Origin of the sequence: Sutcliffiella sp. NC1 (genome assembly GCF_027594365.1) — a bacterium.
Classification (GTDB): Bacteria; Bacillota; Bacilli; order Bacillales; family Bacillaceae_I; genus Sutcliffiella; species Sutcliffiella cohnii.
This window is the reverse complement of sequence record NZ_CP115153.1, coordinates 4871621-4929291: the sequence shown is the minus strand read 5'-3', so window position 1 is coordinate 4929291 and position 57671 is coordinate 4871621. Positions and strand designations below refer to the sequence as shown.

The following is a 57671-nucleotide window of genomic DNA, read 5'->3' as shown; positions in this document are numbered from 1 at the left end:
TAGTTTCAACTATTTCAAGGGAAGTACGTCTAAAAAGAGCACTAGATGAAGTAAAACAACAATATGACTATGTCATCATTGATTGTCCACCTTCTTTAGGATTATTAACAATCAACGCACTAACCGCATCTGACTCTGTTATTATCCCTGTTCAATGTGAATATTACGCACTAGAAGGCTTAAGTCAGCTGTTAAACACTGTGCGATTAGTTCAAAAACACTTGAATACAGAGTTAATGATTGATGGTGTACTATTAACAATGCTTGACGCGAGAACAAACTTAGGTATTCAAGTAATTGAAGAAGTGAAAAAGTATTTCCAGGATAAAGTTTATAAAACAATCATCCCAAGAAATGTACGATTAAGTGAAGCGCCAAGTCATGGAGAACCTATTATTATTTATGATCCAAAATCACGCGGAGCTGAAGTATATATTGATTTAGCAAAGGAAGTGATTGCTCATGGCTAAAGGGCTGGGAAAAGGAATCAATGCTTTATTTCCTTCTATTGAATCTTCAGAAGATGAAGTAGTTCAAGAGATTAGTTTAAAGGAAGTTCGACCGAACCCTTATCAACCTCGAAAAGTATTCGATCGAGAAGCAATTGAAGAATTAAGAGATTCTATTATCGAACACGGAATATTGCAGCCAATAATCGTAAGAAAAAGTATAAAAGGTTATGAGATTGTTGCGGGTGAACGGAGATTCCGTGCTGCTAAAGAAGCAAAGTTAGATAAAGTGCCTGTAATAGTTCGGGAATTTACTGAACAGCAAATGATGGAACTAGCCCTATTAGAAAATCTACAACGTGAAGATTTAACTCCAATAGAAGAAGCTAGTGCATACCAAATATTAATGAATAAGTTGAACTTAACTCAAGAGCAGCTTGCAAGTAGACTTGGTAAAAGTCGTCCTCATATCGCGAACCATGTTAGATTATTAGCACTTCCTAAATATGTACAAGAATTAATGTCTGATGGGAAACTCTCGATGGGTCACGGTAGGGCGTTACTAGCAGTAAAGAAAAAAGAAAAAATAAAGCCTATTGTTGAAAAAACGTTAGGTGATCATTTAAATGTAAGACAGTTAGAGCAACTTGTTCAACAAGTGAATGAAAATGTTTCACGTGAAACATTAGAAAAAAAGGTGAAGGATCCATTTATAAAGCAAAATGAATCTTTACTACGAAGTCGCTTTGGTACACCTGTTAATATAAAAAGAAATAAAAATAAAGGGAAAATTGAAATAGAATTTTATTCCGATGATGATTTAAATCGCCTTTTAGAAATATTAAATACATCGGATGAAACCATCTAATTAAGATGGTTTCTTTTTTTAGTTAATAATAAAGCAATTTATTAATATACTTTTTGAAAAAGGAAGGAAGAGAAGTTAATATGGTACTCCTCGGTACAATTGTTAATGGATTATGTATCATTATTGGTACTTTATTAGGTAAGTTACTTACGAAAATTCCAGAAAATACGAAAGAAACAGTAATGAAAGTAATTGGTTTATTTGTCCTTGTAATTGGAACACAAATGGCATTTAAAAGTACGCAAATGTTAATTGTTATAATAAGTCTTGTTATTGGAGCGGTATTAGGAGAATGGTGGGACTTAGATGGAAAGTTAAATTCTTTAGGTAATTGGCTAGAGAAGCGGTTTGGAAATGGACAGGAAGGTTCTATATCGAAAGGCTTTGTTTCAGCTACACTTATATTTGTTATAGGTGCAATGGCAGTTGTAGGTGCACTAGATAGCGGACTTAGAGGAGATCATACCGTTTTATATACTAAATCCATTATTGATGGCTTTACGAGTATAGTTTTAACGACAACATTAGGGATTGGAGTTCTTTTTTCGGCAATTCCAGTGATGCTGTATCAAGGAGTTATCGCATTATCTGCTACTCAAATTGATAAATATGTATCTAGTGAATTGTTAGATTTATATATTTTCGAGCTAACAGCAACTGGCGGAGTGATGATTATGGCAATCGGATTGAACTTAATTGGATTAACTTCAATTCGTGTTGCGAACTTATTGCCAGGTTTATTAGTAGCTGCACTAATTGTTACAGGTTATTATTTTGTTTCGAATAATATTATATTAATATAACAAACAAAAGGTATCCATTTTACTAAATGGGTGCCTTTTGTTTTAAGTTGGAAAAAAGATCCATTTTTTTACATCGTGCGAAACGGTAAATTATGAATTCATTTGCTCTTGGTCGGTATCGAAATCAGATAGTAAATCTTTTCTTTCTATATTGAGTGAGAGTTCGGAAATAGAAGCTGCAATTGTATTAGCCATCTTCATTACTAAACTTAGTCTTGTGTTTTGCAGAACGAAAAACTCCATAAACCCACTAACATTTACAATTCCAGTTAAATGTATATTGCCAACTGGAGGTAAATCCTTCTTTACACCTGCCCCAGGCATAACAGGCCCATCGCTAACTGTAATTTGTCCAACACTTTTTAAACGACCTAAACAAGCATCAATTGCAATAATAAAAGGGTTCGGATGAAGCTTCATAATTTGATCTATTTTATCTTCTAGGTTAACTGCATGAATAGGGTCGTCCAATGTGCCATATACATGTATAGAAGGAGAATTATATTCTCTTAATTTTGTTCCAACAAGTGGACCTAATGAGTCACCAGTTGAACGATCGGTCCCAATACAGACGATCACGATCGGACGTAGAGTAATAAAACGAGGCATTAAATCTTGTAATGCTTTTGCAATGCTAACAGGAGCATCTTTAGCATCATGTGCAATCCTCGTAATATCACTTTTCTTGTCAAAAAAGTTAGATTTTAGATTCATAGGTTCCACTCCTTGTTAATAGTAGTAACAGTATACGGCTCTTTTCCAAATTCTATACATCAATATCATTGTTTTCTTTTATTGGAAAATTAATAGATAGATAAGAGTGTTGTGAGTTATTGATCGGATGAGTGAAATTTTTACTAGAAAAACTTATTGTTTAGAAAGTAATTGCAAGGAAGATTAGTAGGGCATTGAAATAAAGAGTATGTATTAGGAGGAAGGATGTTGAAGAACGGTCTTAAATGGATGTTTTTAATTTTAGGTACTGTAATTGGGGCAGGGTATGCTTCAGGTAGGGAACTGTGGCAGTTTTTTGGTGTAGAAAGCGGACTAGCTATTTTTTTGTTTTCGTTATTATTTATTGTGTGTAGCTATATTATTATGTCGGTAAGTGTGGAGGAAAAGTCGGAACATTTTTCACCAGTGTTAAAGAAGATTATTGGTCCAAAATTAGCTTCTGCATATGATGTAATTATTATAGTCTATTTATTTATGACAACTGTAGTAATGCTAGCTGGTGGTGGGGCTGCATTAGAAGTATTTTCCATACCATATTGGACGGGAATTTTTATTATTTGCATACTACTGTTTGTAGTATTTGTCTATGGTGTTAAGGGAATGATTACAGTTAATACATTTATGTTGCCTGTTATTGTAATTGCGTTAGCTGCTGTGCTAATAACATTTACAAGTACGGAAGTTGCAGCGAATTTCAAGCTATCTTTAAACGAGCAAAATAATTGGCCAAGTGCCTTTACATTTACAGCGTTAAATATATTACCGTTAATAGCAGTGCTGTCAGCGGTTGGAAGTGAAGTAAAACAAAAACGGGAAATATATATTGCTAGCATAGGAAGTGGTGTTTTATTAGGGAGTATTTCGTACTTATATAATCGAGCACTTATAACGGTTGAGAGTAAGTTAGAGTTCTTTGAGATTCCTCTATTTGCTATTATCCAAAGCTATCCATATTATATGTTCTTTTTTATGACGTTGTTACTTTGGGTTGCTATTTATACGACAGCAGCATCTCAACTTATGGGAATTATCACACGGATTCGTAGTTATGTTTCTCTACCCGTATGGGGAATATGTTTCATTATTCTTGTACTAATGGTTCCCTTTACATCATTCGGTTTTTCAACATTAGTTGCTATACTTTATCCCTTATTTGGGATCGTGAATTTATATTTACTTGCATCAATCCTGTTATATCCAATCGTTAACCGCAATTAAACTCTTTCTTTTATAAATATGCTAGAATTCTGATTCAGTTCGATTTATAATAAATATATTAATGATCGGTATACCGAATATTTCCATAGCGAGTATGAATAGCAAGTGGGGTAGGAGGAAACAGGAAATGGTAGATAAGGAATTTGGATTAAATGATATAGTGGAAATGAAAAAGCAACATCCTTGCGGTACAAACCGTTGGAAAATTATTCGAATGGGAATGGATATCCGAATAAAGTGTGAAGGTTGCGAACATAGCATTATGATGCCAAGAAAAGACTTCGTACGAAAAATTAAGAAAATTTTAGTGAAACACGAACAGTAAATGTTTCACGTGAAACAATACAAAAAACTTACCGACTAAATATTGGTAAGTTTTTTTGTTGGAATTAAAAAAATTAAGTCAAACAAAATCTTTATTAAACAAAAACAGATTTTCAATTATATAAATGAAACCTATCACCTCCAAAAGTAATACAGCTTGTCTTTTCACCATTTACTATCTATAATTGGTAAAGGTTAAGTATGCGTAAACGTACTTTTTAAGGAGTGGATAAAATGGCTTTAACAGCTGGTATTGTTGGTCTACCAAACGTAGGGAAATCAACATTATTTAATGCAATTACACAAGCAGGAGCGGAGTCTGCAAACTACCCGTTCTGTACAATAGATCCGAACGTCGGAATTGTAGATGTTCCAGACGATCGCCTTCAAAAATTAACAGAATTAGTAAAACCGAAAAAAACAGTACCGACTCATTTCGAATTTACAGATATTGCTGGAATCGTAAAAGGAGCAAGTAAAGGCGAAGGATTAGGTAATAAATTTTTATCTCATATTCGTCAAGTAGATGCAATTTGCCATGTAGTTCGTTGTTTTGCTGATGAGAACATTACTCACGTTTCTGGTAAAGTCGATCCAATCGCAGATATTGAGACAATTAATTTAGAGTTAATTTTAGCGGACTTAGAATCAGTAGATAAACGTCTAGAGCGTGTAGCGAAATTAGCTAAGCAAAAAGATAAAGAGGCTGTTTATGAGCACGAAGTTTTAGTGAAGCTAAAAGAAGCTCTAGAAAATGAGCTACCTGCACGCACAGTGGAAGTGACAGAAGAGCAAGCTAAATTTGTTAAAGGGATGCATTTATTAACTAGCAAACCTGTTCTTTATGTAGCGAACGTAAGCGAAGATGACATAGCTGATCCATCTGATAATGAATATGTACAAAAAGTACGTGAATTTGCCGGGAATGAAGGAGCAGAAGTAATAGTTGTTTGTGCAAAAATTGAGTCTGAAATAGTAGAATTAGATGCTGATGAGAAAGCAATGTTCTTAGAAGAGCTAGGAATTGAAGAATCTGGTTTAGATCAATTAATACGTGCTGCATATAGCTTGCTAGGTTTAGCAACTTATTTTACAGCTGGAGAACAAGAAGTTCGTGCATGGACATTTAGATTAGGAATGAAAGCTCCACAATGTGCTGGCATTATCCATACGGACTTTGAAAGAGGTTTTATCCGTGCAGAAACTGTTTCTTATGAGGACCTACTAGATGCAAAATCAATGGGGGCTGCAAGAGAGGCTGGAAAAGTACGTTTAGAAGGTAAAGAGTATTTAGTAAAAGACGGAGATGTAATCCATTTCCGATTCAACGTATAGGTCTTGCGCTGATTCATATTATCTGTTATAATGTTGTATCGTGAGTAATTTATTAATTTAATTAATTGCTCCTTGCCCTTTATATGGGCCGTTTAGACCAAAAGGAGGTGACTGTGATGAGAAAGTATGAAGTTATGTATATCATCCGTCCAAACATTGAGGAAGAAGCTAAAAAAGCTTTAGTTGAGCGTTTCAACGGAATTTTAACTGAAAATGGTGCTGAAATTGCTGAAGTAAAAGAGTGGGGAAAACGCCGCTTAGCTTACGAAATCAATGATTTCCGCGACGGTTACTATATGATCTTAAAAGTAGCATCTGAAGCTGCTGCTGTTCAAGAGTTTGATCGTCTAGCTAAAATTAGCGAAGACATCATCCGTCATATCGTAATTAAAGAAAACGAATAATATATATTCCTCTTCGTGGGGTTGTTAAAAGGGGGAGTGGTTCTGATGTTAAATCGCGTTGTTTTAGTAGGTCGTCTTACGAAAGACCCTGAATTACGCTATACTGCAAGTGGAGTAGCTGTAGCTACATTTACGTTAGCAGTTAATAGAGCTTTTCAAAACCAACAAGGTGAAAGAGAAGCAGATTTTATTAACTGTGTTGTATGGAGAAAACCAGCTGAGAATGTTGCCAACTTCTTGAAAAAAGGAAGTTTAGCAGGAGTAGATGGTCGTATGCAAACACGTAATTATGAAGGTCAAGATGGACGTCGTGTATACGTAACAGAAGTAGTAGCGGAAAGTGTTCAATTCCTTGAACCACGAAATGCTTCTGGCGGCGGTGGAAGTCGCCCTAATTTCAATGAAAATCAAGGGTACGGTTCTTCTCCATTTGGAAATGATCAGAACCATGACCAACGAGGCGGTTCTAATAATAACAACCGCAATCAAGGCTTTACACGTCTTGATGATGACCCGTTCGCAAATGAGGGACAAACAATAGATATATCTGATGACGATTTACCGTTCTGACAACCACTATAGTGTGTAAATCAGAAAAGTTATACAAAAACCTTTTAACACAAGGGTTTATAAGTGATTTATAGTGTGTAAATCAGTCGAGTAGTTATTAAAGGGTAAGGGTTATTATCAAAACCTATTTAGTTTTTGTGTAATTCAGATGTAAATCTCACTGTTATAAAGATTATATGTTATAAAATATATAATTCAATAAATATGTAGATTACTTAGTATTTAGGGTTATTGAGGGCAGAGTGACGGTGCGAGGTTAGCACTCCGCAGAAACGAAGTTTCGAGGACCTTGATCTTAAAAGATCTATCCTTAACATACTTTATACTGCATATATTAAATATCGTGAAGATTTGTGAACTAGCAAAGACTTTTTCCCTAATATGAGGGTTATCCATAAAAATAAATAGAAGAAGGGAGGCATTTATTATGGCAATGGGAGGACGCAGAGGCGGACGTAACAAACGTCGTAAAGTTTGTTATTTCACAGCTAACGGAATCACTCATATCGATTACAAAGATATTGATGTGTTAAAGAAATTTGTATCTGAGCGTGGAAAAATTTTACCTCGTCGTGTGACAGGTACTAGCGCTAAATACCAACGTAAATTAACGATCGCGATCAAACGCGCTCGTCAAATGGCTTTATTACCATACGTTGTTGGTGAATAATTTATGTTAATAAGTATTAAATAAAAAGTACCTTATAGAATAGACGCAATAAACGTCTACCTATAGGGTACTTTTTTGTATAATTAAGCAAATACATCTAGAAAAATTAAAAGAAATTCTTCTTTAGAATTGTCTAGTGACATTATAGATAGTAAATTTACAAAAAAGTTGGTAATATTACATTTAGGTTAGTAAATAAATTGCATTTAATAGGTCCCGATAGCTGTTTCAGCAAATCGGGATTTTTTAGACAGTCAATTAACCAATAATGTTAATTAAGAGAGAATATGGTAAAATAAATGTATTCTGGAGGTTATCAGTATGGATGTAATTCTTAATAAAGCTGAGCAAAAATTATTAATATTAAGTGCTGATCCTGATGCTAGAAAAGAGTATGAGCGAAGAGTAAAAGCCCTTACGGATGAAAGAAGCAGATTAGAGGATGCTGAAAATGCTGGGATTTTAAAAGTAGCCAAAAGCCTACTTGATAACGGTATGCCGCTATATGAAGTGGCCAAGCATACACCTTATAATGCTGAGGAATTAGGACGATTGCTTAAAAGATATAATTATATACAATGATTTTCCACCACTAACTTGGTGGTTTTTTGTTAACCATTATTTTAGAAGTTTTATGTACTAACATTTATGTAAATAAACCGAATTTTACAATTTGAATATTGAATTTATCGCTCAATAAAATAAGTAAGTAATCTAAATGGAGATGTAAATAATATGTATTTTTTTGAAATTAAGCAAATAGAAAATATAGCTACAGAGTATTTTGATATAATTGGCGATTATTTTAAAGGTTTTTATAAACCGGGAGTAAATAAATATTATGAAGCAGAAAGAATAAACAGTTTCGATATAGCCATCCAAACAATAATATTAAGTCTGCAAGACCTAGAAGATGATCTTAATACTTTTTGGGAAAAGCATAGACAAACAATAACCAGTATTACTCAAAAAACTAATATTTTTAAAGTGATTTATTGCGGTAACCCCTCACCATTAGATGGTATTAATTTTATAAAAAAGACTGCCCTTTACTTGGATTCATTGTTTATAGAGGACCCTATCTCGTTTTTGTTGAAAACAAAACCTGTAGCAACTGAAAGGGCGTATTTAAATCAAATGATAAAACATGCTTTTAACCTTCTTGATATGAAAAAGCTGTTTTATGGTGAAGGAAGTGTGCCGCTTCTGATTATTTTTCCTACTATAATTGAAAATGAAAATAGAGGAGAGATAAGGGATATTATACACAAAAGTGGAGATGAGTACTTTAAAATGTTATTTGATAGAGATTTTATTAATACTGATGACGTATTTGATTATTTATCTAGTATTGAATCAGTTGGGAACCTAATCTCTATAGCTAAAAATAAAGATATATTATTTCCGGATACCCCAAATAAGGTTGAACGAATATTGGCTCTTTATAATGATATAAAGGAATCTTGGATAGAAAATGATTTAACAATAGGCCGTGCTCTTGGGTACAAAATATATGGACAATTTCTTAATATGGGTAATCAAGTATATCAAGCTCAAAGATTATCAGCACAAATAGTTTTTGATAGACGAGAATATTGGGATTTATATAAGTGGGATATTGGGTATATCAAGCAAAGAGCAATTGATATTGATAGTTCAATTCTTAACTCAATGCAGCTAGACAACATTAGTTGGCTAGAGAATATTGATATTGATAAATTTAATTTAGTAAGAAACGAAGAGGAAGTTGAGAAGTTAAGGAGTATTATTAGGAGAAACATTTATACAACAGTTGAAGGAGTTAATGAAGAAAAGGTTATAAAACAAGCTATTTCGAACTTAGAGGAAGCATTAAGCGAACATTCAAATAAATTGAGTGACTATTCCCAACAATTAAAAAGGAAACTAAAGATTGATTCAATTTTTATAGTTGGAGGAACTGTAGCTAGTATACCAGCAACACTAGGACTATCAACTGTTGTTGGTGGTGTATCTACGTTATACGGAATTTACGACTATATTTCAAGTGTTTATAAACTTAACCAAGATAAAATAAAAATAAATAAGACCGTAATGGGGGTTCTTTTTGATGCAAGAGAGCAGGGAATTCGAAGCTGAGGAATTTGATTTAAGTTTAAAAGCTTATATGAATTATATTGCTAGGAAAATGAAGAAAGATAAGCTTTACTACCCGCATCCATTGATAAAGTCATTGATGGTAGCAATCGAAGGTGCAATAGAAAAAGGAGAACCTGGAAGATACGCAGGAGCTTCTGGTGATGCTGAACATTATCCAGATAAAGAATCCAGAAAAAGCTTCTTTTGTATTATTGATTACAATAAAGATAAAACATTCACATTAATTGAATTTCATGATATCACTCTAAAAAAGTCTGTACCAATTAAAGTAGCATCGTTTATAATTCTACTATCAATGAAACTGGATAAAATAAGTGGTAGTAATATTTCTGTAGAAGATTCAATTAGAGTAATAAACGAAACTATCCCATTTTTAAATCTAATCAGGTTTAATAATGATGACTGGAAAGAAGCCAGGGATTATTTTTCAAAAAACATAAATAGACTAGCCCTTACAGAGGAACAAAAGATAGTTTATAGAGAACAATTCCGTTCTATTACTATGTCTACGCCTTGGGAAGAATATCCTCAGTCAGTTAGAATATTGATTGCAACTTCTTTTATGCAAGAAAGATACCCTCAATTAAACAAAAGAGGAAAAGTGAATTTAATCAATATATTTTTAGATGAGTATTATCCAAAAATAAGAATAATAAATGATACCTTAACAATGTTATATGGTCCGATTTCACAGTACTTTAATGAAATACCGAAATGGAACCACTTCTCGGACACAACTATTAACGAAAATAAATTCAAAAAAAGTGAAGTTAATATAGGAAGAAACGATAAATGCCCATGTAATTCAGGGAAGAAGTTTAAGAAATGTTGCGGTAAACATTAAGCTTCTTTCTAATTACTGAACCTTAATGTTTAATAAAACAGCTCGCTAAATTGGAATATTCAATAAAAAGATTATTTACACATGCCTTCCGACTGGGGGCTTTTTTTTATTTCATTTACAAATAGATAGTAAAACTTATAATTGTTCTAAATTAGAACATGAAAATATTTTTTTCAGATTAAGAACATTAATATATAAGAAAAATACAAATACTGTATTAGAGGTGAAATATATGTACAATGAAAAAATAGAAGAAAGTTTGATGAAATTAATTAAGGATGACATTTCTAGCGGTTTGGATATTAAAGAAAGCCTTTGGAGTATATTCGAAAAAGGAATGTTTGAATCATTAATTTATGACGAAATAAAGAATATAATGAGGGCAACGAATAATTATGAGCAAATTGTAACTGAGATTAGAAGTTTATTATATTACGAAAAGATAAAGAAGTATGAATGGTTGCATGAAAGGGATATTCTTCTAAAGTTTATTACAAGAGAATGTATTAATTAATACAGAATGGTTTTTGACAAAATATATAAAAACATGTATTACTAGGAGTTACATTAATAATTTTGCGATAAGTAGTAGACAAAGTGAATGTATGTTCGGTATAATTTGTGTCATACAAAGGACAATATGACCTGAAGGAGACACAAATGGAAAAAACTAGAGAAATTAAAGAAAAAAGAGAACGATTGGGCTTAACACAAAAGGAATTTGCTGATGCTTTAGGTTTAGGAAAGTATGGAGACAGAACTATTAGAAGGTGGGAAAATGGTGAATCTTTCCCTTCAGCATTGGAATACAAATTAATAATTGAATTCCCTGAGAAGCCTCAATTTTTGCCACCTAAGCATCCTAAATTTACTATGATAGATCTTTTTGCTGGAATAGGTGGCATTAGATTGGCTTTTCAAAAACAAGGTGGACTTTCTGTTTTTGCTTCTGAATGGGATAAATTTGCAGTAAAAACATACAAAATGAATTTTGGGGACGAGCCTACGGGTGATATAACGCAGGTACCAATAGGACAAATACCAGAACACAATATTTTACTTGGTGGTTTCCCATGCCAGCCATTTTCACAAGCAGGTTTAAAAAAAGGATTTGAAGATACGAGAGGTACACTTTTCTTTGATATAGCTAGGATCCTAAAGGAAAGGAAACCACAAGCATTTCTATTAGAGAATGTAAAACAGCTCAAAGGGCATAACAAAGGAAAAACTATGGAAACAATACTACGTGTACTAAGAGAGGATTTAGATTATACCGTTGATTATGCTGTACTTAAAGCTAAAGATTTTGGCATACCTCAGAATAGAGAACGTGTTTATATTGTTGGTTTTTACAATCCATTAGGTGGTAAGAATATACCATTTAAATTTCCTAAACCAACTAATGAACCTACTAAAGTAGGAGATATATTAGAAGAAAAAGTTGATGGTAAATATACTATTTCAGATAAATTATACCAAGGACACTTAAGAAGGAAAGAGGAACACAAGAAGAAAGGAAATGGCTTTGGTTTCTCTTTATTTAATGCTGATAGTGAATACACTAATACACTTAGTGCTCGTTACTATAAAGATGGTAGTGAAATACTTATAGATCAAGGGCAAGGGAAAAATCCCAGAAAATTAACTCCAAAGGAGTGTGCCCGTCTACAAGGGTTCCCTAAAAACTTTGTAATACCTGTTTCCGATACTCAAGCATATCGTCAATTTGGTAACTCTGTTGCTGTTCCAGTGGTGGAAGCAATAGCAAAGAATATGATAAGTGCAATTGAAAAAAGTGTAGGATTTAAGTATTATACTGAGGATAGTTTACAAATTAAAAAATAAAATGGTATCCTTCTCTTCATATTTTATATATAAATCTAGTTTCTTAATATTGTACTAACTATGAATCTAATAAATAAAATAAATGTGTTTTTCTATCTAAAAATCATACAAAATCTATAACGTCTTCCCTGTATTAAAACACATGGTATAATAGAACTATTAAATTCCTTGGGGGTTAATCATGCAAAAGTTAATGGACAACAAAGTTTTAGAAAAATTGTCCTTAGATTTTAAGGAACAAGCTAAAACAACATTAAACTCCTTAGATTCTAATCTGCATAAAAAAGTAATTAATAAAGAAAAACTATCAATAGATGAGCAATTAACATATATGAAAGCAAAAGGTATTAATTTTAATAGGGTTTGCGAGCAAGAGGCAAAGGTATTCTTAGCAGAAAACTCATACTATTATAAAATTACCGCCTATCGAAGGAACTTTTTAAAAGATACCAATGGTTCGTATATAGACTTAGATTTTGCTAATCTAAAAGATTTATCTATAATTGATATGCATTTGCGATATTTAGTCCTAAAGCTTTCGTTAGATATCGAGCACTCCCTAAAAACCTTAGTCATTAATTTAATTACAGATGACCCAGGGGAAGACGGTTATAAGATTATCGAAGATTATAATGATCATGAGTTTGAAAGATTTAAAAAAAGTGGTAAAGAGCTTAATGAATACAAACACATTAGAGATAAAATATTAATAGAAGTTAGAAATAAACGAGATTATAATTATGATTTTTATATTAAAAGTAAAGATAAAATATCCATTTGGAAATTAATTGAAATAATGACTTATGGACATTTATCCTCATTTATCCAATTTTATGTAGATACTAATAGACATAAATCAAAACAACTAAAAAAAGCAGCACAATTTACACCTTTTTCAAAAAATATTAGAGACTCTGCCGCACATAGTAGACCAATTTTACTGAATGTTACAGAGGAAAATCAGTTTAAGATTGTTGATAAATTTTCCAAACAAAAGAGATCAAAACAAAATAGTGCCAAAGCAAGCCTAGAGTTGAAAAATTATATTATAGATAAAGGGTTAGATAAAAAAGTAGCTGCTAGAGTTCTTACAAACTTTAAGGTTCATGATTTATGTGCATTACTACTATTACATGATTCCTATATACGTGGGAAGTACATGAGAAAATCCAGAAAAAATGAATTAATAAAAATTTATAGGCGGGCGTTATATAAGAAAAGCTTATATAAAGATGAAAGATTTAATGATGTATTGATGTTATTCTACAAAATAATAAAAAGATATAAAATTAATTGTTGACGTTTTCTTTCAAAACATGTTATTATATCTAAAGATGAAAGGCTCCTTCCGAAAGAGTCGTCTATATATTGGCTCATTACTGGGTTGAATATGGATTTAAGGAAAAAAATCCTTGAAGCAGACATACATTCATGTATTGTTGCTTCAAGGATTTTTTTTCATTACTTTCTTAGGACAATCTAAGTACTTTCGGTTTATATTAATTATTGATTACTCAACCATAACGTATAAAGTATTTAATTCGGAAATTTTCAATGCGAGAAATTTCATTAATCATATTTAAATCAAACTCATCTTCAAAGTAATGATCTACGATAAGTACGTCAAATCCCTTCGTTATTGTATTAATAAAGTTATCCAACTGACTTCTATCCATAAAAGAGTCAAAGATAATATCCTTTATCAAATAATTATTTTTTACATTAGAAAGATAAATATCAGCACTACTTAATAGACTTTCTGTGGTTTCGCCTTTCCTTTGTCTCAAATAAACAACTGCATGCTCCATAAATTTTACACCACTCAAATAATTATAATTAAATAAAAACTTTGTTAAATTATAACGAATTTACCTATAAAGTAAAAGCTAATAGTTAAGTAACTAATTTATTCCTACTTCGGAATGTAATGATGTTTTCTTATTAAAGGGTTATAATGGTAATTATTAGATGGAAAATAAAAAATGGGGGGGTTACTTGTGTTAAGAGATTTAAATGAATTAGCAAATACATCGCGTGAGAATTATCATAATACTTTTATTAATGAAGATTTTAAGCTAAGCAGAGTTTTTAAAGAACGACTTTCACATGTTCTTGGGACTAGAAACACTAGTATTCAATTCTTTGATTATTCAGCTGAAATTACAACTAGTTCAAGCAATAAAATATTTTGTCCTAATCAGTGGTTTTATATAGCAACTTTTGTTGTGGAGTTTGTTTCTGAATTAATTCGGTATAGGAGCATTTTAGAAAGTATTGCTGATAGAGAAGTTGCCGGAATGAGTAGGAGGCAATTCTTTGAGAAGATTAAAAATTTAAAAGATGCCGATATTGATGAGGATGCCCCAGAAATAAAAGTTGCAATCGTAGAGTATTTTGAAGAGGATTTAGATAGTGCTGAAAATCTCTGTAGATTTATAAAAGATTATTCATGGTGGTATGGTAGTAAAACTATTGATAGGAAAGATTATTATGTATCACCGACTTTGCATTTACTTGGATTAGTTAATGCTAGTCAATCATATGTTGCTGAAATTGCTTACTTCTTAGCTTCTGATGAGGAGCTTATGGAATATGCTATAAATATGAAAAATCAGGAGTTTATGAATCCAAATGGTACACTAGGTGAGAATTTAATAGTATATGGTGCTCCTGGTACAGGGAAAAGTAAGTATTTGGAGGATAATTTCACTAATATAACAAGAGTAGTCTTCCATTCTGACTATTCGTACTTTGATTTTGTAGGGAGTTATAAACCCACACCTTTGTACAAAAGGAGCAATACCAATTTATATAGTATAACTGGGGATGAATTTAGTATCGGTGAGCCAATAATTGATTACCAATTCATACCTGGGCCGTTTATAAATGTTCTAATAAATGCTGTACGAAACACCGGAACAAAATACACTATATTAATCGAGGAGTTAAATAGAGCGAATGCACCAAGTGTGTTCGGTGATATTTTCCAGCTGTTAGACAGAAAGGTCGATGGAAGCAGCCAATACAAAATTCAACCCAACGAAGATTTAATGAGGTACTTAATGTCACTTGAAGATATTAACCATCACTTTATAGATGGGTTATTTATCCCTAGTAATATGAACATTGTTGCAACAATGAACAGTGCTGACCAAGGAGTTTTTGTACTAGATTCTGCTTTTAAAAGACGTTGGAAATTTAAGTATATGTCGATAATAGAGAGTGGATTTGTGCATGAAAATAGTTTGATAACTTATGCAGGTGAAGAGTTCAAATGGAGCTATTTGTTAAGCTCTATTAACACTAAGCTGAAAGTCTTAGGGATTAATGAAGACCGCCTTATAGGTCAATATTTTATAACACCTGAAGAGATAGATGATAGTAGTAGCTTGGCATCGAAATTACTAATATATCTATGGGATGATGTCGTTCGATACAAGAGACAAGAATTCTTTAAATCAGATGTTAGAACATATTCAGAACTTGTTACAGGCTTTACTACAGGAGAAGATGTAATGAATATAAGGGAGTATTTAGAGGAACTTGTTGAACGAAACGAAGCGGAAAGAAACATGATGGAAGAGGAACAAGTAGATGAACAAGTAGAGGAACTTTTGGAAGAGTAAAACTTGGGGGATCTTAGGTGGATGAATGAATATAAAATACATGTAGAAAATATTGAATACAATATTGAAGATTATCCAACTGAATTCATTACTAGTTTAATAAATAAAGGCATATGCATGATTAGTAAAGATAAACTTAAATTTGTAGCAACAGGGATTATAATTTATAAAAATAAATTTTACGTTATATTTCCAAAGGCATACTCCCTTCCTAAAGAAGAAAACTCACTACTCGAGCATATTCGGGTTCTATTTGAGGTTCTATTAAAGTATAGGAGAGAGGTGGATATTAGTCCTGAAGAGAGTCAGTTGTTGGGAGGATTAGCAGGAGAACATAAAGAGGAACTGGTTACTGCATATAGCATTATTAAAGATTTTACACAGAACGGCCTTCTAATAAAGTCGGCAAAGGTAAAATCGGAATTACATACTGGTAATATTGATTGGGCAACAACAATAAATAGGAAACAGCCAATTTTTTCTGGACGATCAGTTATTTATAATGAAGCTATTTCAAATAAAAAAACCTTCAATCACCGAAACAGATTATACCTTTTACACAAATATTGTGTATATAAAAGTACTGAAAAGTATGGATGGTTACTAGGCCTAACCACAGAAACTATTGGTCTAGATAAGGTTGAAATAAATATCGAAACTTCTAACACAATAAACTTTTTAACAAATGAATTAAACACTACTTTTGTTGAAAGAGAAATAAATGTTATTAAAATGATAAGAGATTTTTTGTCAGGAGTAGAAGAACAAGAAAGTGATGAAAAGATTGAAACCCTAATTACCCCATATTTTCATAATGTATGGGAGCATATATGCAGTATTAATTTTGAGAATCAGTATAGTACACTTAAAAAGGTCCTTCCAAAGCTTAATTGGGATATTGAAAGCAATGCAGTTGTGCAGAAACAGAGGCCAGACATAATGGTATTGAAAGCAAATATCATGTATATACTTGATGCTAAGTATTACGATATTAATACAAATTTGCCCGGATGGAAGGATATCGTAAAACAATTATTTTATGCAATGACAATAAATAATAATATTAAATCTGATAAATTATCGTTGTCTAATAAAAAGTTAGAAAATCGACTAAAAAGCATAGTTAGAATTGAGAATGTATTTCTCTTTCCTTCAGGTGAAAGTGAGCCATTTAAATACGTAGGAAAAGTAAGTGTTGAAAATAATGAAGATTTTAATGATATTAAGTCATATAAGATTAACACATATTTAGCAATGAAGTGTTTTCTCGGAATAAAACAATTTAATTATGTTAAGGAATTACATGGCATTTAAAATTCTATGTAAAACAAGGAGGAGCTATAATGTTGTGTGAATGTGGTGGAATTCTATTTGTTATTAAAGTGGAAGAACCCCCTATAAATCTTCCTAAACATAAAAGAGTTCTTTATAATAGATTATGTGATGTGGAATGCCAAAAGTGTAATAAAGTCCTCTACTCCCAACCATATGATGATGGGAGATTTCTAAACCCAGTTAGAAGCATTTCACAGCGGGATGAGGATTAGACCGAAATATAATGCATCCAAAAGCTTTATTAATGGTATTTATAGAAAAGGATTCATCAGGACTTTCAGTTTTAAACAATTGTATTTTTTTAATCGACTTAATGTATTTAGTAGCTGCAGGCATTCTAAAGCGCTTTGATTTAAGCAATGAAAACAATAAATGGTTAGAAGTGTAGCGAATACATGTAATGTCTAATAAAACGATTATGTATTCGCTACTTGTAGAATGATTAATACCAAGGTTTTAACAAGGATGAGTGTTCGACAAGGTTTATGATATGGATAATGGAGAACTAAATCGTTATAGGTAAGTGTAATAACTAAGACCTTTAGAAGGTATTTTTTTGCGTAGGGAAATATAAATCTAGATAACATGTGGATAAATTCTATTCTTTTTAAATTAGGTCTAGCTCCAGCGCTTAGCCCCTTACAAATTCCCGTTTTGGCTTTCATTCTATCCGGCAACCCGCTATTAGTAAAGTTCAATCAGAATTAGTTCCGCGACAACCAACAAGGGGAAAAGATTGGAGAGTGAGCTAAAGTTCCCTTATTGAGGATATAAGGGAAAGAAATCACAAATCACATAACTACCTTGCTACATTATCAATGAGATAGCAAAGATTTAGATACGTCTTGGATAAGGAACCTTGAGGAAAGATTAATTTTTGCCAAATGCTTTATAAGCCATTCGTATATTGACCGCAGTCAGAATGATGAACTCGGTGCTTGAAAGATATCTAAAATATTGGGTTTTAGTCTTCGAATTTAAAATCAATAAGACTCTCTTCTATTTCATTAAAAAAAGCGCTTGGTCTAATTCTTAATTCCTTACAAATAATAAACATTGTATGTACAGTAGGTTTCCTCTGTCCTCTTTCAATCATAGAAATGTATACACGTTCTAATCCACAGCGAAAAGCTAATTCTTCTTGCGAAAACCCCATTTTCTTCCTGTATTTTCTTAAAACTTCTCCGAGTTTATTTTCAATATTCAAGTAATTACCACCTTTGATTAAAACTAATGGTATTACTTTAAATACTAGTGCAATGTAAAAATAAGTCTTCATACTATAGTATACAAAAGGCTAAAAATGGAATATTAATATAAGAAATTAATATTCGCTGAATGGAGTGATATATTTTGGCATTAATAGAAGCGAAAGTAGGCTTTAGAGGTATTAAACCACTTCTTTATCATTGTTTTTCAATCGATGCACTAGCAATTGGTAGAAAAGAGAGAGTAGGGACAGCTGGAAATAATCCTGAAGAATGGAAGAGTACAGTTAAAACAACAGAGAATGGACAGTTCTATCTACCATTTTCTTATGCTTTCTCTTGTGCATTAAATGGAGCAAAGATGTTGAGGAAGGGGAAAGGTACTTATCTAAAGGATGTAGCATCTACATTAGATATACTCGATGAAAAGATTTTGTTAAATCGTTTTATGCCTAATAATATCTTGGAAAGGACAGAAAATGACGATGTGTTTATAGATGTCCGTGGCGTGAACAATACTAACAATAGAGGCAGTAAAAATATTAGATATCGTGTATGTTTAAATCCAGGCTGGGAGGGTGAATTTGCAATTAAATTTGAAAATACAATAGTTGGAATAGATTTGATGGAACAAATTTTGATAGATGGTGGAAGGTTTTCTGGTTTTGGTGATGGAAGAAACATTGGTTTTGGTAAGTTTATTATTACAAAATTTGAAGTAGGTGCAAAAAATGCCGAGGAAAAGATTGGATAAAGAACTTTGGGCTGAAAGAAGGATTCAAGTTTGGGAAAGAGACTCCCGAAAATGTACGAGATGTAAAATAGATATTACCATTGATAGATGTCATATCGATCATATTAAGTCTGGATTATTAGGAACAAATAAATTGGAAAATTTGAGAACTTTATGCTCACGGTGTCATGTACTGAGAGCAGATATACGTCATCAAGGAATGATTGCTAAGGCATTACAACAAGGTATTATAGAGGTTGGCTGGAGAAATCATGTTTGGGAGGATGAAACTAGATAGTAAAAATTTAATGTGGTGCGGTGTGGTATGTTGAGGTGAGGTGTGGTGCAGTGAGGTTTGGTATGGTAGGGTACGGTATGGATATAAATATAAGAAAAAGTATGTCTGCAACTACTTACATTAGTGTTGTTAAGAAGTCACTACCATGTTTATTTCTTAAAATCGTTAGCATAGCGGAAAGGGGGATTTAATCTAGAACTTAAACCAACAACAATTCTATCTTCGAAAGTAAATATACTTCCACCATAAATTAAAGAGTAGCTCTTAAATTTGTTCCCTGAAACACTTCCCGTCCCATAAATGTTCCAAATACATATTTATCAATAAGAAAATAGATATCTACTTGAAAAATTAAATTTAAGAGATTATTTGAAAAGTAACGAACTAGCAAGAAGTGAGTACCAACAGCTTAAACTATCAATTTTAAACAAGAATGACAAACATAAATACGCAGAGAAAAAACTGATTTTGTTAAGATGTTTAGGTAAAGTTTCTCTATCTTGGAATTATGGTAGAGGGTTACACGTTCTCTATACAATTTTAAGTTAAGGGAAAAAGGACCTCTAACTTGGGAGGTCCTCTTATTTTATGATTAATCCTCTATATTAGAATTAATTAGTAAAGAGATATGGAAAGTTGTGACTACATAGCAATAAAATACTAAATAATAAAAAAATACAAAAATAGTATTTTATGGTTGTTTTTGGTGTCGAACAGTGTTAATGTGTTCATTAGGCGCCTGTTAATTTTCAGAATAGAAATAATTTAAAGTTATTTCTATAATATATTTAAAATAATTTTTAAAAAGGAGTTTAATATGAAAAAAAGGTTATCTTTATCAGTAATTTTTATGGTTATTTTTACACTGTTTTTCAGTGAGATGGATTTTGTACAAGCGAAACCACAAAATTCAAATGCAGAATTTAATGCCTTTAAGGAAAAGGGTATAGATTACGAGAAAGCAAAAAATAATAAAGGTCAAACTAAAAAACAATTAGTAGAAAAGTTCATTGGTGAAGGATTATCACAAAAAGATGCACAATATTATGCGAAATTAGAATTAATGGTTTCTGAGATTGAAAAAGCTGGTATTCTAATAGATTTAGATGATGAAAACATTCCTGAAGTGAGTAATGACTTTGTAAGAAGCTCTCCTAATGAATTTAGAGAAAGAATTTTAGGTTTAGATTTAGCTGCTCTTAAGAAGGCATACGGTGACAACATGGGTTGGTTAGAGGGCAATGATGATTTAAACCAAGCATTCAATAATGAACAATATATTGATGTAATAGAAAATGGAGAAGTTGTTGGTCAAAAGGTTGAAATTAAATATCCAGATGGAAGTACTGTTAAAGCAACTTTAACAGGCTCTGTAGAAAATGATGAAGATAATGAAAATAATGTTGAGCCGAATACATATCATACGGGTCCTTGGGGGAGTTCTTATTATCGTTTTGGTGGTAGTACAAATAGTACGGCAACTTCCCACGGAAGAACAGCTCAATGGGAGTATAAAAGTTCTACCCATTTCGCTAAAATAAATGATGTATTTAAATATAGGATTAGACATCTCTCACCGGATTATACTGGTTGGGTAGCTGATGTTATAAGTGATGATGGGGCATCCTCATCTGGTGGTTTGATAACTGTAGATGATGAATGGCTCTCAAACACACAAGGAAGTAGAGCTTACTATAATACCTATATTCAAGGTTACACAAGAGTTAGATTTAAAACATCCACCTCATTTACTGCAACCTACGGTCCCCTTAGTATTTCAGCAAGTCCAGGGAATACTTGGCATCAATTTGTAATTATCGAAGCGAATGGTCAAGGTGCTGTCAATGCATACGCAGCCCAATTTAGATAGGAGGGACCCAAGAGATCCTAATATTAGGATCTCTTGATATTGTTATGCAGAAAATTATTACATTCACTAACTTATACTTATTAATTTTTATTCTTGCAATTATTTTTATTACTTTACTAATGCTAAAAATTGAAAAACCTAAGGAATTTGTTGATAGGGATTTGAGTTATCAAAGTACATTGCTAGCTCAAGTCAACGCAGATTATTACATTGAAACTTTTAATGAGGATTATATATCTCAAGTTAAAATTGGAATTTTAGACACAGGGATATTTGAACACCCTAATTTAAATATATATATGCTAAATGATTATAATAAAAATGATGAACTTTCTCATGGTGTAGGGGTTATGGGTATGATTGGTGCATATAAGACTTCATCTAACTCATACGAAGGATTACTTCCCGGTGTAATGTTATATGCATACAATGTACCCTCAAACCAATTAACTACTACTAACCTTTCCTTGGGTATAGATAAATTAGTAGAAGCTGGTGTAGATATAATAAATATTAGCCTTAGTACTTCAGTAAACGACCCCCAATTGTATAATAGTGTGAAATCTGCTATAAAAGAAGGTGTAACAATTATCTGCTCTTCTGGCAATAGTGGTGATAATTCACTTTATTATCCAGCAGCTTATGAACTACCAGGTGTGATTTCCGTGGGTGCACTAAATAATGATATGGATATTATACAAGCTACAACCGTAAACAATTTAGTAGACATTTTTGCTCCAGGGGAAAATATCAAAACTCTTGATAGAGAACCGGAGGTTATAACTGAATATTCAGGAACTTCAATAGCGACCCCAATTATTACATCTTTTGCAGCTATTTTGAAGTCGAACTGTCAATCCATAACTCCTGAGGAAATTGAACAAAATATTAAGGAAAATAGTACAGTTTATATCGGCAGGTGGAGAGGATTTAATAAAACAATTAATCTTCTTAACGTCGATAAGTTAGATTTAACTTGTACATTTAGAAATTAGGAGGTTAAGATGAATAAAAAAAAGCTCTTTCTAGTCGGTGCTTTAGTTATTGTTCTTATAGGTATTTATTTTATTATTGAATCAACACCAAAGACAAGTGTAACTAATAATAAAGACCTAGAAATTATAGAAGCCAAAAATTTCGTGAGTTTGGAAGGTTCCATAACCAGCAATTCAATAGAGAAACTTGTCTCAAAAGGATTAACGACTTTTTATACTAGAGATGCAGAAAGTATTATTATTACGGAAACAATTATAGAGGACGAAGACGTTTTTGTCTCTTTTACATTAGAAGAAAACGAATATACTGGTTTTATGTATGCAACCTTTAACAATGAAAATTATAATCTAGAAGATTTTTTTCTAAATAGAAACTTAAATAAAACTGATAAAATTGTTACTAACGAACTAGTAGGATCTATTAACGGTGAAGTTATTAGAAATTATAAAATAATAGGTGGAACTATAAATGATACAAATATAGATTCCATACATATTTTTTATCCAAATGCGGATTATATAATAATTAAGTTAGATGATACGCAAAATACTTTTATGCATGTTAACAAAGGCTACACAGAGTCTCCACAAAGAATAATTGGTTATGATGGGGATGATGAGTTATACTATTGGGAAAATTTTAATTAAGTTTATAAATTGATTCAACCTTAATGTTCATTCTTTAAATATGGCATGACTAATTTTTATGCTCGGTAAAAATGAGAGGGATGGACTGAATTACAAAATACAGGACTTGTATATGTACATAAGTAGTTAATGCTTACTTCCTTACAAAGAGAAATTGGTAAAGCTCTTTAATAAAATTGACTTTCTTTATTATGAAGCTGTCTAGAAATGTAAAAATAATGTGTAAAGAAGCCATAATAGCATAGATAAAACAATAAACATGAAGTTGTGTATATGGATGAATTGAAAGAGCGTAAAAAATACTGATTGAAAGGTGGGTCTTCTGCACCTCACTTGAATAATATGATCTTGACACAGTCTGTTTAAAGGGAAAATGGAAGGGTAATATAAATTGGCTTAAATTATCAAATGGATTTTTAATAAAATCACTATAACCAAACTGCTTACTCTTATAATGCATATGCCTTTATAAATACTAAATAAGATTTGTCAGGTAATAAATATTGTATACTACAAAATCCTTATTAATATTACTTGTTGACGAATTGTTGACGAGATTGGTCAACAACCTTCAAAAAGTAATAAAAATAATCATAAGTACTTTGCACTCACACTAGTACAATAAGGGTAAATCGAAACTAATCAAACTTGTTCAGAATTAGTTTACTACCTTGACAGGGTAGGGGTCGGGGGTTCGAATCCCTCTCAGAACATACAAAAAAATCCTAGAGCCAATACGGTTCTAGGATTTTTTTAACATCTAAATAAATTTTTGTAAAATAGTCTTTTGATATTCTAGTCAAATGATAAGAATGAAATATTGCTTTCCATAGGATTCGACATCGACTACAAACTGGAAATATATAGATTTTCATAGTAATTCGATTCCTTTGCTAATGATTTGCACCTTGCATTACCAACATTAGCTATCCAAATATTAAGTATTATTTGGAGTATATTCTTCCTTGTATAAACTTCTCTGAATCTACTACTACTGCCTCTATACTCGGGTACGGACCCTAGAGCTTATTAACCACTATATAGTTTGGCTAATTGTAGCGTCAATCCCCACGACTAGTTCTGCTTTACTAAAGTATAGGTTCTACAATTGCAATTCATTGTTACATTCTTGTGTAAATTGGTAGTTTGCTAATGAATTTTTATTTTAACTGCTTTGGATTATAAAAAAATTTCTATATAATTCAGTTGAAAATCCTAATATTATAAGGATTACATGTTATCATATGTATAATACAATGAATGTGAAATAATTTAAAGACTGAGGCTGTTTTTTGAGGGCCTTGAACCTTATGTCCTTCATCAGCACTCTATCTTAATTCATATTAGGGTGGGGAGATTGTGAAAATCGAAAAGACTTTAACCTCTATAGTTTTAGTAGATTCTAAAATGAGGATTATCCCAGAGGTCTTAGATTTTACGAATTATTTAAACGGTAAAGAGTATTCACCTAACACTATTAGAAGTTATGTTAGAGATTTGAAAGTCTTTTACGAATGGATGGAAATAGGAGAGTTAGAAGTATTTGAAGTTCAACCCAGACATATGACAAGTTTTATAGCTCATATTGATTCAAAAAGTCCTAAAGGTAGGGTATCTCCAGCAACACTAAATAGATACCTTGCCACACTGAGCTCATTTTATGAATACTTTGAAGTGATTGGTGGGTTTACTATTGATTCAACATACAAGAAGAGAAAGAATTTCTTTAATGATGCTAATAGAGGCTATCTTCGTCACGTAGTAAAGGATTGGAATAGTTCAGTATATAGTTTTTTCAGTCGTAAAAAGCATAAGAAAATCGATAAAAAAAGACTATACCAACATGAAGCCAAGAAATTTTATGACGTTATAGGTGAACTTTACTCAGATAATGAATCATTGAAAGTTAGGAACCAACTAATATTCAAAGTGTTATATGAAACAGGTATGAGAATTGGAGAATTACTCCATTTGAGAGTTTCGGATTATGATTTACCAGACCCGTTTTCTAAAACTGGTAATATATATCTTGTGTTTAGAGAAGAGGATGAAGAGGACCTAGATAGGCGATTAAAAACTGGTGAAAGAGTTATCGCAGTATCTAATGCGCTGCTTAAAGAAATTGATGAATATGTGATGTTTCATCGGCCAATGAAAGAAGGATGTGAATACATCTTCGTTACTCACTCTAGCGGTGAGTCTGAAGGTGAACCTCCAAGTAGGGCCTCAATGGAAAAATGGTTCAGAAAGGTTTATGTGGCTTCTGATCTTTATAGAAATAAAGTAACACCACATGCATTGAGACACACTCACGTTACAAATTTAATTGAAGCAGGAATAGACATTAATATAGTGAAAGAAAGGGTTGGCCACGGTAATATAAACACTACTGATAAATATACTCACATTTCACATGAAACACTTTCCACATCTTATGAGCGCTTCCTAACGCAATATAAAGGCGGTGAGTTATAATTATGAAAATTTCCCCTTTGATAAAATTCTCAGAAAATCGTTGGAGTGTAAGCGCAGGTAATAACTTAAACCCATATACATTTGATTTTCAGTACCTTCCAAATAGTTGGTTTAGGCATACTATTAAGAAGATTACTCAAGAAGCATTCACTATTGGCAAACTTTCTTATGGGACTATCCATAGGTATCACTCTGGCCTTGTACCTTTCTTTACTTTCTTAAAAGAGGGTAATTATTCTGTAGACACATTTGAAGATTTGAATCCGAAGATTATCGAAGAGTATGTACATTATTTATTAATGACATTTACTTCACCATCAACTAGGAATGTAAAGTTTGCTTCATTAAAACATCACTTGAGATTCGGTCAAATTTTAGGGTGGGAAAAATTCCCTAAAATAGATCTGTTTGATGGTACAGAGCGCAGAACCCTCCAAACATCCGACACATTAAAATCAATGTTGATTGATGATCGAACTATGACACAAATAGATGAAGCGCTTGATAAACAACATTTCGTAATGAAGTCAATAAACGAAATCGTAGTATGGGGCTTAATAACCTTGATACGACAAACTGGAATGCGACTGCATGAAGCACTATTACATGAAGAAAGTTTCATGACTAAGGACCTAACAGGAAAACCACTTCTAGAGGTTAGAAGTACCAAAACTCATACTGATCGTTATATTCCTGTTAATAGCAAAGTTGTGAAAGCATTAAGGAAAGTTGCAGAAATAACAAGGAAAGATAGGGAACTAAACAGTATTAAATCCATTTTTGTATGGGAATTCTACAGAAAAACTCCTAATAAGAGAAGAGTTGATTATCTGACCCAATATGAAGCGCGTGATCAGCTTCATAAGTTTAGTAAAAAATATGGGATAGAAGTGCACTTCACATACCATCAATTCCGTCATAATTTAGGGACTGAACTTATAAATGGCGATATGAGTATGAGCGAGGTAATGCAGTATTTAGGTCACGATTCTAGTCATTCAACAAGATTGTATGCTAAGGTTCGCAAGGACCGATTAGCTTCTGAGTATAAAAAACTAGGGTTTATTGGAAAAATAGTTGAAGACATATCAAAGATAACAGATAAAGACGAAAGTGAAATTAACGAGAAACAGCGATTAATGGCTCAACTACCTGATGGTATTTGCGCAAGACCTATAAAAGAAACAGTGATTGATTGTAAGAAACCCAATGCTTGCCTGTTTTGTCCTAAGTTTATTACGACACCAGAATTCTTAGAGATTCACAAAGATCACTTATTTAGGATAAAGGCCGATAAACAAAGGTATTTGGAGGAAAACCTCTTAGGTACAGACTACCTTTTAAATGAAACTGAGAAAGCCCTAAAAGATATAATTACTCAACTAGAGGCCATTCAGTCGAGTATAGGAGGTATGCCTGTATGACAGCTAAAAATCTATCAGTTTTAGGTAAACTAACTGACTATGATCCAAAACAACCAGAAAGAGACTATCAATGTGGAAATAATAAATTCTCTGAAAATATATGGGATTTTAAAGGCTTTCTCGATAAACCTACTTGGAATGATAAAAAGTTTCAATTAAACTTCACTGTTTTCTATAGTAATTCCATTCGTAATAGTGTTAAGCACTATATTGCAAGTGAGCTATTAATGAATGGCTTCAATTCTGTCAGAAGAAAGCTAGACAGCTTCAAGCAACTTAGGGACTTTATAGAAATACATGAGATAAAATCTCTTAGAGAGTTAAATAAAACAGTATTAAAGGAATATTTCGAATATGTATTGTCATCTACAAATGTTAAAGGTTTACCTCTATCAGCTGTATCGCGTAAAAAGGCTGCTCAGGTCGTGCAGGAACTTCTAATACGTGGTTCAATTAGAGGATGGGAAGTTCCGAAAGAATCTAAACACGTAAAGTCAATGTATCAAATAATGATTATTGAGAATAAAGGAATAAAAGAAGGTACGAAATTTGGAAAGACTAATAAGGTTTTGCCAAGTAATGTAATAATTGATAACTTAATAAGTATTTCAAATGAATCACTGAAAAAAAATGAAGATGTATTAACAGCAGCAAGTATTCTTCTTACTACACAATTAGGACCTAGAATTAACGAGTTTTTATCAATCAAAACAAATTGTATAAAGACAATTAATGGTGTGGCTCATCTTTTACTGACAACCACTAAGGTAGACAAGTCACCTGTTGAAGTATTCTTGCCAGCTAACGAAATAGTAGTTAAAACCATAGATTACTTAGAAAAGTACGCTGAACCTTTACGGATTGAATCAGGATTGCCCTATTTATTCCTAACGAGGAATAGGAACCAAAAAGGCTTCCCAATTTGTATTGCTAGTTTTTCTAATTGGACTAAAAATCGCTTAAAACCTTTTATTGAAAAACATGATATTCGTGACGAGTATGGAAAAGCCTTAAAGCTTACAAGTCATTATTTTAGACATGTTTTCGCAACATACGCTCTTAAGGGTGGGATGAAAATCCATGATGTTGCAGAAATTCTAAACCATAAGTCACTATCAATGACAGAAACTTATGATCATAGTAGTGAAGAAAAACAAGAGGTTGTAAAAGAGATTCTTTCAGGAGAAGTACCAGTAACTTCTACAAATAAGGTGGTTCTTGAGTCATTAGAAGGCGACCAAAACCCATTTAAAGGGTTAACCACTGAGAATGTTGACAAAATGAGAAGAGCGTTAAAAATAGAGCTTTTACCACATGGTATGTGTTTGCATCATCCAATGCGTGGCGAACCATGTGCTCAAGACGGAGCCTGCTTAGGATGTACAAATTTCTTAGCATCTTCAAAACATTTGCCGATATATGAAAAACGGTTGGATAAGGTAAATCAAGAACTTCAATCCCAAAGGAATGGCGAAGGTATTTATAGTACCAAACTCCAATACCAAAAGGGTAAGCTTGAAAAATATATTCTAGAATTACAAAAAAAAATGGCCAAGAAAGAATTTCGGGAAGCGATGTTAGAAGTGGCGGTGGCGCGAGATGAATAAAAAACTTAATATGGCTGGAGCAATAGAAAAAGCCGCAACTTTGAAAAGAGATGCGACTACTCAGAAGATAACAGAGGCTCTAAATAAGCTCAAGAAAAGCAAAAAGAAGTTAACTATTAGCGCTGTTGCTAGGGAAGCTAATGTATCCAATAAAACGATATATAACCGTCTAGACTTAAAGGCAATGATCGATGAAGCTATTAACTTGATAGCGGATAAGAAGAAAGCAAAAGACGAAAAGCCATCACTTACTAAAGGGTCAATGACCCAAACAGTTAGAATTGACAAAATGCGAACACAAATCAAAGATTTAAAGCAAGAAAAGATGGAGCTCCTTGAACAAAATGCACAACTTACTGATATGGTGCTTAAATTAAAACGGGAAATAACAGAGATAGAAGAAAAACTATATTCTCAGGCTACTTTAAAAGTCACAAACTTAAAAGAAAAAAATTATGATTAACAAAATTAAGTTCATTGAAAACTAAATAAAACTGCCTCCGTCTCTAGATTATGTCAAAAAGGTAAGAACATTATCGTCGTGAAATGTAAGCTTTCTGGGATAAGGGTAGACTTGACAATCAGCCTTGAATTACACACATTTCTGATTATTAATCCATATTGATTGTGATAATAAGGATTTACATGGTTTTGGTTATCATAATTACCATTCTAATACGGAATAAAGAATAAAGGAGGGAAATGAATATGGCAATGGGAGGACGCAGAGGCGGACGTAACAAACGTCGTAAAGTTTGTTATTTCACAGCTAACGGTATCACTCATATCGATTACAAAGATATTGATGTGTTAAAGAAATTTGTATCTGAGCGTGGAAAAATTTTACCTCGTCGTGTGACAGGTACTAGCGCTAAATACCAACGTAAATTAACGATCGCGATCAAACGCGCTCGTCAAATGGCTTTATTACCATACGTTGTTGGTGAATAATAAATAAAGAGGAGGCAGTGAGAGATAATCTTGCTGCCTTCTTTTTTACAGTTTAGTTATTTAGCGAATTTATCCTCTTATAAGCAAAAGTAACATATGTTCCTTTTATTTTAGGGTAAAATAGTAAGTAGTTAATAAGGAGGATAGAAAAATAGATGAATGGAACAAAAAGATTAACAGAGGGTGCTATTCTTTTAGCTATATATGTAGTCCTTTTACTTATTACCATTTACATACCTATAATTGGCACCATAACAATGATTGCAATGGTGTTACCGTTTGTTTTTTATGCGAATAAATATGGGTGGAAGCACTCATTAGGTGTTGTCGTGTTAGCTAACATACTAGCGATTCTTTTCGGGTCACCAATTGCTTTAATGATAAGCTTACCTACAAGTACAGCTGGAATTGCAATAGGACATCTATATAGTCAAAAAGCAAGTAGATATAAAGTGTTAGGTGTTACAACCGGTGTTTATTTAGCGAACTTTCTTATATTCTACGTCTTAACGATGGTTCTATTTGAGCTCAACATTACAGAAATTATTAGTACGACTACAAACGAGTCGATCCAAATGGTTGAAAGTATGCTAGCAGTTGTGGGGCAAGAACAAATGGACGAAGTAATAACAAGAATTGAAGAAATGACAACGATGTTCTTATATTTACTACCATCCTTGCTAGTTACGACTTCAATTGCCTTTGCATTTATTTCTCAATGGTTATCTGCTTTCTTTTTAAGAAGGATGAAGTATGAAGTACCTTTCTTTCCTCCGTTTAGGGAGTTAGTATTACCAAAAAGTTTATTGTGGTATTATTTAGTAGTTCTGCTATTTTCTTTTATGCAAATGGAAGAAGGGTCAATGCTGCATTTAGCAACATTAAACTTAATGTACATACTAATGTTAGCGATGACAGTACAAGGATTTTCTTTCCTCTTCTTCTTAGCGCATATTAAACGATGGGCTAAAGCAATTCCAATTATAATTGTTATTACCTCTTTCCTTGTTCCACCTATCCTTTATATAATAAGAATGGTAGGTATCATTGATATTGGGTTTGAGTTAAGGAAACGTTTAGCTGGTAAGTAAATTGGAAACTAGGAGCTGAAAATTAATGCCTAATAACTTAGAAATACAGCGCTTTAGGCATCCTTTCTATACGTTGTTAGCTTTAGCGGCTTGTTTAAACATTGCGCTTATGTTTTTCCAATGGCTAATTGGGATAGGAGGATTTATTCTTCTCGGTTTAGTTGTTTATTATTACGTAAAAGTAGAAGCAGCTTCTAAACAAGAAGTCGAAAAATACATATCCACTTTATCTTACCGTCTTAAAAAAGTAGGCGAAGAAGCATTAATGGAGATGCCAATTGGAATCATGCTGTTTAACGATGATTATCAAATAGAGTGGGCAAATCCTTTTATAGCCTCTAGCTACCAAGAAGACACGTTAATTGGTCGCTCGTTATACGAGGTTGCTGATGATTTAATTCCTTTTCTAAAACAGCAGGAAAAGGATAATGAGATTATTTCTATTTTTGATAGAAAATACAAAATAGTGCTCAAAAGAGAAGAAAGATTATTATACTTCTTTGACGTAACAGAACAAGTTCAAATAGAACGTCTTTATGAAGATGAGCGGACTGTTATTGGAACAATCTTTTTGGATAATTACGATGAAGTAACGCAAGGCATGGATGATCAATCTAGAGGGTCGTTAAATAGCCAAGTAACGTCAATATTAAATAAGTGGGCACTTGAAAATGGAGTATACTTAAAAAGAGTATCCGCTGAGCGCTATATTTCCATTTTTAACAAACATATTTTAAGTAAATTAGAGAAAAGTAAATTTTCTATATTAGATGAAATGCGAGAACAAACATCTAAGCAAAGCTTACCATTAACATTGAGTATTGGAATTGGAACAGGTGTCCCATCATTGCCAGAGTTAGGTCAGTTGGCGCAATCGAGCTTAGACTTAGCATTAGGTCGGGGTGGAGACCAAGTTGCCATAAAACAAACGAATGGTAAAGTTCGCTTTTACGGTGGAAAAACAAATCCAGTAGAAAAACGAACACGTGTAAGAGCTAGAGTTATCTCTCATGCATTAAAAGAGATTATTAATGATAGTGATAAAGTGTTAATAATGGGGCACCGCTATCCGGATATGGATGCGATTGGAGCTGCAATAGGAATTGCGAAAGTTGCTCAATTAAACCAAAAAGAAGCCTATATTATTTTAAATCATCAAGAAATTGATGTGGGGATTCGTCGCCTTTTAGAAGTAATGAAAGAACATGAATCACTTTGGGATCGTATCGTTACTCCTGAAGAAGCTTATGAAATTTCATCACAGGATACGTTATTAGTAGTTGTAGATACTCATAAACCATCATTGGTAATAGATGAAAAAGTGTTAAATAAGCTTGATAAAGTGGTTGTCATTGATCATCATCGACGCGGGGAGGATTTTATTGAAGATCCACTACTTGTCTATATGGAGCCGTACGCTTCCTCTACAGCAGAACTAGTAACGGAGCTTATCCAATACCAGCCAAAACGTTCCAAGATCTCAATGATTGAAGCGACAGCATTATTAGCTGGTATTATGGTTGATACGAAAAGCTTTACCGTAAGAACGGGCTCAAGAACGTTTGATGCTGCATCCTATCTTCGAACTCAAGGTGCAGATACGATTTTAGTGCAAAAGTTGTTAAAGGAAGACTTAGACAACTATGTGAAACGTGCAAAGTTAATTGAAAGCGCCTATGTGTATAGGGATGGAATTGTTATTGCCAAAGGAACAGACGAGGCGGTAGTGGACCAAATTTTAATCGCTCAGGCCGCAGATACGTTATTATCAATGAGTGATATTCATACTTCATTTGTATTGGCTAAACGTGGAGCAGAAGAGGTTGGAATTAGTGCACGATCATTAGGTGATATGAACGTTCAAATTATTATGGAAAATCTTCAGGGTGGCGGGCATTTAACAAACGCTGCCACACAGCTACAGATGTCTTTAGAAGAGGCTGAGAAATTACTACAGCAAGCAATAGACCAATGTTTTGAAGGAGGTACTAAAGAGGAATGAAGGTAATATTTTTAAAAGATGTAAAAGGTAGAGGGAAAAAAGGTGAAGTAAAAAACGTTGCAGATGGATATGCGCAAAACTTTTTATTAAAGCAAGGTTTAGCTTTAGAAGCAACTCCTGCTAATTTAAAATCTTTAGAAGCGCAAAAAAATAAAGAAGCGAAAGATGCTGCAAACGAATTAGCAGAAGCTAAGAAGCTAAAAGAAAAATTAGAAAAAATAACTTTACAATTTCAAACAAAAGCTGGAGAAGGTGGACGCCTTTTCGGTTCCATTACGACAAAGCAAATTGCCGAAGAGCTTAATAAAAAACATAAAACAAAAATAGACAAACGAAAGATGGAACTAGATGATGCAATTCGTGCATTAGGTTACACGAATGTGCCAATTAAATTACACACAGAAGTAACAGCAACTTTAAAAGTACATGTAACGGAACAGAAATAAGAAGTAATTAACATTGAATGAAACTACAATTCGTGATAGGCTTTAAGTAGTGAGAAGCTCGGCAATAAGCCGAGTTTTCTTTCGCTTTCTATGAAAAAATTTTGAAATAAAACATAAATAGAATACTAGTTTAGGAGAGGAAAGGGAGGAATCAAAAGAGATGAGTGACCTGTTTGCAGATAGAATACCACCACAAAATATTGAGGCCGAACAGGCAGTATTAGGTGCAATATTTTTTGAACCAAGCTCTTTAACCCTAGCTTCTGAGCTATTATTACCAGATGATTTTTATCGAGCAGCACATCAAAAAATATTTGATACGATGCTTACATTATCTGACCAAGGCGAACCGATAGATTTAGTAACAGTTACTGCTAGCTTAGCGGACCAAAAGATATTAGAAGAAATTGGTGGAGTCTCGTATTTAAGTGACTTAGCAAATGCGGTTCCGACTGCGGCAAACATTGAATATTACGCAAAAATTGTAGAAGAAAAATCTATTTTACGCCGTTTAATTCGTACAGCAACAAACATCGCTCAGGAAGGTTATGCAAGAGAAGATGAAGTAGCTGGTTTATTGAATGAGGCAGAAAAGCAAATATTAGAAGTATCACAACGAAAAAATGCAGGTGTTTTTAAAAATATAAAAGATGTACTCGTACAAGCTTACGATAATATAGAGGCAATGCATAATCAAAAAGGAGAAGTGACAGGTATTCCTACTGGTTTCTCCGAATTAGACAGAATGACAGCGGGTTTCCAGCGAAATGATTTAATTATTGTAGCAGCACGTCCTTCCGTTGGTAAAACAGCATTTGCCCTAAATATTGCGCAAAACGTAGCGGTAAAAGCAAGGGAAAATGTTGCTATCTTTAGTTTAGAGATGGGAGCAGACCAGCTTGTAATGAGGATGCTTTGTGCAGAAGGAAATATAAATGCCCAAAACTTACGTACAGGCCAGCTAACGACAGAGGACTGGGGAAAACTTACGATGGCAATGGGTAGCTTATCAAATGCTGGTATATACATTGATGATACACCTGGTATTCGAGTTAGTGAAATTCGTTCTAAATGTCGTCGTCTTGCACAGGAAAATGGATTAGGGATGATTTTAATTGACTATCTACAACTTATACAAGGTAGTGGTCGAAATGGCGGAGAAAACCGTCAGCAGGAAGTATCAGAAATTTCTCGTTCATTAAAGGCATTAGCTCGTGAATTAAAAGTACCTGTCATTGCATTATCGCAGTTATCACGTGGCGTAGAGCAACGTCAAGATAAACGTCCAATGATGTCTGACATTCGTGAATCTGGAAGTATTGAGCAGGATGCTGACATTGTAGCTTTCTTATATCGTGACGATTATTATGATAAGGAAAGTGAAAATAAAAATATTATTGAAATTATTATCGCGAAGCAACGTAACGGTCCAGTTGGTACAGTATCGCTAGCATTCGTAAAAGAATATAATAAGTTCGTTAATTTAGAGCGGCGATTTGATGATGAAGCAATCCCATCAGGGGCATAACACCTATTATTAATAGGTGTTTTTTCTTTCTTGTAAAATATTACGAACGAATATATGAAAATACTAAAATATCGTTCGTGTTTTGTTTGACTTGAACGTAAAATATTGATAAACTAATGAATGTTTCAATGAAAAGTATAGTCTACATAAAGTGGAGGTGTACGATCTATGGCATCAGTAGTCGTAGTAGGAACACAGTGGGGCGATGAAGGTAAAGGGAAAATTACAGATTTTCTTTCTGAAAATGCAGAAGTAATTGCACGTTATCAAGGTGGTAACAATGCTGGACATACGATTAAATTTAATGGTGAAACATACAAACTACATTTAATTCCATCAGGTATTTTTTATTATAATAAAATATGTGTCATCGGAAACGGAATGGTAGTTGACCCGAAGGCACTAATCCAAGAATTGAAATATTTACACGACCGTGGAATCAGTACCGATAACTTACGGATTAGTAATAGAGCACACGTTATCTTACCGTATCATTTAAAACAAGATGAAGTAGAAGAAGAGCGTAAAGGTGCAAACAAAATTGGTACAACGAAAAAAGGAATAGGACCTGCTTATATGGATAAAGCAGCACGTATCGGTATTCGTATTGCAGACCTTCTAGACCGCGAAACATTTGAAGAAAAACTAACACGTAACTTAGAAGAAAAAAATCGCTTATTAGAAAGAATGTATGAAACAAAAGGCTTCCAAAAAGAAGATATTTTAGATGAGTATTATGAGTATGGACAACAGTTTGCAAAATATGTTTGTGATACATCAGTCGTATTAAATGATGCACTAGATGAAGGCCGTCGTGTTCTTTTTGAGGGTGCACAAGGAGTAATGTTAGATATTGACCAAGGAACGTATCCATTCGTAACAAGCTCCAATCCTGTTGCAGGTGGCGTCACAATTGGTTCAGGTGTAGGCCCTTCAAAAATCAATCATGTTGTAGGAGTATCAAAAGCTTATACAACTCGTGTAGGGGATGGGCCGTTTCCAACAGAATTACATGATGAAATCGGTGACCAAATTCGTGAAGTAGGTAGAGAATACGGAACAACGACTGGTAGACCACGCCGTATTGGCTGGTTTGATAGTGTTGTTGTACGTCATGCTAGACGTGTGAGTGGTCTTACTGACCTATCATTAAATTCTATTGATGTTTTAACAGGTATTGAAACGTTGAAAATTTGTGTAGCATACAAATATAAAGGTAAAGTAATGGAAGAATTCCCAGCTAGCTTAAAAATTCTTGCTGAATGTGAACCAGTATACGAAGAAATGCCAGGTTGGACAGAGGATATTACAGGAGTGAAAACATTAGGAGAACTTCCTGAAAATGCACGTCACTATGTAGAACGTATTTCACAACTAACAGGTATTCCTTTATCGATCTTTTCTGTCGGTCCAGATCGTTCGCAAACTAATGTAGTACGTAGTGTTTATGCTTAATAGAAATAACCTCTTTTCTTATTTGAAGAAAAGGGGTTTATTTTTTTATAAAAACTATTGCTTTATTTGCCCCAGTTATGATATTATAAAAAACGTCGCTGCTGCTGATACATTATTTAAGCAGTAGATTACGATATTATGTGCCATTAGCTCAGTCGGTAGAGCACGTCGGAATAAGCTACGAAGCATATGCTTCAGCGTACATGCCGAGATGCTTCTTGAATAATCATCCTGAGGCATGGACGACAAAAGGAAAAGCTTCCTCGAAAAGGTCGCAAACTAACAAAAGTATAAATATTTAGGCAGTATTTATTTTATGTGCCATTAGCTCAGTCGGTAGAGCATCTGACTTTTAATCAGAGGGTCGAAGGTTCGAGTCCTTCATGGCACACCATTGAAATGGCCCGTTGGTCAAGCGGTTAAGACACCGCCCTTTCACGGCGGTAACACGGGTTCGAATCCCGTACGGGTCACCATTATATACATAATGTGCAATAAAGCGATAAAAGAGATTATTAAGAGGTCCCGTGGTGTAGCGGTTAACATGCCTGCCTGTCACGCAGGAGATCGCGGGTTCGATTCCCGTCGGGACCGCCATTTACATATACATTGCATCTTGATTAAGTGACTTGAGAAGTGTACAATGGACAAGTAAATAAGGTTTAGGCCTTTATATAATAATATGGCTCGGTAGCTCAGTCGGTAGAGCAATGGACTGAAAATCCATGTGTCGGCGGTTCGATTCCGTCCCGAGCCACTTATAAAAACACACTAACTATAATCGGTTAGTGTGTTTTCTTTTTTATTTAAAGGGACTGGTAATAAAAGGATTAAAAAAATTATAGGTAGACATGCAAGTTAAAAACAAAAGGTTAATATAAATGGAAAGATTGATAAATATAGAGGATAAGTAGTCTTTACTAGGTAAAATAGAAGCATTTTGTACAAAAATGTTTCAAAAAACGGGCAAATATGACACTAATAATACATTTATGTTACATCTTTCATCCAACTATTCTACTTTTTTATTAAAATATGGTATGTTAGTAAAGTCAGAAAAAATAATGATAGGTATAAAAGACCTATCTTAAAAGATTATTGGATATCAGGGGGAAATACCATGATCAGCCATATCAAAACTTTATACAATACATACCGAAAAAAACTTAATAATATAAAGCCAATCGACTATAAACTAATAAACATAGCAAAAAAAGGTGTTATTTCAACAGTAGCGGTAGCTACATTAACATTAGGTGTTTACACTGCTCACGCTAGCCAAAGTTCTATAGGAACTATATATCACGTTTATGTGAACGGTGAGCGTATTGGTTCTGTTGACGATACTTCTATTCTTGAGAATGCATTAGATTCAAAAATCGATGCAGAACAGAAGAATTTTAAACAGCTAGAATTAACGATTGGAAATCAAGTTTCCTTTATTCCAGAAACTACATTCCGACCGAATGCGGAAAATGAAAGTACTGTAAAAAAAGCAGTAGATCAAGTAGAAGTAAAGGCTAATGCTTCTGCTATTGTTATTGACGGTGAGCCAATCGTTTATTTAGCGTCTGAAGAAGTAGCGGAAGAAGTGATAAAACAACTAAAGCTTGACTTCGTATCAGAGGAAGAACTACAAGAATTGGAATTAAGAAAATCACTTGAAGAGGAACTACCTAAACTTCAAGAAAATGAAACTCGTTTATTAGACGTAGTAATGACAGAAAAAGTTTCAGTTTTATCAAAAGAAATTTTGCCAAAAGAAATATTATCTACAGAAGAGGCTGTTACGTACTTGAAAAAAGGTACACTCGAAGAACAAACGTATGAAGTAGCAGCAGGTGATGTATTAGGTTCTATTGCTCAAGATCATGGTTTAACTACTGCAGAGCTATTAGATCTTAATAATGATATTTCTGAAGACTCTTTATTACGTATTGGTGATGAGTTAAATGTTACAGCTTTTAAACCATTTATACATATTGTTGTAATGAAGGAAATGCGTGTTACAGAAGAAGTTCCATATAAACAGCAAGTAGAAGAAGATAGCAATATGTTAAAAGGTGAAACGAAAGTGAAACAAAAAGGAGAGAATGGAGAAAAGTCTATCCATTCGGTTGTAACGTTAGAAAATGGGAAAACAGTTAGTACTGAAATTAAAGAAGAGAAGGTAACAAAAGAAGCTGTTGACCAAATCGTTTTAAAAGGTACGAAAGTTATCCCTTCTAGAGGAAACGGGACACTAGCATGGCCAGCTTCTGGAGGGTACATTTCTAGTAAAATGGGTTATAGATGGGGACGAATGCATAACGGAATTGATATTGCTAGACCGAGCAATTATACGATTAAAGCAGCTGATAACGGTGTAGTAGAGTTTGCAGGCTATGATGGCGCATTCGGAAACAAAGTTATTATTAACCATCAAAATGGACTTAAAACGCTATACGCTCACTTATCTTCGATCTCTGTTTCAAAAGGCCAAACAGTAGCTCAAGGTCAACAAATTGGAGTAATGGGTTCGACAGGTCACTCTACTGGAATTCACTTACACTTTGAAGTGCATCAAAATGGTGTTGTACGTGATCCACTACAATTTTTAAATAGATAATATAGATAATAGATTAGTAAAAACCTCTAGCATTTTAAAAGTTGCTGGAGGTTTTTTTAACCCTTTATCGTATTTGATATAAGAGGTAGACCATTACAAGAAAAACTTGAACCATGGGTATGAAAAATAGAAACTCCTTATTGCTACAATATTTTACCTTTTAAGATATAGAACCGTGAGTGGAACGGAGCGGAAGACACTTGACTCCTGCGGGAGAAGAGGGAGGCTCGGCTCCATGAAAAGCGTAGGCGTCTCGCTTAGGTCCAATCAAACTGGAGCTTTTCCGCAGGAGATAAAGGAAAGTTTGAGCCGGACCTAGCCGCCGAAGCTAGACATCTCCCCGCGGCGACGCACAGGATGTGCTAGTGTCGACCGTGCGACAGGACGTCGCGGTACGGTCGACCAAGCAAGTGTCTGTAGCGAAGTGAAACGGACTAACATAAAACTACGATGCTATTCTCAAGGTAGACTTATAAAAGTACCAATAATATTTTCCAAATAGGTTAACTAGATGATTTACAATGGTTGACATGGTAAAGTTAATAGAGAGAAAATGAACACAAATAAAAAAATATAAATAGATTATCGCTAAAGATGAAGGAGAGATACTTATGGATAAACGAATACTAGTAGTAGACGATGAAAAGCCAATTGCAGATATATTAATGTTTAACTTACAAAAGGAAGGCTATGAAGTCCATTGTGCATATGATGGTGAAGAGGCAGTAGAGAAAGTAGATGAGATTAAGCCAGATTTAATACTATTAGATATAATGCTACCTCAAAAGGACGGTATGGAAGTGTGCCGTGAAGTTCGTAAAAAATATGATATGCCTATTATTATGTTAACAGCAAAGGATTCAGAAATAGATAAAGTGTTAGGTCTAGAACTAGGAGCTGATGACTACGTTACGAAACCGTTTAGTACACGTGAACTAATTGCCAGAGTAAAAGCTAATTTACGTCGTCATCAACAAAAAGCAGCAGAAGTAGAAGATGATTCTGCTGAAATTAAAGTAGGTTCTTTAATTATTCATCCAAGTGCTTATATGGTAACAAAACGTGGTGACATGATTGAATTAACGCATCGTGAATTTGAGTTATTACATTATTTAGCGAAAAATATCGGACAAGTCATGACTCGTGAACATCTGTTACAAACAGTTTGGGGATATGATTACTTTGGAGACGTTCGAACAGTCGATGTAACGATTCGTCGATTAAGAGAAAAAATAGAAGATAATCCAAGTAATCCAACTGCAATTGTAACTAGACGAGGGGTAGGGTATTATCTGCGTAATTCAGACCAGGAGTAAACACGATGAAAAAAGTAGGTTTTTTTAAATCAATCCATCTAAAGTTTGTGTTAATATACGTGTTGCTTATATTAACAGCCATTCAGATTATCGGTGTTTATTTCGTACGTCAATTAGAAACGCAGCTAGTAGAAAACTTTTCAACCTCATTAGAAGAACGAATTAATCTTCTTGCCTATAACATTGAGCAAGAAATGAAAAAGACAAGAGATGACACGACAAACACGATCGAAGAAGATATAAGAGGGATACTACAAGATTTTACTTCGGAAGATATATTAGAAGTACGTGTAATTAATAGTCAGAGTAAAGTGCTAGGTACATCTAATCCTTACAACCAATCAAAATACGTCGGTAAGCGAACAAATGAGTTAATAGTAAAACAAACATTAGGTGTTGGGACGCCTTCTAAAAAGTTTGCTATTGACCCTAACACTGGAAACCGAATGCGGATTATTGTTTCCCCGATAAAAACGAACAACCAAGAGGTAATCGGAGCCATATACTTAATTGCTACGATGGAAAATGTGTACGGTCAAATGAGAGAAATCAACAATATCTTTGCGACTGGTACAATTATCGCGTTAGCTGTTACAGCTGCGTTAGGAATTCTGTTAGCTAGGACGATTACAAGGCCGATGTCAGATATGAAAAAACAAGCAATAGAGATGGCCAAAGGTAATTTTTCACGGAAAGTAAAAATTTATGGGGAAGATGAAATAGGCCAGCTAGCTCTGTCTTTCAATAATTTGACCAAAAAATTACAGGAAGCGAATGCTACTACGGAAGGGGAGCGGAGAAAACTTAGCTCTGTACTATCTCATATGACAGATGGCGTTATTGCAACGGATCGAAAAGGAAGAGTTATATTAATTAATGAACCCGCGCTAAAAATGCTAAATGTTCCACGTGAAACAGTGTTAGCAAAGCCGATTGTTGAAGTTTTAGGAATAGAAGAAGACCATACATTTGAAACATTAATGTCCGAACAGGATTCTTTAATTTTAGATTTTAGTAGTAAAAACAGTCCATTAATATTGAGAGCTTCTAATTCTGTTATCCAAAAAGAAACTGGGTTTATTAACGGTTTAATTACTGTTTTGCATGACATTACGGAACAAGCAAAAATAGATCAAGATCGTCGCGAGTTTGTAGCGAATGTATCGCATGAATTAAGGACTCCATTGACTACAATGAGAAGCTATATTGAGGCATTAACAGAAGGAGCTTGGGAAGACAAAAAAATTGCTCCTCAATTTTTGGATGTAACTCAGCAAGAAACAGAAAGAATGATTCGGTTAGTTAATGATTTGCTGAAACTTTCAAAAATGGACTCAAAAGACTATATGCTACAAAAAGATTCCTTTGATGTTGTATCATTTCTAAATCGAGTCATTGATCGCTTTGAATTATCAAAATCTAGCGATGTAACGTTTCAACGAGATTTACCGAATGAGCATATATACGTTTATATAGACATCGATAAAATTACACAAGTGCTTGATAATATTATTTCAAACGCGATGAAATATTCTCCTGAAGGCGGTACAGTTACATTTCATTTAAAAGTACAACAGCAACATGTTGAAATTTGTATTAGTGATGAAGGAGTCGGTATACCTGCAAAAGATCTTGATAAAATCTTTGATCGTTTTTACCGTGTTGATAAGGCGAGAACGAGAAAACTTGGTGGTACAGGGTTAGGCCTTGCGATTGCAAAAGAAATGATTGAGGCACATGACGGTAGAATTTGGGCGAAAAGTGAAGAAGGAAAAGGCACTTCTATATTTTTTACTTTGCCTTTAATTGATAATCAAGAGGATGACTGGACATGACATACGAAAATATTAAATCGATTATATTAACTATACTCGTTCTCGTTAGTTTATTGCTAACTTGGAATATATGGACGTACCAGCCTGCCTATGAATACATCGGAAGAGAAGAACTTATACAAGATGTAGCGATCAAAGATAAATATGATATATCAACGTTAATAAGACCGATGAAAATACTTTTTCATCATGATGGTATACATTACGGAACAGAGGAACAACAGGAAATAGAACGGTTAGTGAAGGAAATAAAGAGGTGGAGAGTTCAAGCAATAGAACAAATTTCTCCGCTAGTCGCACAAGAAGATTTTACTTCCTTTATGCACGGAAAAGGAAAAATTGAAGTAGTTTTACCGGATGAAATCCCTCTATCAACATTAAATCGTTTTATACAATTTCAAGAAGATGTAGATTTTCCGAACGTATCAGTAGATCGAGTAGTAATTGATGTTGACGGGAACAAAGAAAATCCAACTATTCATCTAGTAAATTATGATGAACGTCTTATTTATCGAGCGTTCGTTCATAATTTAGATCTGTTAATGGTTGATCGTAGCTTTTTTGGTCCATCTGTAAGATATGATGCCTATCGTAAAATTGATATTTCACCAACGAAAGACATTTTTGCGCCGTTTGGAGAAAAAAAATTAAATCGCATGCATTATTTTGCAGATCTATACTCACCAGAAAACTTTAAAAATGCCTTATTTAGTGATCCGAGTAGAGTGACTAAAGAGGAAACAGGCTCAGAAGAAGTTTATACGGATGGATATCGACTCATGACCATTGACCAAAACTATGCAAGACTTCAATATGTTAATCCAGTTAATGCGGATGCAATGAATACATCTGATTTTAAAATAATTGAATCAAGTATAGATTTTATCAATGAGCATAGTGGTTGGACAGATAAATATTTATTTGCGGGTTGGAAGAGAGACTTTCGAGACCATACATCTGTGTTTCGACTACATGTAAATGGATATCCAGTTATTAATACTCAAGGTTTGACGGAGATTGTACAAATCTGGCGGAATAACGAAATTTATGAATACGTAAGGCCTTTGTTTGAATTAAAATATACCATTAGAAACGAAGTAGCTTCTGTTACGTTACCAAATTCAAATATTGCATTAGCAGAATTAAAAAGAAATCCTGGATTTGAAATTGAAAACCTACAAGATTTAAGAATTGGATATGAGTTGAAAAGAGATACGATTTATGAGCCGGTATTTATTTTAGAACCGATATGGATGTATCAATATCGTGATAATTGGTATAAAATTAGCTTTCAACCAAAAGAAGACTTAGGAGGAATGTAGAATGGATTGGAGGAAAACAAAAACCATTTTCATCTTTACGTTTCTCATTCTTAATATATTTTTAGGGTATCACCTTGTAGAAAAACGTGAAAGTAGTCAACTTGATATTATTACAGAAGCATCCATCGAAGAGAAGTTTGAAGTAGATGAAATTATTATAGGTGATATACCGAAAGAATCTGTTAGTGCAAGCTTTTTAGGAGGAATAAGCCGTCCTTTTTCAGAGGAAGATATAGAAATTTTAGAGGAGTTAGGTCAGGAAGCAATTGTGATTGATTCTACTCACTTATTTAGCATGTTTGAGGAGCCTATTGAACTTACTGAAACAAATCTAGAAGCGAGATTGCTTCAAATTTTGACTGAGCATGTTTTATTAGGAGATCAGTATGATTTATGGGCGATAGAGGAAGAAGCAAGCTCCATTACTTTTTTCCAAAAGTATGATAATAAATTTATTTATCGTAATGTAGGTGGTATGGTTGTTTTTAACTTAAATGAGGATAACCATATCGTATCGTATGACCAGACATTTATTGATAATATTGAACCGATGGATGAACCACAAGATACGATTACGGCAATAAAAGCGTTAGAAAATTTATATTACAATAGCGAATTAAAACCTAGTAGTAGTATTACAGACGTGGAGTTAGGTTATTATCCAATTGTTGAACTACCAAATTCTCATATTTTAACGCCTACTTGGTTTATTGAAATAAACGGTGAACAAGATTTTTTTGTGAATGCATTTGAAGGACAAGTCATCAAAAGAGAAAATCGAAAATTGGAGTGAGAAGGTATGAGCATGCAGTTTAGCGTGCTTGCAAGTGGCAGCACAGGAAACGCAATATATGTTGAAAATGATCAGCATTCATTATTAATAGATGCAGGTTTAAGCGGTAAAAAAATGCAAGAACTGTTCGATAAAATTGGTAAAAAAGTAGACGGTTTATCAGGAATTCTTGTTTCTCATGAACATAGTGACCATATAAAAGGACTTGGCGTTATTGCTCGTAAATATAACGTACCTATATATGCAAATGAAAAAACGTGGAAAGCGATGGAAAGTAATATTGGTGTAATTCCTGTTGACCAAAAATTTATTTTTGATACAGGAGCGGCGAAAGCATTTGGGAGCTTGCAGGTTGAATCGTTTGGTGTATCTCATGATGCTGCTGAGCCAATGTTCTTTGCCTTTCATGATGGAGCAAAGAAGTTAGTAGTTATAACCGATACAGGCTATGTAAGCGACCGTATGAAGGGTGTAATAAGTGATGCGGATGTGTATGTATTTGAAAGCAATCACGACGTTCAAATGCTACAAATGGGCCGTTATCCTTGGAGTATAAAACGTAGAATTTTAAGTGATGTGGGGCACGTATCAAATGAGGATGCCGCACTAGCAATGGCAGATGTAATTGGAGATAAAACGAAACGTATTTATTTGGCGCATTTAAGTCAAGATAATAACATGAAAGATTTAGCGAAAATGTCCGTTACGCAGACGCTACAAACAAGAAACATTGTTGTAGGGGAGCAAGTAGAACTGTACGATACAGATCCAACAGTTCCGACACCGCTAGCTTTTGTGTAAAAGTCTTTGGCTTTTGCGCCTTTCTTTTTGGTTATTTTCTCCTTGAAAGCACAGTTGGAAACATACTTAAATTAAGAAGTACTGTCAGGAAGAGAGAGTAAATCGGAAAGTTTTCCTCAGAATAAGCGGATATGTAACGGGCGTTTTTTCTGAAAGGAAGGTTAATACGTGGGATATTATGATCAGCATGTAAAGGACAAAAACAAAAAGCAAAAAGGAAATCGAGGTGGTTACTTAATACCTACTCTAATCGGTTTAGCTTTAGCTGGCTTTATCGTTCTCGTCGCATTTCCTAATCTTTTCGGGAATGATCGGCAAAATCTAGCTGCGATTGAAGAGAGAGAATCGAGACAAAACGGTAATGTGGACAGAATGCCAGCAGAAGTTCGCAACGTTTCAGTAAATGTCTCGACAGAAATAACAGAAATAGTAGATGGAGTAGCAGAGGCTGTTGTTGGGGTAATTAATATTCAACATGCATCGTTTTGGCAAAATGAAGTAGCATCGGAAGAAGGAGAGGCTGGTACAGGTTCTGGTGTTATTTACAAAAAGGAAAATGGCCGTGCTTATGTCGTAACAAATTATCATGTAATTGAAGGAGCTACGACGGTAGAGGTCAGTTTAGTGGATGGAACACGAGTACCTGCCGAAGTGTTAGGAGAAGATCCATGGACAGACCTTGCAGTGTTAGTTATGGAGGATTCACTTGTGACGAAAGTTGCGACATTTGGTAATTCAGACAATGTTCGTACAGGGGAACCCGTAATAGCGATAGGAAACCCGTTAGGATTACAATTTTCAGGTTCCGTAACACAAGGAATTATATCTGGAACGGATAGGAGTATCCCTGTTGATATTGATCGTGATGGGAACCCAGATTGGCATGCAGACGTGATGCAAACGGATGCAGCAATTAATCCAGGTAATAGTGGTGGAGCATTAGTCAATATTCAAGGGCAAGTAATTGGCGTAAATTCAATGAAAATTGCACAAGAAGCGGTAGAAGGAATAGGACTTTCTATTCCGGCGAATACAGTAATCCCAATTATTAACGATTTAGAGGAATTCGGCGAAGTTCAACGCCCGTATTTCGGTGTTAGTATTGGGTCATTAGCTGATATTCCGAGCTATCATTGGCAACAAACATTAAAGCTACCGAACGATGTAAACTATGGTGTTTATATAACAAATATTGCAGGTAATTCACCAGCCTCTCGTGCAGGTTTACAACAATACGATGTGATTGTTGAATTGGATGGAGATCCAATATATGATGTTATTGAATTACGTAAACATTTATATAATGAAAAGCAAGTCGGCGAAGAAATGAATGTGACGTTTTATAGAGGTAGAGAAAGACAAAATACATCGATACAATTAACCGAATCAGGTTATTAAAGGGAGTGTTTTCACTCTCTTTTCCTATTTAATATAAGTTTTCTGTTTAAAACTTTATTAAGATGTGGATAAGTGGTAACCTAAATGAGGTGAAAATTGTCGAATGAAAGGATTGTGGATAAAATGGTTAAATGTTGTGAAGAACATATCGAACTTGCGATGGAAATGTATATAGATCAACAGGAGGAAGCACCTCCACTAGCACTAGTACCAGAAGAAGAAAAGTTATCAACAACTTGTGAATTTTGTCAAAACGTGGCGACATATATGGTAGGGAACTAATATTCGCCTACTAAATGTGGATAGATTTTGTGGATATGTGAATAACTTTTGTGGACAACCTGTTTGTAAAGTGAGGATTAGTTGTGAATATCTCAATTATTACAATTGGAAAACTAAAAGAAAAATATTTAAAGCAAGGAATAGAGGAATATTTAAAAAGATTAAGTATATATGCGAAAGTGGAAGTAATCGAGCTTCCAGATGAAAAAGCACCAGAACAGCTAAGTGAAGCAGAGATGGAGCAAGTAAAAGGAAAAGAAGGGGAACGGATTTTAAGTAAAATTTCCGATGATACATATGTAATAGCGCTGGCGATCGAAGGGAAGCAACGCTCCTCTGAACAACTTGCTTCTGAAATAGATAAATTAGCAACCTACGGGAAAAGCAAAATAGCCTTTATAATCGGTGGATCGTTAGGGCTGAGTGGAGAAGTAATGAAACGTGCGAACGACACCTTATCATTTTCGAAAATGACGTTTCCACATCAATTAATGAGATTAATTCTTTTAGAACAAATTTATCGAGCTTTTCGAATTAATCGAGGAGAACCGTACCATAAGTAGATAAGGTAAAAAAACGTGGGTATTTCATCATTTTATAAGTAAGAATCTTTGTAAAATAAAAAAAGGCTAACTAACATAGTATATGTTGGTATGTTCATTTTTTTGCATTATAGGTACTTACCCCTCGACACTAAATTTTAGTGTGCTGGGGGCAAGTACCTTTTTCGATTAGAATACAAAACCCACACCAGTTGGTTTTGTACAACAAGTTGTATTAAAGCTCTATCTTTAAAAACAGTATACATATAAGGCTACAAGAGTCTTCGTATTCAAAAGTGTAAACAAGTATACAAACATGCATACTTGTTGATTTCAAGAGATGTATACATTTTTGTAAACAAGTATACGAGAATGTATGCGGTGAAAGGGAAGTTTACGATATGTTTACAGGTTTACAGTTTTGTAATCTTTCATTTTATGCCACAATAGAATCTATTATCCTTTCGTACTATTTTTAAGAAAGATGTTTCATAAAATTCGCAAACGAAAGGGAATGGTAGAAAATGAAATCTAGAATTGCAGCAATTGATGTTGGGAATGACTCTATTAAGGCCATTTTAGGAGAGTTAGATTACGAGTTGAATATACCGAATATTGTGGCAATAGATACGGAAGAACGACCTGTAATTGGAATAGAAGATTTGAATGAAAAAAATCCGTTAGAAGGAATAAATATTAAAATTCACTCACCTGCCCTAAAAGAGAACAATGCAATTTACCGAGTTGGCCATTTAGCTACGAAAAGTAACAATGCAACTGAGCTTGATCCAGGAAGCAGTAAATCAGAAGAAGACCAAACAATAATCATGCTTTTAACCACATTGGCATTAGATGCAGTAAGAGACGAGAATAAAGAGTTCTTCCAAAGAAACAAAAATATTATAGATGCTAACTATACATTAGGTACTGGTCTACCGCTTCGAGAAGTAAAAGAAGGGAAAGATGCTGGATATCGATCCAAATTAATGGGCTCGGTTCACCTAGTAGAGTTTTTAGTTACACCTAAATACAAAGGTTTAAAAGTAAATATTAAGTTTAACGATGTAAAAGTATATCCTGAAGGTTTTGCTGCCTATATTAACCTAGTAATGGATAGCGATTTAAAAGTAATTAATAAAGACTTAATTGATAAACGTATTGTGATTCAAGATATTGGTGGACTATCAACGGACATCGCCGTTATTAAAAATCGAAATGTAGACGATGACAAAGCGCAAGGATTTAATCTTGGTGTGTCAGAATCGCTTGAGGCAATCAGAGAAGAAATTCGTTCGAAACATGGTGTAGAGTTAGATAGTCGGCGAGATGTTGTAGAAATCATAACAAAGAAAAATGACCGTAACCATATCATGGTGAAAGGTAGTCGAACAAGTGTGCATGATATTACCGATCGTATCCTTTTAGAATTAGCGAAAAAGCAGTATCGCTTACTACGTAATACGTGGCAAAAAAATTCCCAAACAGAAATTTGCTATTTTGTAGGTGGCGGATCAAACGTTTTAAAGGAGTACATCAAAGCACTAAATAATAGTTTAGATGGTTACAATATTGACTTCTTTGAAGATGAAAAAGAAAGTATTTGGATGATGGCAAATGCTTATTATAAATTAATTATGGATTTTACGCGAAAAACAGAGCAAAAGAAAAAAGCGAAAGAACCTGTAAAGAACTAGGCAATGGAAAAATCTAATAATGTAGAGGTAAAAAGGGGACAAACGATTTCTTTTCGCATCCCTTCAGATACACCTGATTATTTATTAAAGCATTTGCAGAGGCTAAAAGAGAATGAAAGGAGAAATTTCTCTAGTAAAATAGCGGATTTTGTAATGGAAGGAGTCGGAAGGTCAAGTAAAAAAGAACGAGAGTCTATTACTATTCCCTTACCAAAACGGCTAAGTAAATCACAGCAAGATTGGCTTAAACATGAACATTCCGAAGCATTACTAGGTAGTATTCTCTTTCAATTATTATCCAATCCGGTTCGGGCAACTTCCTTACTAGTATCCTTAAATAGTAGTGATGTTAATGATAATTACACGTTATATTCACAAGAGGAGATGCAGGAATCTATTAAATATGAGGACCACCAAAATTCTGAAGCTACAGAGTTAGCGATTAAAGTGGAAGCAAACGAAATGGATGACGATTTACTATCATTCGATTGGGAAACGGCAAGCCAAAATACAAAAGGACAATTAAATGAGAAGGAGGGAGAAAAAGATGAAGATTTAGAAGATTTATTAGGAGACTTTTTAAATACGATGAATAGTTAATAAGTCTAACAAGAGGCATTCTTTTATAAGAATGAAACTAAACTATTGGAAGAAAGGCTTTCAACAGGGAACGCCGTTCAGGAGAAAAAAATCTCATTATGATTAGATACAGTGAACTGTATCAATAATAAATGGGGTTTTTAAACAAAATAAAAGTTGATATATGTAGTGATAGCCAGAACCATACCTTGAACCACAATCAGGGCGTCCCTGGCTATCTATTAAAAAAAAGCACATGTGATTAGTCCTGTTTAAAAAGACTTTATGTTCTTAAGTTGTAGCTGATGAGAAGCATGGATAGGTTTAGGATTCAGGCATTATCCAAACGATTTCTGATAGACGAACAAAGAATGTAGAATCATGCTCTTGAATGACAACATGATCAAGCTTTGCATCAACAACCATTCCACTAACGGAACCACGTGTCGTATCAAGGACGGCCCTTTTTCCTATTAGACTGCGTAGCGCTTCATATACGAAAGGTTCAATGACAATAACTTGCATCGGTCCATTATGTGTTATTTGCGGATTGGTTCGATAGTTATACATAGGGTTCATTCTCTTTCCTCCAAAGTATAGTGCTGTTTTACTTATCACTTTATGAGAGGATAGCTTGACACGTTCTGAGTGCTGTATTCGAAGTGTTTGTTAAGAGATTATATTTAAAGTTGCTTAAAACCGTATCATAAGTAAATGTAAAGTAACAGAAAAAATTATTTTGGTAAAGGAACAAATAAATAGAAAAGAACCTAAGACAAAACTATAGTTAACAAAAATAAACGAGATACCTTTTCATTCTAGATGATGGGTACCTCGTTTTTTTATTTAAAATAGTGCGTTGGACTACGATAAAACAGCATATAAAATCCACATAAAAGTCTGACAAAACGTAGGTAAACCACTTCTTCTACTAGGTTATCTTATTGAATAATTGAACAAAATGTGAAGTTACTACTAGAAAAGATAGAAATATCTAAAAATTTGGAAAAGATCATTGATTTTTCTTTCCAATAATTATATCATTATAATTAATTTTCTGAAAAAGGGGGGGTTCAGCGGTGGTTACTTTTATTGCATCTATTGTGTTGTTAATTGTCGGTTATATCGTTTACGGGAAGGTGGTTGAACGAATTTTTGGCATTAATGACCAGAATTCAACACCTGCCTATACAAACAACGACGGTCTTGATTATATGCCAATGAGTTGGTGGAAAGCGAGTTTAATTCAGCTTTTGAATATCGCTGGAACCGGTCCGATATTTGGTGCAATAATGGGCGCACTTTATGGTCCAGTAGCTTTTATATGGATTGTTATCGGCTGTATTTTTGCTGGAGCGGTACATGATTACTTTTCGGGGATGATATCGCTAAGACATAATGGAGCACAATTTCCGACTCTTGTCGGTAAATATTTGGGCGGTAAAATGAAATTCGTTACAACGATTGTTTCGATTATTTTAATGGTGTTGGTGGCAGCAGCATTTACTGCAGCACCTGCCCAGCTACTTACGCAAATAACACCACTTAACTCTACAACTTGGTTAGTTATTATTTTTGCTTATCTTATACTTGCGGCAATCTTACCAATCAATAAAATAATAGGAAGAGTGTATCCTATTTTTGGAGCTATTTTAATTTTCATGGCTGTATCAATTGGTATCGGAATGTTCTTTTTTGATCATTCAATCCCAAATTTAACGTTAAGTAATTTACATCCAGGAGAAATGCCGATTTGGCCTTTATTAATGGTAACGATATCCTGTGGAGCAATTTCAGGATTTCATAGTACACAAAGTCCGATTTTAGCTCGAACATTAAAAAAAGAAAGTGAAGGTAGAAAAGTATTCTATGGAGCAATGATTGGTGAAGGTGTTATTGCCATGATTTGGGCAGCGGCAGGTATGACCTTCTTTGGTAGTACGGGTGCGTTGCAAACAGCATTGGCAGCAGGAGGTCCAGCTGGGGTCGTTAATGAAATCAGTATTACTACACTAGGTGCATTTGGCGGATTCATCGCAATTTTAGGTATTGTTGTTCTTCCAATTACTACTGGTGATACGGCATTACGTTCCTCCAGAATGATGCTTGCGGAATTATTGACTCAATTGACGAAGAAAGATTTTCATGGGAAAGGGAAAGTAGCTTTACTTATCATCCCGGTATTAGGAACAACGCTATATTTAACTACAATTGATTATAGTTTTCTCTGGCGATATGTTGGTGGAACGAATCAGATCGTTGCTGCGGTAATGTTGTGGACGGCAGCCATGTACCTTGTTAAAAATAACAAGTTTCATTGGATTTGTAGTATTCCAGCTTTATTCATGACAGCGGTAGTAAGTACATATTTCTTCTATGCACCAGAAGGCTTTAACTTGGATTATCGTATTTCTCTGATCCTAGGAATGGTAATTTGGTTGGCAGTGCTAGCTTGGTTTGTCTGGCAACTTATTAAACATAAGAGAGCCAACAACTATGAGGATTCGGAGCTGAAAGTTGGATAGCAATGGGCATTGCAGATAAACAAGAGAATATTTTGTAAGCTTTCAGGTTCGTTGTAAGTGGACAAAGACCTAGTCTACACTTGCTAAATATTTCTAAAAGTAGTACTATTATCGTGAGTAAGAGTCGAATGCTCTTGCTTATTTGATTATGAATCTTTAAAAAACATTTTATTATAAAGGTAATGCTTTCTAGATTATAAAGCTAGAATTCTAAGCCCGATAAGATTGGAATCCTAATTCCTGTCTTATTGGGCTTTTATTTTGTCAAAATTTATCGGAAGGAAGGGAAAAATGGAAAACAGCCTTTTAATAAAGAAACAACTTCTACAACAATACGTTCAAACTCATAATAAAACGAACAGTATTTCGATAGTGAATGAGCAGAAAGATCCCTTTTTAATCGTAGATTTACAGGGAGGGATTTTATATGCAAGTAGGAAAAGTGAAACCGTATTAGGGTACACAAAACCGGAATTGATGAGAATGAATGCCTATACTTTATTATCTTTTGGCTCCTATTTTACAAAGGATAGGGTGACGAGTAGAGTAATTCCCTTTTATAAAAAAAATGAACCCGTTTCAACGGAGTTAAATGTGACAATTATTCCAATCTATGAAAGTGAAGAGCAAATTGGGCTTTATCTTGTGTTTCACACGAAAGACTTCGAAGAGCAAAAAGAAGGAACATTAAAGGCTGAGGAGGAATGGAAGTCCTTAGTTGAAAAAAATACTGTCGCAGCTCAACTAGTAGCTGAATTTTCTCGCGATATTCAATACAATATTACAATAATTAAAGGGTTTGTTGAATTAATAAAAAGAGGATATGGATACAAAGAGTATTACAAACTAGTAGAAAGTGAATTAGCTCGATTAGATTTAGTGTTAAGAGAGCTTTCTATGCTAATGTTGTCTAACAATAGAGATATAGGTATGTATAGTATGAGAGAATTACTTTCCGAAGTACTTACATTACTGAAACATCAAGCATATTTAAATAATATAGAGTTTGAAGAAGAGTTTATATTTACGAAATCTAAAATATACGGGGATAAAAATCAATTAAAACTCATATTTATCTCTCTTTTGAAAAATGCGATAGAAGCTATGCCCGAAGGTGGGAAAGTACTGGTGGAGGCTCGTAATAATGGGGATGATACAATATTAATTCGAATTAAAGATGAAGGTTTGGGGATACCTCTAGATCTATTGGGGAAAATAGGCCATTCCAGATTTACAACGAAAAAAGGTGGAACAGGTTTAGGCCTAATCGTTAGTAGACAAATAATAGATGACCATTATGGTACTATAACATTTGTAACGGACCAAAAAGGGACAGCTGTCGAAATAAACCTACCAGTCTGTGAGTAAAGTATTGCTAGAGATAAAAAAGAATGGTAAAATGAAAAAGACTAATGTCTTACTGTCATTGGTTAACTTTGACTTGAAATTTTGTAACATATGCATGCTATTCAACATATTATTTTAATATAATTTTATAACGTACAATTATTGATTGGTAAATGGGAGATACTATTTTAAATAGACTGTCTTTCCGTGGCCTAACTTCTTATTAGAGGTTAGGCCTTTTTTATTATGGAAAAAAATGTGTATTAACTATTTTTTTAAGAAAAGGAGGCTAAGTCGAGTTGAATATCTTACATACTAAAAATCAAGATACCCTCCTACAGTTGAGTAGTACAATGAGTAAAATGCTTAAAAAAAGGTTTGGTAAAGGTCCAGAAACATGTTTTGCAATTATACATTCGAATAGACTTATCATTTATGTTCGTAAATTCATGACTCCTGCCGAAGAGGTTTTATTAAGCAAAGGGAAAAAGAAACTAGCTATTGCCTTTCGATCAGAAGTAATGGAGCAAGTTTTTACTGAATACTTAGATGTAGCGTTATTAGCAACTGGAATTAATTTCGACTCTTATTTCAGTGATTGGGATTTCACATCTAACTCTGGACTAATAATATTTGAAATTACTCATAAATTAGGATGGTATGACAGTATTGGTAATACATATGAAAAGGAACAAATTATCCAATCAATAAAAAATGTGAGTTCAAGGCTTCACAAATATCCTTCTAACATGGAAGTTATCAAGCTTTCACAAAATTTACTAGCAATAGAATGTAACGGTGTGTTGTTACAAGTTGAAGATTTACTCTTTGATAAAGGGCATTTAGATATATTGCACGAAAGAGCTATTGAGATTAAAAGGAAATACTATAACCAAAAAGAATATTTAGAAGAGCAGCTAGGTAGACAAATAGGCAGTATATTTATTATTTCGGATTATATTAAGGATCGAAAATATATCATATTCTATTTAACATAGTAATTTTTAAAATAGGCAAAATAACTCGGAGAAACATATTCTTCTTGTTATTTTGGCTTTTTTTCATTTTTGAAGGTAGGTGATGAAAGTTTTTTTCATCCTAATTAACCATATATATAGATATAACTATTAACAAAATATTTCTCCCTATAGTAATAGTATTACTATAGTAGTCAATAATAGTACTAACGCACGATTAAGAGAGCGAATAAAGGGTTAGTACATAGTTATTTTTATAATAATGTAGGAAAGGTAGTGAAGATATAATTGAGCAAAGATCCATTAAACTTTTTAAGTAGTTATACAAGTAAATTGTTAAGAAAGAACTTTGGTCGTGGACCTCAATCTTGCCAAACAACGCTTAAAAACAGCCATTTAGTTATTTACATAAAAGGCTTTTTATCACCGATGGAAGAGGTTCTTATGCAACAAGGACAAAGGGACCAAGTTGATAAAGCTAGAACTATTATAATTGAGCATTTGATAAAGGAGCTCGTTGGAGTTATTAGGTTAACAATTGAACGAGATGTTGAGGAAAGCTACCATGATTGGAACTTTCCTAATAACTCTGGAATATTAATGTTTAAGTTAAAAGAAAGTGAAGATGTACAGGAAGAGGAGGATATACAGGACAGCATAGATGATAGAGTAGAACTAGAGGAATTAGCGCAAGAAGCAGCTCGAATTAGTAAATTGGTACAAAAAGTTCCCGAACAAATTATCGTCTATCCATTGTCAAAAACTATTTATTTATTAGAGAGGAAAGGTCTATTAGTTCCTATTGAAAAAGCTCTAATTGCAAAAGGCTATAAAGAGGAATTAAAGATAACAAAGGATGAACTGGAGAAAAAGTATTTCCATCGACATGGGAAATTTAATGAAATTTTTCTTCGCCCTATAAAGGATATTTTTATTGATTGGAATTTAAAAGAGGATAAATCATTAATGGGCTTTATACTATTTGAAAAAGAGGAGTTTTAATTGTATCGTATTAAGGTCCATATTCATTTGCTGAATCCCCATTTTTAGGGATAGTTCCAATAATCCCCCAAAAGTGCCTTTCACCACAATATTGACAGAAAGCCGTTTTCAGTCCATAATATTTTTTAATATATTTGAGGTTGTATTTAATTTAGATACTATATTTAAAAAAAGTAATGACAGGGACCTAGTAAGTAGTTCTCAAGTAAAAGAGAGTAAAATCCACCGGCTGAAAGGTTTTACATACTTGCAATGCTATTGAACCCTATCCCTCGAGCTTGTTAGGCAAAACCTAACCGATTTCCTACGTTAAAGGAAAATAGAGTGAATATTAGATGAAGTCTAATATTAATGAAGGTGGTACCACGGAGCTTTTTCGTCCTTTTTTATGGGGATGGAAGGGCTTTTTTTATTATATTATTAAGGTGGTGAACGAGAAATGAAGAAGAAAAGAATTGTAGTCAAAATTGGCAGTAGTTCTTTAACGAATAGGAACGGTGGACTTAGTAATGAGAAATTATGTGAGCATGTGGATGCTCTTGCGGAATTAAAAGAATTAGGGCATGAAGTTATTCTCATTTCATCTGGTGCGGTGGCAGCTGGGTTTGCTGATCTTGGCTATTCCTCTCGTCCGACAACAATTGCTGGCAAGCAAGCAGCGTCAGCAGTAGGACAAGGATTATTAATAAGGGGATATACAGAAGAATTTAAAAGCAGACATGGCATTGTTGCTGCCCAATTATTATTAACAAGACAAAACTTCTTGCATAAAGATCAATATAACAACGCATATGCCACATTATCGGAGCTTTTACATCGCGATGTTCTACCAATTATTAATGAAAATGATTCAGTGTCGGTGGAAGAATTAACATTCGGGGACAATGACATGCTATCAGCGCTAGTGAGTGGCCTCGTTCAGGCTGATTTTTTAATCATTTTAACAGATATAAATGGAATATATGATCAAAACCCACGTACAAATCCAAATGCGAAAAAGTATAATTTTCTATTTGAAATTAATGATGAATTGTTAAAGGGCGCATCTGGAGCGGGATCAAACGTAGGTACTGGAGGGATGAAGTCAAAAATAGAAGCTGCAAAAACGGCACTGGATTTAGGGGTAAAAGTATTTATCGGATCAGGTTCTGGAAGTGAAAAACTAGTAGATATTCTTGCTGGAAAAGGAGATGGGACTTACATTGGTAGTGACTCTCAACCTATCGTGAAAACGTCAAAGCAATGGCTAGCACTTCATTCTGTTCCAAGTGGAAAAATAGAGGTCGACGAAGGTGCAGTAGGTGCGATTGTAAGGCAAGGGAAAAGCCTTCTACCTGCTGGTGTAACAAATATTTATGGAAACTTTCACGTGAATGATGTCGTGGAAGTAATTAACGGAAAAGGGAAAACGATTGGTAAAGGAAAAGTGAATTTCTCCTCCAATCAGTTAATCGACATTAAAGGCTTATCAAGCGCAGAAGCGATGACGATTGCAAATAGTAACCATAGAGTAGTCATCCATAGAGATAATTGGGTCAGTCAAACAGAAAGGAGAATGTAGGATGAGTGGACTTTTCCAAGCAAACCGTAGTCAAGAGTTAATTCAAAAAGGTAGAAAGGCGAAAGAGGCTGCTACTATATTAGCTAAAACAACGACAGAGCAAAAAAATAAAGCACTTCAAATAATGGCAGAACAGCTAATGAAAGAACAAGCCTTTATTTTAGTAGAAAATGAGAAAGATATTATCACTGGAAAAGAAAATGGAATGAGTGACGCCTTATTAGATCGCTTAAAGTTAAATGACAAGCGTCTTCAAGATATGGCAGATGCTCTCATACAGTTAACAAAGCTGAACGACCCAGTTGGTGAATTATTAGAGGAATGGGAACGTCCGAACGGCCTTCATATTTCACAAATTCGAGTACCACTAGGGGTTATTGGCATGATATATGAAGCTAGACCAAATGTGACAGTAGATGCATCAAGCCTTTGTATAAAAACCGGTAACGCGGTGCTGCTTCGCGGAAGTTCAACAGCAATCCATTCTAATAAAGCGATTGTAAAGGTAATCCAACATGCCCTTCAGTTAAGTGAACTTCCTGTTGAGTCTGTTCAGTTATTGGAAGATACAAGTCGGGAGACAGCTTCTGAAATGTTCCGGTTAAATGAATATCTCGACGTTTTAATTCCACGCGGTAGCGCACAGCTAATTCAAACAGTAGTACAACATGCAACCGTTCCTGTATTAGAGACCGGTGCTGGAAATTGTCATGTTTATATCGATGAAACGGCTGATCCAAAAATGGCAATTGATATCGCCATTAATGCGAAAACACAACGTCCGTCTGTATGTAACGCATGTGAAACAATCCTAGTTCATAAAGAATGGGCATCGAAACATTTAGTACACTTATGTACTGCTTTAAGAGATAAAGATGTCCATATTCATGGAGATGAAACAGTACAGCACACTGGTTTGGATATAATTCCGGCTAGTGTAGCAGATTGGGAAACAGAATATTTAGGATTAGAATTAGCAGTAAAAGTAGTTGAAAACGTAGAGGCTGCTATTACACATATAAATCATTACGGAACGAAACACTCAGAAGCAATTATTTCTTCTTCTGTTGAAAATGTAGAACAATTTTTAAATGAAGTGGATGCAGCAGCTGTATATCACAACGCCTCTACTAGATTTACAGATGGCTTTGAATTTGGCTTTGGTGCCGAAATCGGAATAAGCACCCAAAAAC

Annotated in this window: 53 protein-coding genes, 4 tRNA genes and 1 other annotated feature (2 of these 58 running past the window's edge); of the genes, 53 read left to right on the top strand and 4 right to left on the bottom strand. The window is 33.9% G+C overall.

The window, feature by feature from the left end; translation table 11 throughout:
* The 3 genes from O1A01_RS25280 to O1A01_RS25270 form a co-directional block, all read left to right on the top strand.
* On the top strand, nt 1-470 hold the 3' portion of the coding sequence (locus O1A01_RS25280; RefSeq protein ID WP_066417456.1) for a ParA family protein. The gene continues 292 nt to the left of window position 1, outside the view; only the last 470 of its 762 coding nucleotides appear in the window; the start codon falls outside the window, past its left edge; it ends in the stop codon at nt 468-470.
* Complete coding sequence (locus O1A01_RS25275) at nt 463-1317, top strand: ParB/RepB/Spo0J family partition protein (protein ID WP_066417457.1); 855 nt, start codon at nt 463-465, stop codon at nt 1315-1317. The genes O1A01_RS25280 and O1A01_RS25275 overlap by 8 nt, the downstream gene beginning before the upstream one ends.
* A gap of 80 nt (nt 1318-1397) precedes the next feature.
* Nucleotides 1398-2120: a DUF554 domain-containing protein gene (locus O1A01_RS25270; RefSeq protein WP_066417460.1), complete on the top strand. Its 723-nt coding sequence runs from the start codon at nt 1398-1400 to the stop codon at nt 2118-2120.
* 90 nt (nt 2121-2210) lie between these two features.
* Here the strand turns inward: O1A01_RS25270 and yyaC are convergent, their stop codons facing one another.
* Nucleotides 2211-2834, bottom strand: a complete 624-nt coding sequence (gene yyaC, locus O1A01_RS25265) for a spore protease YyaC (protein WP_066417476.1) — start codon at nt 2832-2834, stop codon at nt 2211-2213.
* Between the two features lie 225 nt (nt 2835-3059).
* On the opposite strand from yyaC, the gene O1A01_RS25260 reads away from it, so the two are divergent.
* The 12 genes from O1A01_RS25260 to O1A01_RS25205 all read left to right on the top strand — a co-directional run bounded on the left by O1A01_RS25260 (nt 3060) and on the right by O1A01_RS25205 (nt 13504).
* Entirely contained in the window at nt 3060-4073 is a 1014-nt protein-coding gene (locus tag O1A01_RS25260; protein WP_066417478.1) for a YkvI family membrane protein, read from the top strand.
* Between the two features lie 127 nt (nt 4074-4200).
* Nucleotides 4201-4398, top strand: a complete 198-nt coding sequence (locus tag O1A01_RS25255) for a DUF951 domain-containing protein (protein WP_270065344.1) — start codon at nt 4201-4203, stop codon at nt 4396-4398.
* A gap of 233 nt (nt 4399-4631) precedes the next feature.
* Entirely contained in the window at nt 4632-5732 is a 1101-nt protein-coding gene (ychF, locus tag O1A01_RS25250) for a redox-regulated ATPase YchF (protein ID WP_066417481.1), read from the top strand.
* Between the two features lie 116 nt (nt 5733-5848).
* Nucleotides 5849-6136 (top strand): 30S ribosomal protein S6, encoded by a 288-nt coding sequence (rpsF, locus tag O1A01_RS25245; protein ID WP_066417483.1) that lies wholly within the window; start codon nt 5849-5851, stop codon nt 6134-6136.
* A gap of 45 nt (nt 6137-6181) precedes the next feature.
* Nucleotides 6182-6706 (top strand): single-stranded DNA-binding protein, encoded by a 525-nt coding sequence (gene ssb, locus O1A01_RS25240; protein ID WP_066417486.1) that lies wholly within the window; start codon nt 6182-6184, stop codon nt 6704-6706.
* A 433-nt stretch (nt 6707-7139) separates the two neighbouring features.
* Complete coding sequence (gene rpsR, locus O1A01_RS25235; RefSeq protein ID WP_066417506.1) at nt 7140-7376, top strand: 30S ribosomal protein S18; 237 nt, start codon at nt 7140-7142, stop codon at nt 7374-7376.
* A 321-nt stretch (nt 7377-7697) separates the two neighbouring features.
* Nucleotides 7698-7958: a hypothetical protein gene (locus O1A01_RS25230; protein WP_270065343.1), complete on the top strand. Its 261-nt coding sequence runs from the start codon at nt 7698-7700 to the stop codon at nt 7956-7958.
* Between the two features lie 153 nt (nt 7959-8111).
* Nucleotides 8112-9494: a hypothetical protein gene (locus O1A01_RS25225; RefSeq protein WP_270065342.1), complete on the top strand. Its 1383-nt coding sequence runs from the start codon at nt 8112-8114 to the stop codon at nt 9492-9494.
* Nucleotides 9466-10359 (top strand): SEC-C metal-binding domain-containing protein, encoded by an 894-nt coding sequence (locus O1A01_RS25220; protein WP_270066468.1) that lies wholly within the window; start codon nt 9466-9468, stop codon nt 10357-10359. Before O1A01_RS25225 ends, O1A01_RS25220 begins: the two co-directional genes overlap by 29 nt.
* Nucleotides 10360-10591: 232 nt before the next feature.
* Entirely contained in the window at nt 10592-10873 is a 282-nt protein-coding gene (locus O1A01_RS25215) for a hypothetical protein (RefSeq protein ID WP_270065341.1), read from the top strand.
* A 146-nt stretch (nt 10874-11019) separates the two neighbouring features.
* A complete protein-coding gene (dcm, locus tag O1A01_RS25210; RefSeq protein ID WP_270065340.1) occupies nt 11020-12204 on the top strand; it encodes a DNA cytosine methyltransferase in 1185 nt (394 codons plus the stop codon).
* Nucleotides 12205-12385: 181 nt separating this feature from the next.
* Nucleotides 12386-13504, top strand: a complete 1119-nt coding sequence (locus O1A01_RS25205; RefSeq protein WP_270065339.1) for an Abi family protein — start codon at nt 12386-12388, stop codon at nt 13502-13504.
* Nucleotides 13505-13718: 214 nt separating this feature from the next.
* On the opposite strand, the gene O1A01_RS25200 is transcribed toward O1A01_RS25205, so the two are convergent.
* The gene (locus O1A01_RS25200) at nt 13719-14012 is read right to left on the bottom strand and encodes a hypothetical protein (RefSeq protein ID WP_270065338.1); all 294 of its coding nucleotides are present in this window, start codon (nt 14010-14012) and stop codon (nt 13719-13721) included.
* A gap of 174 nt (nt 14013-14186) precedes the next feature.
* Between O1A01_RS25200 and O1A01_RS25195 the strand changes: the two genes are divergently transcribed.
* Nucleotides 14187-15830, top strand: a complete 1644-nt coding sequence (locus O1A01_RS25195) for an AAA family ATPase (protein ID WP_270065337.1) — start codon at nt 14187-14189, stop codon at nt 15828-15830.
* A gap of 21 nt (nt 15831-15851) precedes the next feature.
* On the top strand, nt 15852-17144 hold the full coding sequence (locus tag O1A01_RS25190) for an LlaJI family restriction endonuclease (RefSeq protein WP_270065336.1): 1293 nt from the start codon (nt 15852-15854) through the stop codon (nt 17142-17144).
* Nucleotides 17145-18129: 985 nt separating this feature from the next.
* Here O1A01_RS25190 and O1A01_RS25185 read toward each other — a convergent pair.
* Nucleotides 18130-18372 (bottom strand): helix-turn-helix domain-containing protein, encoded by a 243-nt coding sequence (locus O1A01_RS25185; protein WP_270065335.1) that lies wholly within the window; start codon nt 18370-18372, stop codon nt 18130-18132.
* A 146-nt stretch (nt 18373-18518) separates the two neighbouring features.
* Here O1A01_RS25185 and O1A01_RS25180 point away from each other — a divergent pair, with 146 nt between their 5' ends.
* The 30 genes from O1A01_RS25180 to O1A01_RS25035 all read left to right on the top strand — a co-directional run bounded on the left by O1A01_RS25180 (nt 18519) and on the right by O1A01_RS25035 (nt 49087).
* A complete protein-coding gene (locus O1A01_RS25180) occupies nt 18519-19127 on the top strand; it encodes a hypothetical protein (protein ID WP_270065334.1) in 609 nt (202 codons plus the stop codon).
* Nucleotides 19105-19404, top strand: coding sequence for an HNH endonuclease (locus tag O1A01_RS25175; RefSeq protein WP_270065333.1), 300 nt, complete (start codon nt 19105-19107; stop codon nt 19402-19404). Before O1A01_RS25180 ends, O1A01_RS25175 begins: the two co-directional genes overlap by 23 nt.
* 817 nt (nt 19405-20221) lie before the next feature.
* On the top strand, nt 20222-21274 hold the full coding sequence (locus O1A01_RS25170) for a hypothetical protein (protein WP_270065332.1): 1053 nt from the start codon (nt 20222-20224) through the stop codon (nt 21272-21274).
* Between the two features lie 44 nt (nt 21275-21318).
* Nucleotides 21319-22269 (top strand): S8 family peptidase, encoded by a 951-nt coding sequence (locus O1A01_RS25165; protein ID WP_270065331.1) that lies wholly within the window; start codon nt 21319-21321, stop codon nt 22267-22269.
* A 9-nt stretch (nt 22270-22278) separates the two neighbouring features.
* Entirely contained in the window at nt 22279-22917 is a 639-nt protein-coding gene (locus O1A01_RS25160; RefSeq protein WP_270065330.1) for a hypothetical protein, read from the top strand.
* A gap of 1359 nt (nt 22918-24276) precedes the next feature.
* Complete coding sequence (locus O1A01_RS25155) at nt 24277-25392, top strand: tyrosine-type recombinase/integrase (RefSeq protein ID WP_270065329.1); 1116 nt, start codon at nt 24277-24279, stop codon at nt 25390-25392.
* Nucleotides 25393-25394: 2 nt separating this feature from the next.
* Nucleotides 25395-26816: a tyrosine-type recombinase/integrase gene (locus tag O1A01_RS25150; RefSeq protein WP_270065328.1), complete on the top strand. Its 1422-nt coding sequence runs from the start codon at nt 25395-25397 to the stop codon at nt 26814-26816.
* On the top strand, nt 26813-28423 hold the full coding sequence (locus O1A01_RS25145) for a tyrosine-type recombinase/integrase (protein ID WP_270065327.1): 1611 nt from the start codon (nt 26813-26815) through the stop codon (nt 28421-28423). The genes O1A01_RS25150 and O1A01_RS25145 overlap by 4 nt, the downstream gene beginning before the upstream one ends.
* The gene (locus O1A01_RS25140; RefSeq protein ID WP_270065326.1) at nt 28416-28886 is read left to right on the top strand and encodes a DUF6262 family protein; all 471 of its coding nucleotides are present in this window, start codon (nt 28416-28418) and stop codon (nt 28884-28886) included. Before O1A01_RS25145 ends, O1A01_RS25140 begins: the two co-directional genes overlap by 8 nt.
* Nucleotides 28887-29137: 251 nt before the next feature.
* Nucleotides 29138-29374, top strand: coding sequence for a 30S ribosomal protein S18 (gene rpsR, locus O1A01_RS25135; RefSeq protein ID WP_066417506.1), 237 nt, complete (start codon nt 29138-29140; stop codon nt 29372-29374).
* Nucleotides 29375-29529: 155 nt separating this feature from the next.
* Nucleotides 29530-30465, top strand: coding sequence for a YybS family protein (locus tag O1A01_RS25130; RefSeq protein WP_066417489.1), 936 nt, complete (start codon nt 29530-29532; stop codon nt 30463-30465).
* 25 nt (nt 30466-30490) lie between these two features.
* The gene (locus O1A01_RS25125; RefSeq protein WP_066417491.1) at nt 30491-32467 is read left to right on the top strand and encodes a DHH family phosphoesterase; all 1977 of its coding nucleotides are present in this window, start codon (nt 30491-30493) and stop codon (nt 32465-32467) included.
* Nucleotides 32464-32913, top strand: coding sequence for a 50S ribosomal protein L9 (gene rplI / locus O1A01_RS25120; RefSeq protein ID WP_066417492.1), 450 nt, complete (start codon nt 32464-32466; stop codon nt 32911-32913). The genes O1A01_RS25125 and rplI overlap by 4 nt, the downstream gene beginning before the upstream one ends.
* A gap of 160 nt (nt 32914-33073) precedes the next feature.
* Nucleotides 33074-34441: a replicative DNA helicase gene (gene dnaB / locus O1A01_RS25115; RefSeq protein ID WP_066417493.1), complete on the top strand. Its 1368-nt coding sequence runs from the start codon at nt 33074-33076 to the stop codon at nt 34439-34441.
* Between the two features lie 168 nt (nt 34442-34609).
* Nucleotides 34610-35896, top strand: a complete 1287-nt coding sequence (locus O1A01_RS25110) for an adenylosuccinate synthase (protein WP_066417495.1) — start codon at nt 34610-34612, stop codon at nt 35894-35896.
* A gap of 318 nt (nt 35897-36214) precedes the next feature.
* Nucleotides 36215-36290: transfer RNA gene (locus tag O1A01_RS25105), tRNA-Lys, on the top strand.
* Nucleotides 36291-36297: 7 nt separating this feature from the next.
* Nucleotides 36298-36372, top strand: a tRNA-Glu gene (locus O1A01_RS25100).
* A 45-nt stretch (nt 36373-36417) separates the two neighbouring features.
* Nucleotides 36418-36493, top strand: a tRNA-Asp gene (locus tag O1A01_RS25095).
* 87 nt (nt 36494-36580) lie between these two features.
* Nucleotides 36581-36653 (top strand) — tRNA-Phe (locus tag O1A01_RS25090).
* A 363-nt stretch (nt 36654-37016) separates the two neighbouring features.
* Nucleotides 37017-38504 carry a M23 family metallopeptidase gene (locus O1A01_RS25085; RefSeq protein ID WP_084380264.1) on the top strand — a complete coding sequence of 496 codons (1488 nt, stop codon included), beginning with the start codon at nt 37017-37019 and terminating at the stop codon, nt 38502-38504.
* A 611-nt stretch (nt 38505-39115) separates the two neighbouring features.
* Nucleotides 39116-39820 carry a response regulator YycF gene (gene yycF / locus O1A01_RS25080; protein WP_066413577.1) on the top strand — a complete coding sequence of 235 codons (705 nt, stop codon included), beginning with the start codon at nt 39116-39118 and terminating at the stop codon, nt 39818-39820.
* A gap of 5 nt (nt 39821-39825) precedes the next feature.
* A complete protein-coding gene (gene walK, locus O1A01_RS25075; RefSeq protein ID WP_066413574.1) occupies nt 39826-41655 on the top strand; it encodes a cell wall metabolism sensor histidine kinase WalK in 1830 nt (609 codons plus the stop codon).
* Nucleotides 41652-42977: a YycH family regulatory protein gene (locus O1A01_RS25070; RefSeq protein ID WP_270065325.1), complete on the top strand. Its 1326-nt coding sequence runs from the start codon at nt 41652-41654 to the stop codon at nt 42975-42977. The genes walK and O1A01_RS25070 overlap by 4 nt, the downstream gene beginning before the upstream one ends.
* A gap of 1 nt (nt 42978) precedes the next feature.
* Nucleotides 42979-43770, top strand: coding sequence for a two-component system regulatory protein YycI (locus tag O1A01_RS25065; RefSeq protein ID WP_066413570.1), 792 nt, complete (start codon nt 42979-42981; stop codon nt 43768-43770).
* Between the two features lie 6 nt (nt 43771-43776).
* Complete coding sequence (locus O1A01_RS25060) at nt 43777-44571, top strand: MBL fold metallo-hydrolase (RefSeq protein ID WP_066413568.1); 795 nt, start codon at nt 43777-43779, stop codon at nt 44569-44571.
* Nucleotides 44572-44739: 168 nt separating this feature from the next.
* On the top strand, nt 44740-45969 hold the full coding sequence (locus O1A01_RS25055) for a S1C family serine protease (RefSeq protein ID WP_066413565.1): 1230 nt from the start codon (nt 44740-44742) through the stop codon (nt 45967-45969).
* 96 nt (nt 45970-46065) lie between these two features.
* On the top strand, nt 46066-46251 hold the full coding sequence (locus O1A01_RS25050; protein WP_066413563.1) for a CxxH/CxxC protein: 186 nt from the start codon (nt 46066-46068) through the stop codon (nt 46249-46251).
* Nucleotides 46252-46334: 83 nt separating this feature from the next.
* A complete protein-coding gene (gene rlmH / locus O1A01_RS25045) occupies nt 46335-46814 on the top strand; it encodes a 23S rRNA (pseudouridine(1915)-N(3))-methyltransferase RlmH (protein WP_066413561.1) in 480 nt (159 codons plus the stop codon).
* Nucleotides 46815-47317: 503 nt separating this feature from the next.
* Nucleotides 47318-48487: a ParM/StbA family protein gene (locus tag O1A01_RS25040; RefSeq protein ID WP_270065324.1), complete on the top strand. Its 1170-nt coding sequence runs from the start codon at nt 47318-47320 to the stop codon at nt 48485-48487.
* 3 nt (nt 48488-48490) lie between these two features.
* Nucleotides 48491-49087 carry a hypothetical protein gene (locus O1A01_RS25035; RefSeq protein WP_066413556.1) on the top strand — a complete coding sequence of 199 codons (597 nt, stop codon included), beginning with the start codon at nt 48491-48493 and terminating at the stop codon, nt 49085-49087.
* 303 nt (nt 49088-49390) lie between these two features.
* Here O1A01_RS25035 and O1A01_RS25030 read toward each other — a convergent pair whose 3' ends face one another.
* Nucleotides 49391-49645 (bottom strand): YuzF family protein, encoded by a 255-nt coding sequence (locus O1A01_RS25030; protein ID WP_084380262.1) that lies wholly within the window; start codon nt 49643-49645, stop codon nt 49391-49393.
* A 500-nt stretch (nt 49646-50145) separates the two neighbouring features.
* On the opposite strand from O1A01_RS25030, the gene O1A01_RS25025 reads away from it, so the two are divergent.
* The 6 genes from O1A01_RS25025 to O1A01_RS25000 form a co-directional block, all read left to right on the top strand.
* The gene (locus O1A01_RS25025; RefSeq protein WP_270065323.1) at nt 50146-51591 is read left to right on the top strand and encodes a carbon starvation CstA family protein; all 1446 of its coding nucleotides are present in this window, start codon (nt 50146-50148) and stop codon (nt 51589-51591) included.
* 291 nt (nt 51592-51882) lie between these two features.
* Nucleotides 51883-52959, top strand: coding sequence for an ATP-binding protein (locus O1A01_RS25020; protein ID WP_270065322.1), 1077 nt, complete (start codon nt 51883-51885; stop codon nt 52957-52959).
* A 278-nt stretch (nt 52960-53237) separates the two neighbouring features.
* Complete coding sequence (locus tag O1A01_RS25015) at nt 53238-53936, top strand: Na-translocating system protein MpsC family protein (protein WP_270065321.1); 699 nt, start codon at nt 53238-53240, stop codon at nt 53934-53936.
* A gap of 267 nt (nt 53937-54203) precedes the next feature.
* Nucleotides 54204-54917 (top strand): Na-translocating system protein MpsC family protein, encoded by a 714-nt coding sequence (locus O1A01_RS25010; protein ID WP_270065320.1) that lies wholly within the window; start codon nt 54204-54206, stop codon nt 54915-54917.
* A 167-nt stretch (nt 54918-55084) separates the two neighbouring features.
* Nucleotides 55085-55304, top strand: a binding site (T-box leader).
* A gap of 52 nt (nt 55305-55356) precedes the next feature.
* Nucleotides 55357-56478 (top strand): glutamate 5-kinase, encoded by a 1122-nt coding sequence (gene proB, locus O1A01_RS25005; RefSeq protein ID WP_270065319.1) that lies wholly within the window; start codon nt 55357-55359, stop codon nt 56476-56478.
* Nucleotide 56479: 1 nt separating this feature from the next.
* A protein-coding gene (locus O1A01_RS25000; protein ID WP_270065318.1) for a glutamate-5-semialdehyde dehydrogenase crosses the window boundary here: on the top strand, nt 56480-57671 show its 5' portion. The gene runs 80 nt beyond the window's last position; only the first 1192 of its 1272 coding nucleotides appear in the window; its start codon is at nt 56480-56482; its stop codon lies beyond the right edge, outside the window.

What these genes read in the sequence shown, in the direction of transcription:
- O1A01_RS25275 (WP_066417457.1), top strand. Translation starts at nt 463, where the DNA reads ATGGCTAAAGGGCTGGGAAAAGGAATCAATGCTTTATTTCCTTCTATT.
- O1A01_RS25270 (WP_066417460.1), top strand. Translation starts at nt 1,398, where the DNA reads ATGGTACTCCTCGGTACAATTGTTAATGGATTATGTATCATTATTGGT.
- yyaC (WP_066417476.1), bottom strand. Translation starts at nt 2,834, where the DNA reads ATGAATCTAAAATCTAACTTTTTTGACAAGAAAAGTGATATTACGAGG.
- O1A01_RS25260 (WP_066417478.1), top strand. Translation starts at nt 3,060, where the DNA reads ATGTTGAAGAACGGTCTTAAATGGATGTTTTTAATTTTAGGTACTGTA.
- O1A01_RS25255 (WP_270065344.1), top strand. Translation starts at nt 4,201, where the DNA reads ATGGTAGATAAGGAATTTGGATTAAATGATATAGTGGAAATGAAAAAG.
- ychF (WP_066417481.1), top strand. Translation starts at nt 4,632, where the DNA reads ATGGCTTTAACAGCTGGTATTGTTGGTCTACCAAACGTAGGGAAATCA.
- rpsF (WP_066417483.1), top strand. Translation starts at nt 5,849, where the DNA reads ATGAGAAAGTATGAAGTTATGTATATCATCCGTCCAAACATTGAGGAA.
- ssb (WP_066417486.1), top strand. Translation starts at nt 6,182, where the DNA reads ATGTTAAATCGCGTTGTTTTAGTAGGTCGTCTTACGAAAGACCCTGAA.
- rpsR (WP_066417506.1), top strand. Translation starts at nt 7,140, where the DNA reads ATGGGAGGACGCAGAGGCGGACGTAACAAACGTCGTAAAGTTTGTTAT.
- O1A01_RS25230 (WP_270065343.1), top strand. Translation starts at nt 7,698, where the DNA reads ATGGATGTAATTCTTAATAAAGCTGAGCAAAAATTATTAATATTAAGT.
- O1A01_RS25225 (WP_270065342.1), top strand. Translation starts at nt 8,112, where the DNA reads ATGTATTTTTTTGAAATTAAGCAAATAGAAAATATAGCTACAGAGTAT.
- O1A01_RS25220 (WP_270066468.1), top strand. Translation starts at nt 9,466, where the DNA reads ATGCAAGAGAGCAGGGAATTCGAAGCTGAGGAATTTGATTTAAGTTTA.
- O1A01_RS25215 (WP_270065341.1), top strand. Translation starts at nt 10,592, where the DNA reads ATGTACAATGAAAAAATAGAAGAAAGTTTGATGAAATTAATTAAGGAT.
- dcm (WP_270065340.1), top strand. Translation starts at nt 11,020, where the DNA reads ATGGAAAAAACTAGAGAAATTAAAGAAAAAAGAGAACGATTGGGCTTA.
- O1A01_RS25205 (WP_270065339.1), top strand. Translation starts at nt 12,386, where the DNA reads ATGCAAAAGTTAATGGACAACAAAGTTTTAGAAAAATTGTCCTTAGAT.
- O1A01_RS25200 (WP_270065338.1), bottom strand. Translation starts at nt 14,012, where the DNA reads ATGGAGCATGCAGTTGTTTATTTGAGACAAAGGAAAGGCGAAACCACA.
- O1A01_RS25195 (WP_270065337.1), top strand. Translation starts at nt 14,187, where the DNA reads ATGGGGGGGTTACTTGTGTTAAGAGATTTAAATGAATTAGCAAATACA.
- O1A01_RS25190 (WP_270065336.1), top strand. Translation starts at nt 15,852, where the DNA reads ATGAATGAATATAAAATACATGTAGAAAATATTGAATACAATATTGAA.
- O1A01_RS25175 (WP_270065333.1), top strand. Translation starts at nt 19,105, where the DNA reads ATGCCGAGGAAAAGATTGGATAAAGAACTTTGGGCTGAAAGAAGGATT.
- O1A01_RS25170 (WP_270065332.1), top strand. Translation starts at nt 20,222, where the DNA reads ATGAAAAAAAGGTTATCTTTATCAGTAATTTTTATGGTTATTTTTACA.
- O1A01_RS25165 (WP_270065331.1), top strand. Translation starts at nt 21,319, where the DNA reads ATGCAGAAAATTATTACATTCACTAACTTATACTTATTAATTTTTATT.
- O1A01_RS25160 (WP_270065330.1), top strand. Translation starts at nt 22,279, where the DNA reads ATGAATAAAAAAAAGCTCTTTCTAGTCGGTGCTTTAGTTATTGTTCTT.
- O1A01_RS25150 (WP_270065328.1), top strand. Translation starts at nt 25,395, where the DNA reads ATGAAAATTTCCCCTTTGATAAAATTCTCAGAAAATCGTTGGAGTGTA.
- O1A01_RS25145 (WP_270065327.1), top strand. Translation starts at nt 26,813, where the DNA reads ATGACAGCTAAAAATCTATCAGTTTTAGGTAAACTAACTGACTATGAT.
- O1A01_RS25140 (WP_270065326.1), top strand. Translation starts at nt 28,416, where the DNA reads ATGAATAAAAAACTTAATATGGCTGGAGCAATAGAAAAAGCCGCAACT.
- rpsR (WP_066417506.1), top strand. Translation starts at nt 29,138, where the DNA reads ATGGGAGGACGCAGAGGCGGACGTAACAAACGTCGTAAAGTTTGTTAT.
- O1A01_RS25130 (WP_066417489.1), top strand. Translation starts at nt 29,530, where the DNA reads ATGAATGGAACAAAAAGATTAACAGAGGGTGCTATTCTTTTAGCTATA.
- O1A01_RS25125 (WP_066417491.1), top strand. Translation starts at nt 30,491, where the DNA reads ATGCCTAATAACTTAGAAATACAGCGCTTTAGGCATCCTTTCTATACG.
- rplI (WP_066417492.1), top strand. Translation starts at nt 32,464, where the DNA reads ATGAAGGTAATATTTTTAAAAGATGTAAAAGGTAGAGGGAAAAAAGGT.
- dnaB (WP_066417493.1), top strand. Translation starts at nt 33,074, where the DNA reads ATGAGTGACCTGTTTGCAGATAGAATACCACCACAAAATATTGAGGCC.
- O1A01_RS25110 (WP_066417495.1), top strand. Translation starts at nt 34,610, where the DNA reads ATGGCATCAGTAGTCGTAGTAGGAACACAGTGGGGCGATGAAGGTAAA.
- O1A01_RS25085 (WP_084380264.1), top strand. Translation starts at nt 37,017, where the DNA reads ATGATCAGCCATATCAAAACTTTATACAATACATACCGAAAAAAACTT.
- yycF (WP_066413577.1), top strand. Translation starts at nt 39,116, where the DNA reads ATGGATAAACGAATACTAGTAGTAGACGATGAAAAGCCAATTGCAGAT.
- walK (WP_066413574.1), top strand. Translation starts at nt 39,826, where the DNA reads ATGAAAAAAGTAGGTTTTTTTAAATCAATCCATCTAAAGTTTGTGTTA.
- O1A01_RS25070 (WP_270065325.1), top strand. Translation starts at nt 41,652, where the DNA reads ATGACATACGAAAATATTAAATCGATTATATTAACTATACTCGTTCTC.
- O1A01_RS25065 (WP_066413570.1), top strand. Translation starts at nt 42,979, where the DNA reads ATGGATTGGAGGAAAACAAAAACCATTTTCATCTTTACGTTTCTCATT.
- O1A01_RS25060 (WP_066413568.1), top strand. Translation starts at nt 43,777, where the DNA reads ATGAGCATGCAGTTTAGCGTGCTTGCAAGTGGCAGCACAGGAAACGCA.
- O1A01_RS25040 (WP_270065324.1), top strand. Translation starts at nt 47,318, where the DNA reads ATGAAATCTAGAATTGCAGCAATTGATGTTGGGAATGACTCTATTAAG.
- O1A01_RS25035 (WP_066413556.1), top strand. Translation starts at nt 48,491, where the DNA reads ATGGAAAAATCTAATAATGTAGAGGTAAAAAGGGGACAAACGATTTCT.
- O1A01_RS25030 (WP_084380262.1), bottom strand. Translation starts at nt 49,645, where the DNA reads ATGAACCCTATGTATAACTATCGAACCAATCCGCAAATAACACATAAT.
- O1A01_RS25020 (WP_270065322.1), top strand. Translation starts at nt 51,883, where the DNA reads ATGGAAAACAGCCTTTTAATAAAGAAACAACTTCTACAACAATACGTT.
- proB (WP_270065319.1), top strand. Translation starts at nt 55,357, where the DNA reads ATGAAGAAGAAAAGAATTGTAGTCAAAATTGGCAGTAGTTCTTTAACG.